This is a genomic window from Streptomyces sp. NPDC006510 (assembly GCF_040611955.1).
GTDB lineage: Bacteria > Actinomycetota > Actinomycetes > Streptomycetales > Streptomycetaceae > Streptomyces.
This window is the reverse complement of the sequence record NZ_JBEXPH010000013.1, coordinates 1-56,856: the sequence shown is the minus strand read 5'-3', so window position 1 is coordinate 56,856 and position 56,856 is coordinate 1. Positions and strand designations below refer to the sequence as shown.

Annotated in this window: 52 protein-coding genes (1 of these 52 only partly in view); 30 read left to right on the top strand and 22 right to left on the bottom strand. The window is 70.7% G+C overall.

Going from position 1 to position 56,856, the window contains the following annotated elements; all coding sequences use genetic code 11:
* Positions 1-782: the 5' portion of a helix-turn-helix transcriptional regulator gene (locus ABZY11_RS06895; RefSeq protein WP_356478102.1), read on the bottom strand. It extends 70 nt beyond the left edge of the window; the window shows 782 of its 852 coding nt (coding positions 1-782); it begins with the start codon at positions 780-782; its stop codon lies off the left edge, out of view.
* Between the two features lie 117 nt (positions 783-899).
* Here ABZY11_RS06895 and ABZY11_RS06890 point away from each other — a divergent pair, with 117 nt between their 5' ends.
* Both ABZY11_RS06890 and ABZY11_RS06885 read left to right on the top strand, forming a co-directional pair.
* The gene (locus tag ABZY11_RS06890; RefSeq protein ID WP_356478101.1) at positions 900-1,121 is read left to right on the top strand and encodes a hypothetical protein; all 222 of its coding nucleotides are present in this window, start codon (positions 900-902) and stop codon (positions 1,119-1,121) included.
* A gap of 87 nt (positions 1,122-1,208) precedes the next feature.
* Entirely contained in the window at positions 1,209-1,559 is a 351-nt protein-coding gene (locus tag ABZY11_RS06885; protein ID WP_356478100.1) for an ATP-binding protein, read from the top strand.
* A 6-nt stretch (positions 1,560-1,565) separates the two neighbouring features.
* Here ABZY11_RS06885 and ABZY11_RS06880 read toward each other — a convergent pair whose 3' ends face one another.
* The 3 genes from ABZY11_RS06880 to ABZY11_RS06870 form a co-directional block, all read right to left on the bottom strand.
* The gene (locus ABZY11_RS06880; RefSeq protein WP_356478099.1) at positions 1,566-2,477 is read right to left on the bottom strand and encodes an RNA polymerase sigma-70 factor; all 912 of its coding nucleotides are present in this window, start codon (positions 2,475-2,477) and stop codon (positions 1,566-1,568) included.
* 48 nt (positions 2,478-2,525) lie between these two features.
* Positions 2,526-3,683 (bottom strand): FAD-dependent oxidoreductase, encoded by a 1,158-nt coding sequence (locus tag ABZY11_RS06875; protein WP_356478098.1) that lies wholly within the window; start codon positions 3,681-3,683, stop codon positions 2,526-2,528.
* A 191-nt stretch (positions 3,684-3,874) separates the two neighbouring features.
* Positions 3,875-7,165, bottom strand: coding sequence for a S41 family peptidase (locus ABZY11_RS06870; protein ID WP_356478097.1), 3,291 nt, complete (start codon positions 7,163-7,165; stop codon positions 3,875-3,877).
* A gap of 210 nt (positions 7,166-7,375) precedes the next feature.
* Here ABZY11_RS06870 and ABZY11_RS06865 point away from each other — a divergent pair, with 210 nt between their 5' ends.
* Together ABZY11_RS06865 and ABZY11_RS06860 are read left to right on the top strand one after the other, a co-directional pair.
* Positions 7,376-7,948: a TetR/AcrR family transcriptional regulator gene (locus ABZY11_RS06865; RefSeq protein ID WP_356478096.1), complete on the top strand. Its 573-nt coding sequence runs from the start codon at positions 7,376-7,378 to the stop codon at positions 7,946-7,948.
* A 178-nt stretch (positions 7,949-8,126) separates the two neighbouring features.
* Positions 8,127-10,358, top strand: a complete 2,232-nt coding sequence (locus ABZY11_RS06860; protein WP_356478095.1) for an MMPL family transporter — start codon at positions 8,127-8,129, stop codon at positions 10,356-10,358.
* A 175-nt stretch (positions 10,359-10,533) separates the two neighbouring features.
* Here ABZY11_RS06860 and ABZY11_RS06855 read toward each other — a convergent pair whose 3' ends face one another.
* Entirely contained in the window at positions 10,534-10,890 is a 357-nt protein-coding gene (locus ABZY11_RS06855; RefSeq protein WP_356478094.1) for an SsgA family sporulation/cell division regulator, read from the bottom strand.
* A 216-nt stretch (positions 10,891-11,106) separates the two neighbouring features.
* Between ABZY11_RS06855 and ABZY11_RS06850 the strand changes: the two genes are divergently transcribed.
* From ABZY11_RS06850 to ABZY11_RS06830, 5 genes are all read left to right on the top strand, one after another.
* Positions 11,107-12,165, top strand: a complete 1,059-nt coding sequence (locus tag ABZY11_RS06850; RefSeq protein ID WP_356478093.1) for an energy-coupling factor ABC transporter permease — start codon at positions 11,107-11,109, stop codon at positions 12,163-12,165.
* 1 nt (position 12,166) lies between these two features.
* On the top strand, positions 12,167-13,006 hold the full coding sequence (gene cbiQ / locus ABZY11_RS06845) for a cobalt ECF transporter T component CbiQ (RefSeq protein WP_356478092.1): 840 nt from the start codon (positions 12,167-12,169) through the stop codon (positions 13,004-13,006).
* On the top strand, positions 13,003-13,788 hold the full coding sequence (locus ABZY11_RS06840) for an ABC transporter ATP-binding protein (protein WP_356478091.1): 786 nt from the start codon (positions 13,003-13,005) through the stop codon (positions 13,786-13,788). Before cbiQ ends, ABZY11_RS06840 begins: the two co-directional genes overlap by 4 nt.
* Before the next feature lie 110 nt (positions 13,789-13,898).
* On the top strand, positions 13,899-15,104 hold the full coding sequence (locus ABZY11_RS06835) for a serine hydrolase domain-containing protein (protein ID WP_356478090.1): 1,206 nt from the start codon (positions 13,899-13,901) through the stop codon (positions 15,102-15,104).
* Positions 15,101-15,901: an SDR family NAD(P)-dependent oxidoreductase gene (locus ABZY11_RS06830; protein ID WP_356478089.1), complete on the top strand. Its 801-nt coding sequence runs from the start codon at positions 15,101-15,103 to the stop codon at positions 15,899-15,901. The genes ABZY11_RS06835 and ABZY11_RS06830 overlap by 4 nt, the downstream gene beginning before the upstream one ends.
* Before the next feature lie 33 nt (positions 15,902-15,934).
* Here the strand turns inward: ABZY11_RS06830 and ABZY11_RS06825 are convergent, their stop codons facing one another.
* The 5 genes from ABZY11_RS06825 to ABZY11_RS06805 all read right to left on the bottom strand — a co-directional run bounded on the left by ABZY11_RS06825 (position 15,935) and on the right by ABZY11_RS06805 (position 18,804).
* Positions 15,935-16,786 (bottom strand): DMT family transporter, encoded by an 852-nt coding sequence (locus tag ABZY11_RS06825; RefSeq protein ID WP_356478088.1) that lies wholly within the window; start codon positions 16,784-16,786, stop codon positions 15,935-15,937.
* Positions 16,783-17,283, bottom strand: coding sequence for a YbaK/EbsC family protein (locus ABZY11_RS06820; protein ID WP_356478087.1), 501 nt, complete (start codon positions 17,281-17,283; stop codon positions 16,783-16,785). The genes ABZY11_RS06825 and ABZY11_RS06820 overlap by 4 nt, the downstream gene beginning before the upstream one ends.
* A gap of 53 nt (positions 17,284-17,336) precedes the next feature.
* A complete protein-coding gene (locus tag ABZY11_RS06815) occupies positions 17,337-17,552 on the bottom strand; it encodes a DUF397 domain-containing protein (RefSeq protein WP_356478086.1) in 216 nt (71 codons plus the stop codon).
* A gap of 206 nt (positions 17,553-17,758) precedes the next feature.
* Complete coding sequence (locus tag ABZY11_RS06810) at positions 17,759-17,968, bottom strand: DUF397 domain-containing protein (RefSeq protein ID WP_356478085.1); 210 nt, start codon at positions 17,966-17,968, stop codon at positions 17,759-17,761.
* A complete protein-coding gene (locus ABZY11_RS06805; protein ID WP_356478084.1) occupies positions 17,965-18,804 on the bottom strand; it encodes a helix-turn-helix transcriptional regulator in 840 nt (279 codons plus the stop codon). The genes ABZY11_RS06810 and ABZY11_RS06805 overlap by 4 nt, the downstream gene beginning before the upstream one ends.
* 93 nt (positions 18,805-18,897) lie before the next feature.
* Here ABZY11_RS06805 and ABZY11_RS06800 point away from each other — a divergent pair, with 93 nt between their 5' ends.
* The 3 genes from ABZY11_RS06800 to ABZY11_RS06790 all read left to right on the top strand — a co-directional run bounded on the left by ABZY11_RS06800 (position 18,898) and on the right by ABZY11_RS06790 (position 20,653).
* Positions 18,898-19,158 carry a hypothetical protein gene (locus ABZY11_RS06800; protein ID WP_356478083.1) on the top strand — a complete coding sequence of 87 codons (261 nt, stop codon included), beginning with the start codon at positions 18,898-18,900 and terminating at the stop codon, positions 19,156-19,158.
* Complete coding sequence (locus ABZY11_RS06795) at positions 19,155-19,583, top strand: hypothetical protein (RefSeq protein ID WP_356478082.1); 429 nt, start codon at positions 19,155-19,157, stop codon at positions 19,581-19,583. Before ABZY11_RS06800 ends, ABZY11_RS06795 begins: the two co-directional genes overlap by 4 nt.
* 185 nt (positions 19,584-19,768) lie before the next feature.
* On the top strand, positions 19,769-20,653 hold the full coding sequence (locus tag ABZY11_RS06790; RefSeq protein ID WP_356478081.1) for a hypothetical protein: 885 nt from the start codon (positions 19,769-19,771) through the stop codon (positions 20,651-20,653).
* A gap of 112 nt (positions 20,654-20,765) precedes the next feature.
* Here the strand turns inward: ABZY11_RS06790 and ABZY11_RS06785 are convergent, their stop codons facing one another.
* The 7 genes from ABZY11_RS06785 to ABZY11_RS06755 all read right to left on the bottom strand — a co-directional run bounded on the left by ABZY11_RS06785 (position 20,766) and on the right by ABZY11_RS06755 (position 27,657).
* On the bottom strand, positions 20,766-21,287 hold the full coding sequence (locus ABZY11_RS06785; RefSeq protein WP_356478080.1) for an SMI1/KNR4 family protein: 522 nt from the start codon (positions 21,285-21,287) through the stop codon (positions 20,766-20,768).
* A 331-nt stretch (positions 21,288-21,618) separates the two neighbouring features.
* Complete coding sequence (locus ABZY11_RS06780) at positions 21,619-23,256, bottom strand: penicillin-binding transpeptidase domain-containing protein (protein WP_356478079.1); 1,638 nt, start codon at positions 23,254-23,256, stop codon at positions 21,619-21,621.
* A gap of 196 nt (positions 23,257-23,452) precedes the next feature.
* The gene (locus ABZY11_RS06775) at positions 23,453-23,605 is read right to left on the bottom strand and encodes a hypothetical protein (protein ID WP_356478078.1); all 153 of its coding nucleotides are present in this window, start codon (positions 23,603-23,605) and stop codon (positions 23,453-23,455) included.
* Positions 23,602-24,867 carry a site-specific integrase gene (locus tag ABZY11_RS06770; RefSeq protein WP_356478077.1) on the bottom strand — a complete coding sequence of 422 codons (1,266 nt, stop codon included), beginning with the start codon at positions 24,865-24,867 and terminating at the stop codon, positions 23,602-23,604. Before ABZY11_RS06770 ends, ABZY11_RS06775 begins: the two co-directional genes overlap by 4 nt.
* A gap of 636 nt (positions 24,868-25,503) precedes the next feature.
* Positions 25,504-25,737 carry a helix-turn-helix domain-containing protein gene (locus tag ABZY11_RS06765; protein ID WP_356478076.1) on the bottom strand — a complete coding sequence of 78 codons (234 nt, stop codon included), beginning with the start codon at positions 25,735-25,737 and terminating at the stop codon, positions 25,504-25,506.
* 286 nt (positions 25,738-26,023) lie between these two features.
* Positions 26,024-26,863: a hypothetical protein gene (locus ABZY11_RS06760; protein ID WP_356478075.1), complete on the bottom strand. Its 840-nt coding sequence runs from the start codon at positions 26,861-26,863 to the stop codon at positions 26,024-26,026.
* Positions 26,860-27,657 carry a hypothetical protein gene (locus ABZY11_RS06755; RefSeq protein ID WP_356478074.1) on the bottom strand — a complete coding sequence of 266 codons (798 nt, stop codon included), beginning with the start codon at positions 27,655-27,657 and terminating at the stop codon, positions 26,860-26,862. The genes ABZY11_RS06760 and ABZY11_RS06755 overlap by 4 nt, the downstream gene beginning before the upstream one ends.
* A 207-nt stretch (positions 27,658-27,864) precedes the next feature.
* On the opposite strand from ABZY11_RS06755, the gene ABZY11_RS06750 reads away from it, so the two are divergent.
* Positions 27,865-28,713, top strand: a complete 849-nt coding sequence (locus ABZY11_RS06750) for a GntR family transcriptional regulator (RefSeq protein ID WP_356478073.1) — start codon at positions 27,865-27,867, stop codon at positions 28,711-28,713.
* Positions 28,710-29,396, top strand: a complete 687-nt coding sequence (locus ABZY11_RS06745) for an HAD family hydrolase (RefSeq protein ID WP_356478072.1) — start codon at positions 28,710-28,712, stop codon at positions 29,394-29,396. Before ABZY11_RS06750 ends, ABZY11_RS06745 begins: the two co-directional genes overlap by 4 nt.
* A 1,731-nt stretch (positions 29,397-31,127) precedes the next feature.
* Here the strand turns inward: ABZY11_RS06745 and ABZY11_RS06740 are convergent.
* On the bottom strand, positions 31,128-32,894 hold the full coding sequence (locus ABZY11_RS06740) for a phospholipid carrier-dependent glycosyltransferase (RefSeq protein ID WP_356478071.1): 1,767 nt from the start codon (positions 32,892-32,894) through the stop codon (positions 31,128-31,130).
* 53 nt (positions 32,895-32,947) lie between these two features.
* Here ABZY11_RS06740 and rsmI point away from each other — a divergent pair, with 53 nt between their 5' ends.
* The 7 genes from rsmI (at position 32,948) to ABZY11_RS06705 (ending at position 40,813) form a co-directional block, all read left to right on the top strand.
* Entirely contained in the window at positions 32,948-33,844 is an 897-nt protein-coding gene (gene rsmI, locus ABZY11_RS06735; RefSeq protein ID WP_356478070.1) for a 16S rRNA (cytidine(1402)-2'-O)-methyltransferase, read from the top strand.
* A gap of 171 nt (positions 33,845-34,015) precedes the next feature.
* A complete protein-coding gene (locus ABZY11_RS06730) occupies positions 34,016-34,393 on the top strand; it encodes a hypothetical protein (RefSeq protein ID WP_356478069.1) in 378 nt (125 codons plus the stop codon).
* 57 nt (positions 34,394-34,450) lie between these two features.
* Positions 34,451-35,347, top strand: coding sequence for a TatD family hydrolase (locus ABZY11_RS06725; RefSeq protein ID WP_356478068.1), 897 nt, complete (start codon positions 34,451-34,453; stop codon positions 35,345-35,347).
* Between the two features lie 62 nt (positions 35,348-35,409).
* Positions 35,410-36,285 (top strand): 16S rRNA (adenine(1518)-N(6)/adenine(1519)-N(6))-dimethyltransferase RsmA, encoded by an 876-nt coding sequence (rsmA, locus tag ABZY11_RS06720; RefSeq protein WP_356478067.1) that lies wholly within the window; start codon positions 35,410-35,412, stop codon positions 36,283-36,285.
* On the top strand, positions 36,282-37,175 hold the full coding sequence (locus tag ABZY11_RS06715; protein ID WP_356478066.1) for a 4-(cytidine 5'-diphospho)-2-C-methyl-D-erythritol kinase: 894 nt from the start codon (positions 36,282-36,284) through the stop codon (positions 37,173-37,175). Before rsmA ends, ABZY11_RS06715 begins: the two co-directional genes overlap by 4 nt.
* Positions 37,176-37,252: 77 nt before the next feature.
* Positions 37,253-39,070 (top strand): ABC-F family ATP-binding cassette domain-containing protein, encoded by a 1,818-nt coding sequence (locus ABZY11_RS06710; RefSeq protein ID WP_356478065.1) that lies wholly within the window; start codon positions 37,253-37,255, stop codon positions 39,068-39,070.
* Positions 39,071-39,178: 108 nt separating this feature from the next.
* Positions 39,179-40,813, top strand: a complete 1,635-nt coding sequence (locus tag ABZY11_RS06705) for a PQQ-binding-like beta-propeller repeat protein (RefSeq protein ID WP_356478064.1) — start codon at positions 39,179-39,181, stop codon at positions 40,811-40,813.
* A 92-nt stretch (positions 40,814-40,905) separates the two neighbouring features.
* On the opposite strand, the gene ABZY11_RS06700 is transcribed toward ABZY11_RS06705, so the two are convergent.
* Positions 40,906-41,034 carry a hypothetical protein gene (locus ABZY11_RS06700; RefSeq protein ID WP_356478063.1) on the bottom strand — a complete coding sequence of 43 codons (129 nt, stop codon included), beginning with the start codon at positions 41,032-41,034 and terminating at the stop codon, positions 40,906-40,908.
* Positions 41,035-41,251: 217 nt separating this feature from the next.
* On the opposite strand from ABZY11_RS06700, the gene ABZY11_RS06695 reads away from it, so the two are divergent.
* The 7 genes from ABZY11_RS06695 to ABZY11_RS06665 all read left to right on the top strand — a co-directional run bounded on the left by ABZY11_RS06695 (position 41,252) and on the right by ABZY11_RS06665 (position 50,500).
* A complete protein-coding gene (locus tag ABZY11_RS06695; RefSeq protein WP_356478062.1) occupies positions 41,252-43,078 on the top strand; it encodes a PQQ-binding-like beta-propeller repeat protein in 1,827 nt (608 codons plus the stop codon).
* Between the two features lie 133 nt (positions 43,079-43,211).
* Positions 43,212-45,116, top strand: a complete 1,905-nt coding sequence (locus ABZY11_RS06690) for a PQQ-binding-like beta-propeller repeat protein (protein ID WP_356478061.1) — start codon at positions 43,212-43,214, stop codon at positions 45,114-45,116.
* Positions 45,117-45,386: 270 nt separating this feature from the next.
* The gene (locus tag ABZY11_RS06685; RefSeq protein ID WP_356478060.1) at positions 45,387-46,079 is read left to right on the top strand and encodes a LuxR C-terminal-related transcriptional regulator; all 693 of its coding nucleotides are present in this window, start codon (positions 45,387-45,389) and stop codon (positions 46,077-46,079) included.
* Positions 46,080-46,210: 131 nt separating this feature from the next.
* Complete coding sequence (gene galT, locus ABZY11_RS06680) at positions 46,211-47,254, top strand: galactose-1-phosphate uridylyltransferase (RefSeq protein ID WP_356478059.1); 1,044 nt, start codon at positions 46,211-46,213, stop codon at positions 47,252-47,254.
* Positions 47,251-48,231 (top strand): UDP-glucose 4-epimerase GalE, encoded by a 981-nt coding sequence (gene galE / locus ABZY11_RS06675; RefSeq protein ID WP_356478058.1) that lies wholly within the window; start codon positions 47,251-47,253, stop codon positions 48,229-48,231. The genes galT and galE overlap by 4 nt, the downstream gene beginning before the upstream one ends.
* Positions 48,228-49,394: a galactokinase gene (gene galK, locus ABZY11_RS06670; RefSeq protein WP_356478057.1), complete on the top strand. Its 1,167-nt coding sequence runs from the start codon at positions 48,228-48,230 to the stop codon at positions 49,392-49,394. Before galE ends, galK begins: the two co-directional genes overlap by 4 nt.
* A gap of 293 nt (positions 49,395-49,687) precedes the next feature.
* Positions 49,688-50,500 carry a response regulator transcription factor gene (locus tag ABZY11_RS06665; protein WP_356478056.1) on the top strand — a complete coding sequence of 271 codons (813 nt, stop codon included), beginning with the start codon at positions 49,688-49,690 and terminating at the stop codon, positions 50,498-50,500.
* Here ABZY11_RS06665 and ABZY11_RS06660 read toward each other — a convergent pair.
* A complete protein-coding gene (locus ABZY11_RS06660; RefSeq protein WP_356478055.1) occupies positions 50,459-50,956 on the bottom strand; it encodes a MarR family transcriptional regulator in 498 nt (165 codons plus the stop codon). The two genes, ABZY11_RS06665 and ABZY11_RS06660, sit on opposite strands and share 42 nt — an antisense overlap.
* Before the next feature lie 88 nt (positions 50,957-51,044).
* Between ABZY11_RS06660 and ABZY11_RS06655 the strand changes: the two genes are divergently transcribed.
* Complete coding sequence (locus tag ABZY11_RS06655; protein ID WP_356478054.1) at positions 51,045-51,839, top strand: trans-aconitate 2-methyltransferase; 795 nt, start codon at positions 51,045-51,047, stop codon at positions 51,837-51,839.
* 208 nt (positions 51,840-52,047) lie between these two features.
* On the opposite strand, the gene ABZY11_RS06650 is transcribed toward ABZY11_RS06655, so the two are convergent.
* A complete protein-coding gene (locus tag ABZY11_RS06650) occupies positions 52,048-52,737 on the bottom strand; it encodes a TetR/AcrR family transcriptional regulator (RefSeq protein WP_356478053.1) in 690 nt (229 codons plus the stop codon).
* Complete coding sequence (locus tag ABZY11_RS06645; protein WP_356478052.1) at positions 52,734-53,735, bottom strand: fatty acid desaturase; 1,002 nt, start codon at positions 53,733-53,735, stop codon at positions 52,734-52,736. The genes ABZY11_RS06650 and ABZY11_RS06645 overlap by 4 nt, the downstream gene beginning before the upstream one ends.
* A gap of 323 nt (positions 53,736-54,058) precedes the next feature.
* Here ABZY11_RS06645 and ppc point away from each other — a divergent pair, with 323 nt between their 5' ends.
* Complete coding sequence (gene ppc / locus ABZY11_RS06640; protein WP_356478051.1) at positions 54,059-56,788, top strand: phosphoenolpyruvate carboxylase; 2,730 nt, start codon at positions 54,059-54,061, stop codon at positions 56,786-56,788.
* Positions 56,789-56,856: the final 68 nt, after the last annotated feature.

The window sequence follows — 56,856 nt, the reverse complement described above, 5'->3', positions numbered from 1 at the left end:
GGCAAGGCGGCGGCCCTCAGCCGATCGTATGCCTTGCGGTAGCGCACCACGATGGACGGATCGTCGATGGTTTGGCCGTGGTAGGGACCCTCGGTGTAGAGCAGGGGCGGTTCGTTGTCGAAATCCATGAGGAAGAGGGGCAGTTCCGAGAGGGCGCGGGTCGGGCCGTTCCACGGAAGGATCTGTGCAACGACACGGTTCCGGCGGATCAGGGCGGCGATGTGGTCCAGCTGCTCGGCCATCTCCACAGGCGGGATGATGGAGCGGTGCACCAGGGACTCGTGCAGGATCACCCAGTACTCGGGTTTTTTGGGGTCATCGAAGAGACGGGCCCGATTCAGCCGGGCGACGATCTTGGCTTCGACTTCTTCTGGCGTGTCCGTGGAGTGCGCGGAGCGGATGACGGCACCGGCATACGACCTGGTCTGGAGCAGGCCAGGGATTAGCGTGCCGGACCACTCGCTGATGGTCCGCGCTCGCATCTCTGCTTCCGCAACCGCAGCGAAATACGAAGAGTGAGCCCCCTGCTTGGCCTTCCGTGCGTCCTCGCACCGCCGTTGGAAGAACCCGTCCGTCTTCAGCACCCGGTCCACATGCTGTGCCAGATCCACCGGCATCCGGCGGTGGCCGTGCTCGATCTCGCTCAGGTACGTGATGCCGTAGAAGCTGCCGTCCACCAGCTTCTCCAGGGTCAGGCCCGCCTCCTCCCGCTTGAAGCGGAGTTCCTTGCCGTAGAACTGCGGGACGCCCGCCGAGCCGTCGATCTCCTTGCGTGTGGCCACCGTTGACCGCCTTTCGCGCTGTGCGTTGTGGAGCGGGAAGTCCTTTCACGGTAGAGGCCGATGCGGCAGCGTGTGAGGCGTTCGTCACAGTCAGCAACGAAAGGTGGACTTCCCCCCATGGACGACACGTACGGCCTCACCGCCCACGACATCGGCCCGGACATCGACGCGCTCCGTGCCGCACTCGCCGTGCACGGCATCGCCCTGCCGTCGCTCGGGGTCGATCCGCTGACCCTCGCCGCGAGGACGACGCGGCCGCCGCTGGTGGCGCTCGGAAACTGCGATGTGGCGACCGCGCGCCGGATGGCCGAGGTGCTGCGTTCGGCGGCCGGTGGATGACTCCGCTGCCGTTCACGGTGGATCTGCTCGCCGTGCCGAAGGCCGTACCGGAGCTGCGGCACACCCTTGCGGGAGCGGTGCGGGGGTGTGGATTCGCCTGATCTGCTGCTCTGTGTCAGCGAGTTGCTGACCAATGTGATCGTGCACCTCGGGGAGGGGACGCCGGTGACGCTCCGGGTCAGCGGTACGTGCACCGGTCGGGTCAGGGTCGAACTGAGTGATCCCGAGCCGTGCGCCTGGCCGACGCCGCGCACCGCCGGTCCCGGCGACGAGTCGGGGCGGGGACTGTCGCTCGTGGACGCGTTGGCGCTGCGGTGGGGCGTCGAGCAGGGGCCGTACGGGAAGACGGTCTGGTGCGAGCTGCGGGCGCCCGCCAGGCGGGGGCAGGAGGCGGCGGTCCGCCCCTCGGGCCCGTGGGGGCGAGGGGCGGACAGGTGAAGGAGGTCAGTGCAGGGTGAGCGGGGTCTCGGACTCGACGCGGGTCAGTTTCTCCGGGTTGCGTACGTAGTAGAGGCCGGTGATGAGGGTGTCCTCGATCCGGAACGCCACGACGCCGTCGATCTCGTCGTCCAGGCGCAGTACGAATGCCAGGTTGCCGTTGACCGGGGTGGGGCTGATGGTGATCGTGGCGGTGGTCCTGCCGGAGTTGCCGATGAGGAAGCGGGCCACCTTGTCGGCGCTGATGATCGGCCGTCGGGCGGCCTGCTTGATGCCGCCGCCGTCGCTGAGGAGGACGACGTCGGGGGCGAGCACGTCGAGGAGGCCCTGGAGGTCCCCGGTCTCCAGAGCGCGCCGGAACGAATCCATGGCCGCCCGGGAGGCGCTCGCCGAGACCGCCGCACGGGGACGGCGGGCATCGACGTGCCGGCGGGCGCGGTGGGCGATCTGACGGACGGCGGCGGCGCTCTTGTCGACGGCGGCGGCGATCTCGTCGTAGTCGACGTCGAAGACCTCGCGCAGCACGAAGACTGCGCGCTCCGTCGGTGACAGGGTTTCCAGGACGAGCATCAGGGCCATCGACACGCTCTCGGCGAGTTCGACGTCCTCGGCCACGTCCGGCGCGGTGAGCACCGGTTCGGGAAGCCAGGGGCCGACGTACGCCTCCTTGCGGCGCGACAGCGTGCGCAGCCGGTTGAGCGCCTGGCGGGTGGTGATCCGGACCAGGTAGGCGCGCGGGTCACGGACCTGTTCCGGATCGACCTCGACCCACCGCAGCCAGGTCTCCTGGAGGACGTCCTCCGCGTCGGCCGCCGATCCGAGCATCTCGTAGGCGACGGTGAAGAGGAGGTTGCGGTGGGCGACGAAAGCCTCGGTCGCCGGGTCGGTGATGGCGCGCTCGTCGGGGTCGTCGTTCACGTCTGGCCTTTCTGCAACTCTCGGCTCTCGGTTGTCGGGTCCTGGCCCTCAGGCCGTCCGCCCGGCGGCGGTCGGTGCCTCGTCGCGTGCGGGGCGCGGACCGTTCCTGCGTGCCTCGTTCGCCAACTGCTTGACGGTGGTCCTGCAAACGAACTCCTTGAGCTTCCCACCGGGGCTGCCGGTCAGAAGCAGAGGGATCGCACGGTCGTCCATGGAGGCGAACTGGAAGATCCCGGCGCGGCGGCCCAGGCTGAGGCACTGGCCGGCGAACCGCACCTTGAGGGGTGCGGGTCGCTCGCCCGCGATCCGGCTGAGCACCGTGCGGGCGGCGCGCGAGCCCAGTTGGCCCGCGGCCTGGCAGCTCATCCGGAACGGCACGTCCACCGGTGCCGCCGCGTCCCCGGCCGCGGTGATCCGCGCGTCGTCCACGCTCGTCAGCGTCCCGTCCGTGAGCAGGCGGCCCACGGCGTCGGTGCTCAGCCCGCTGCGGGCGGCCAGGTCCGGTACGCCGAATCCGGCGGCCCAGACGGTGACCCGGCTGGGGAGTTCGCGGCCGTCGTCGAGCCGTACGGCATCGCGGGTCACGGCCGCCACCCTCGCGCCGGGGCCCTCGACCACGGTCACGCCGAGTCCGGCGAGGGTCCGGGCGACCGAGCGGCGGCCCCGGGGGTGCAGATACGGGCCGAGTTCCTGGCCGCAGACCAGGGTCACGGCGCGGCCGTCCTCCGCCAGTTCGGCGGCGGTCTCGATGCCGGTCGGGCCGGAGCCGACCACGGTCACCGGGGCCGTCGCGGGTGCGGCGGCGAGGACCGGCCGCAGTCGCCGCGCCTCCTCCAGGGTGGCGATCGGGTGGGCGAACTCCGCCGCGCCGGGCACGTCCGGTTCGGCACTGCCGCTGCCCACCGCGTAGATCAGGTAGTCGTAGCCGACCGTGTCGCCGCTCGTCAGTTCCAGGTGGCGCCCGGCCGCGTCGATCGTCGCGACGCTGTCGACCACCAGCCGGATGTTCCCGGCCAGGACCTCCCCGTAGTCGACGACCGCGTCATGGTTGCCGCCGACCAGCTGGTGCAGGCGGATGCGCTCGACGAAGTCGGGGCGCGGGTTGATCAGCGTCACGGCCACGCCTTCGTCGTGTGCCAGCCGGTTGGCCGCGGTGACGCCCGCGTAACCCCCGCCGATGACGACCACGTCGGTGTTCCTGTCCATGATCTCTCTCCGTCCGTTGCCCGGTTTCGGCATCAAGACACCGGACGGCGGACGGCTGTGACACGGCGTGAGGCAGATCACTCGCGAGGGCACGGGGGCGTCGGCCGGCTGATCCGTCGCAGCGCAGATTGCGCGTTCCCGCTGAAGGCCGGGGGAACGTTCAACTGCGCACCGCCCGTGCCCACCCCGTACTACCGCGGCGGCAACGGCGGCCGCCGCCGGTCCGGGACGTCGTCGTACGTCGGTGGGGTCGACGCGGGATGGGCGGCCAGCAGGTCCAGGGCCACCCGTACCGCGTCGTCGAGCACCGCGTACCGGCCCTCCGCCCAGTCGAGGGGGGTGCGCAGCGCCTCCAGGTCCGGTTCGACACCGTGGTTCTCGATCGACCAGCCGTAGGTGTCGAACCAGGCCGCGTTCATCGGCACCGTGATCACCGTGCCGTCGCCCAGCCGGGTCCGGCCGGTCATGCCGACCACGCCGCCCCAGGTCCGCTGGCCCACCACCGGGCCGAGCTTCAGCAGGCGGAACGCGGCGGTGATCATGTCGCCGTCGGAGGACGTCGCCTCGTCGGCCAGGGCGACCACCGGGCCCCGGGGCGCGTTGGAGGCGTAACTGACCGGCTGGGCGTTGCGGGTCAGGTCCCAGCCGAGGATCGTGCGGGTCAGCTTCTCGACCACCAGCTCGCTGATGTGGCCGCCCGCGTTGCCGCGTACGTCGACGATCAGGGCCGGGCGGGACACCTCCATGCGCAGGTCCCGGTTGAACTGGGCCCAGCCCGATCCGCCCATGTCGGGGATGTGCAGATAGCCGCACTTGCCGCCGCTCAACTCCCGCACCACTTCACGGCGTTTGGCCACCCAGTCCTGGTAGCGCAGCGGGCGTTCGTCGACCAGCGGGACGATCGCGACCCGGCGGGCGCGGCCATCCCCCTCGGCCGGGCGGAAGGTGAGTTCGACCGTGGTGCCGCCCGCCGCCGTGAGGAGCGGGTACGGGCCGGCGACCGGATCGACCGGGCGGCCGTCGACATGGGTGAGGACCGCGCCCTCCCGGATGCCCGTACCGGCGAGCGGGGAACGGGCCTTGGAGTCGGAGGAGTCGCCCGGCAGGATGCGCCGGATCATCCAGTCGCCGTCCCGGCACACCAGGTTCGCGCCGAGCAGGCCGATCGCCCGCTGGTAGTGCGGCGGGCCCTCGTTGCGGCGGGCCGGGGTCACATACGCGTGCGAGGTGCCGAGTTCGCCCAGGACCTCGCGCATCAGGTCGGCGAACTCGTCGGGGGAGGCCACCCGTTCGACCAGCGGGCGGTACTGGTCGAGCACGCCCGTCCAGTCGATGCCGGACATGTCCGGGTCCCAGAAGTAGGAGCGGATGATGCGGCCGCCCTCCTCGTACGCCTGCCGCCACTCCGCCGCCGGGTCGACCTCGTGCAGGATGCGGCGCAGGTCGAGGTAGACGGTCGTGTCGCTGTCGCCCGCCTCGGTGGCGGGTACGGCGCGCAGCTCGCCCTCGTCCATGACGACCAGCCGTGTCGCGTCGCCGCTGACCGCGAACCAGTCGAGATGGCCGACCAGTTCGGTCTTCCTGGCCTTGGTGATGTTGAAGTGTTCGAGGGTGGGGCGGCCCGACATGTCCGCCGGGTTGGCGAAGGTCTCGCCGAGCGCGCCGGAGATCGGCCAGCGCAACCAGACCAGCCCGCCGCCGCTCACCGGGTGCAGGGCCGAGTACTTCGACGCGGAGACCGGGAAGGGCGTCACCCGGTTCTCCAGGCCCTCGAACTCGACCGTGACCGTCGACGGCCCCTCGCCCGTACCGACGTCGGGGATGTCGTCGGCCGGGTCGAGACCGCCCGCCGCCGGGCGCCCCTCCGGGGAGAGGGCGAACGGGGAGGGCGTGGCGGACGAGAGCGGCACCAGGTACGGGCGGCAGCCCAGCGGGAAGGAGAGGTCGCCGGTGTGGACGTCGTACACCGGGTCGAATCCGCGCCAGGAGAGAAAGGCGAGATAGCGTCCGTCGCCCGTGAAGACGGGGTTCTCGTCCTCGAAGCGGCCGTTGGTGACATCGACGATCACGGGCGCGCCGGTGCCCAGGATGCGGGCCAGCTTGATCTGCCGCAGCGAGCGGCCGATCCCGGGGTGCGACCAGGTCAGCCAGGCGCCGTCCGGCGAGAACGCCATGTCGCGGACCGGGCCGTTGATGGAGCGGATCAGCTCGGTGGGTTCGCCGGTGGACGTCTCCTCGTCCGTCTCCAGGAGCAGCAGCCGCCCGTCGTTCGTCGCGATCGCCAGCCGCTCGCCGTCCGGGTCGGCGACCAGCTCGTGCACCCGGCCGATCTGCCCGGAGGCCAGCCGGCGCGGCCCGCGGTCGCCGCTGGCGCGCGGGAGGTACGCGATCTCGATCGCGTCCTCGCCGTCGGCGTCCGTGACGTAGGCGACCTGGCCGCCGCTGCCGAGCATCTCGGGCAGCCGGACCCGGACGCCCGGGGTGTCGGCGATGGTCCGGGCGGGGCCGTCGCGGTGGGTGAGCCAGTACAGGCTGCCTCGTACGGTGACCGCGCTGGCCCGGCCCGTCTCGTCCACGGACAGCGAGTCGACGTTGCTGGCGGCCGGGACCTGGTGGATACGCCGTCCGGTGCGCGGCCCGCCGAGCCGGACCGCCAGCTTCCGGGGCACCGCGTCCGGCGACGCCAGGTCGTCCACCAGCCACAGATCGCCCGCGCACTGGTAGACGACCCGGTGCCCGTCGCTGGAGGCGTGCCGGGCGTAGAAGGCGTCGTGGTCCGTGTGGCGGCGCAGATCGCCGCCGTCGGGCCGGCAGGAGTAGAGGTTGCCGACGCCCTCGTGGTCGGAGAGGAACGCGATCCGGCCGGCGACGAACATCGGGGAGGCGAGATGGCCGCCGATGTCCGGCAGCAGCCGCTTGCCGTGCAGCCAGAGCCGGCCGGTCGCGCCGCCCCGGTACCGCTTCCAGGCGGCCGGTTCGTGCGGCGGGGTGCCGGTGAGCAACAGGGTGCGCCGCTCGCCGTCGATGTCGGCGACCGCGATGTCGGAGACCGGGCCCCAGGGCAGCTTGCCGCCGGGGCTGCCGTCGGTGGGGACGCTGTAGGCCCAGGAGACGTGCGAGAAGGGCTGGTTGTGCGAGGACACCGCGAGGATGTGGGCGGATTCCTCCGGGTCGGGGGTCCAGCCGCAGACCCGGGTGTCCGTCGAGCCCCAGTAGGTGAGCCGGCGGGCCGGCCCGCCGTCGACCGGCGCGAGATGGACCTCGGGATCGAGGGTGCGCCAGGTCGTGTACGCGATCCGGCTGCCGTCGGGGGAGAAGCGCGGGTGGCTGACCCGGGTCCGGTCGATGGTCAGCCGCCAGGCGCGGCCGGGCCGCTCCCCCTCGGGCGCGAGGGGGGCGACCCACAGGTCGTCCTCGGCCGCGAAGCAGAGCAGGTCGTCGTGGAGGTGCGGGAAACGGAGATACGCGACGTCGTCACTCACCCTCCAATGCTTTCCGCGCGGGAGGGCCCCGGCAACTCGTGGTGCGGGACCGGTTGTGGTGCGGAACACAAGCGAAACGATTTCGTTTCGCTGGGCGGGCGGGGTAACGTCTATGTGTACGAAACAGTTTCGTTCGATTGACTGGTGTACGAGCAATTGACCGGCGTACGAGAGACTGACGCCACGAACACCCGAACAGGAGGTCGACACATGGCACGCACCCGGCTCACGCCCGAGCGCGAGAGCGAGCTGTACGCCGCCGTGCTCGACCTGCTCCGCGAAGTCGGTTACGACGCCCTGACCATGGACGCCGTCGCCGCCCGTACCCGTTCCAGCAAGGCCACCCTCTACCGCCAGTGGGGGAGCAAGCCCGAGCTGGTCGTCACGGCCCTGCGGCACAACAAGCCGGTGTCTCTCGCGGAGATCGACACCGGATCGCTGCGAGGCGACTTCCACGCGGCACTGAGCCGCAGCGACGACTGCCAGATGGAGAAGAACTCCGCGCTGATGCGGGGTCTGACCCATGCCGTCCACGACAATCCCGATCTGCTCCAGGCCCTGCGCGAGCTGCTGATCGAGCCGGAGATGACCGGCCTCAACACGCTGCTGCGCCGAGCCGTGGACCGGGGTGAACTGCGTCCGGACAACCCGGCGCTGAAATACGTATCGCACATGCTGATCGGTGCCTTCACCGCTCGGCAGCTGGTCGAGGACCGTGCCGTCGACCAGGCGTTCATCACCGATTACGTCGACTCCGTGATTCTCCCCGCTCTCGGAGTCTGACCCCCGGAACCCTGGGATCCGGCCCCCGGACCCCTCGGCTTCCGACCCCGGACCGCTTCGCGCGGTCGGTCCCCGCTGCACGGCCCCCTCCCCAAGCCCCACCTGACACGCCGCTCTCGTCGTCGGGCTGGTTCCTCACGCCCTTTTCCACTCACGACCTGACCGGGAGTACCACTCCGTGGCCACATTCCTCTACAAGCTCGGACGGCTCGCCTTCCGGCGCCGCCGCTATGTCGCCCTGATCTGGGTGGCACTGCTGGCGCTCGCCGGATTCGGCGCGGCCTCCGCGTCCACCGCCACCTCCAGCTCCTTCTCGATTCCGGGCACGGAGGCACAGCGGGCCTTCGACCTGCTGGAACAGCGCTTCCCCGGGGGCAGTGCCGACGGCGCGACCGCCCGGGTCGTCTTCAAGGCCCCCGACAACGAGAAGATGGCCGACCCGGCGAACAAGGCCGAGGTGAACAAGGTCGTCGGCGAGCTGAAGTCGGGCTCGGACCAGATCGCCTCGGTCACCGACCCGTACACCGCGGGCGCCGTCAGCAAGGACGGCTCCACGGCGTACGTCTCGGTCTCCTACAAGGTCAACTCGATGGAGCTGACCGACGAGACCCGGGACGCCCTGGAGGACGCGGGCCACGCGGCGCAGAAGAGCGGGATGACCGTGGAGATCGGCGGTGACGCGCTCATGGTGATCCCGGAGACCGGGGTCACCGAGATCATCGGTGTCGCCGTCGCCGCGGTGGTGCTGGTCATCACCTTCGGCTCGCTGATCGCCGCCGGGCTCCCTCTGCTCACCGCCCTGATCGGCGTCGGCATCGGCGTCTCGACGATCACCGCGCTGGCGAACGTGCTGGACCTGGGCTCCACCACCTCCACCCTCGCGATGATGATCGGCCTCGCGGTCGGCATCGACTACGCGCTGTTCATCGTCTCCCGCTACCGCGCCGAGCTGGCCGAGGGCCGGGAACACGAGGAAGCGGCCGGACGGGCCGTCGGCACCGCCGGTTCCGCGGTCGTCTTCGCCGGTCTCACCGTCGTCATCGCGCTGGTCGGCCTCGCCGTCGTGAACATCCCGATGCTGTCGAAGATGGGCTTCGCCGCGGCCGGCACGGTCGCGATCGCCGTCCTCATCGCGCTCACCCTGGTCCCGGCGCTGCTGGGCTTCGCCGGGAAGCGGGTCATGGGACGCAAGGCGCGCAAGGCCGCCGAGGCGCCGGGCGGGGCCGAGGACAAGCCGAACATGGGCACCCGCTGGGCGCGGTTCGTGCTGCGCAAGCCGGTGTGGGTGCTGCTGGTCGGCGTCATCGGCCTCGGCACGATCGCCGTACCGGCCGCGTCCCTGGAGATGGGCCTGCCCGACGAGGGCTCCCAGCCCACCGGCACCACCCAGCGGCGCGCCTACGACCTGCTCTCCGACGGCTTCGGCCCCGGCTTCAACGGGCCGCTGATGGTCGTCGTCGACACCGCGGACAGCTCCGACGGCAAGACCGCCGCCAAGCGGGTCACCGACGAGATCTCCGGCATCAAGGGCGTCGTCGCCGTCACCCCGGCCCAGTTCAACAAGGCCGGTGACACCGCGATGATCACCGTCGTCCCGAAGGACCGGCCGAGCTCCGTCGAGACGGAGAACGTGGTCCACTCGATCCGTGACGCGGGCAAGGACATCAAGTCCGACACCGGCGCCGAGGTCCTGGTCACCGGCTCCACCGCGATGAACATCGACTTCTCGCAGAAGATGAACGACGCGCTGCTGCCGTATCTGGCGCTCGTGGTCGGACTCGCCTTCCTGCTGCTGATGGTGGTCTTCCGGTCGGTGCTGGTGCCGCTCAAGGCGGCCCTGGGCTTCCTGCTCTCGGTCGTCGCGGCCCTGGGCGCGGTCGTCGCGGTCTTCCAGTGGGGCTGGCTCGGCTCGCTCTTCGGGGTGGAGCAGACCGGTCCGATCATGTCGATGATGCCGATCTTCATGGTGGGTGTGGTCTTCGGTCTCGCGATGGACTACGAGGTCTTCCTCGTGACCCGGATGCGCGAGGCGTACGTCCACGGCGAGACGCCCGGCCAGGCGATCGTCACCGGCTTCCGGCACGGCGCCCGGGTGGTCACGGCCGCGGCCGTGATCATGATGGCGGTCTTCGCCGGCTTCATCGGGTCCAGCGAGCAGATGGTCAAGATGATCGGCTTCTCGCTCGCCATCGCCGTCTTCTTCGACGCGTTCGTGGTCCGGATGGCGATCGTGCCCGCGGTCCTCGCCCTGCTCGGCCGCCGCGCCTGGTCGCTGCCGCGCTGGCTGGACCGGATCCTGCCGAACGTGGACGTGGAGGGCGAGGGGCTGCGCGAGCAGCTCGACGAGACGCCGGCGGCCGGCACCGGACGCGGTGACGCCGGGGACGAGCGCGAGCTGACCCGGGTCTGAGCCGTACGGCCCGAGCCGCAATCAGCCTCCGGGTCCGCGTCTGAGCGGAGCGCGGCCCCGGAAGCGCCGGTTACCTGTGGGGACGGGGGACCGGGGCAGTCACAGAAGCCCCCGTGCGAGCGGCACGGGGGTTTCTGTCATGCGGATGCGTCCTGCGGGCGCGTCCTGCGACGGCTCACGCGGGCACGTCGTGCGTGGGTCTGCCGTTCTCGGTGTGCGTACGGTGCAGAAAGCGGATCAGTGGCGCGCTGTCGAACTGCACCACCTCCACGCCTTCCTTCGAGTGCACCTCCACGACCAGCTGCGTCCGTCCGCAGGGCCATACGCGGACGCCGCCGCGCTCGATGGGGGAACGCAGTCCGCCCTCAAGCAGATCGCGGGCGAACGCCCAGTCGTCGCCGCCGGGGAAAGCGACATGGACGGTGCGCGGGTCCTTGTCGGCGTCGTACAGCAGGTCGACCGGGACCGCCGGGAGGTCGGGGGTGTCGTTGACGAGCCAGGCGTCTGCCTGTTCATGGATCACGGGGGGCATGGAACGACTCCTCCTGTGCGTGCTGCTTAACATCCAATGTCCCATATATCCCCGCAACGGGAGCGGGGAGCGGGGCAGCAGGGGAGCGGGGAAGCGGGGGACGGGCAGCTGTGACGCATGCGCTCTTGCGAAGGGTTTGCAACAAGGACCTATCATTGAGCGGTTCACGACACTGTCCGCAGCAACGCAGGATCGCAGGAAGCGGAGTCCCCTCCCATGCATGTACCCGACGGATTCATCAACGCGCCCGTCTCCGCTGCCGCCGGAGTCGTCGCCGCGGGTGCGGTCGCCGTCAGCCTGCGGGGCGCCCGCCGTGAGTTGGACGAGCGCACCGCTCCGCTCGCCGGTCTCGTCGCCGCGTTCATCTTCGCCGTGCAGATGCTGAACTTCCCGGTGGCGGCGGGCACCAGCGGACATCTGCTGGGCGGGGCGCTCGCCGCGATCCTGGTCGGGCCGTACACCGGCGTGCTCTGCGTCACCGTCGTCCTGCTGATGCAGGGCATCCTCTTCGCCGACGGCGGCCTCACCGCGCTCGGCGTGAACGTGCTCGTCATGGGCATCACGACCACGGTCGTCGCGTACGCCCTCTTCCGCGGACTGCTCGGCGTGCTGCCGCGCACCCGCCGCTCCGTGACCGCCGCGTCCTTCGTCGCCGCCCTGGTCTCCGTACCGGCCGCGGCCGGTGCCTTCACGCTGATCTACTGGATCGGCGGCACCACCGACATCCCGATCGGCAAGGTCCTCACCGCGATGGTCGGGGTCCACGTCCTGATCGGTATCGGCGAGGCCGTGATCACCGCGCTGACCGTCGGAGCCGTCATCGCGGTACGCCCCGACCTGGTGCACGGCGCCCGCGGGCTCACCTCCTCGCTCAAGCTCCGGGTCGACGGCGAACTCGTCGACGCCCCAGCCCGGCAGCCCGTCGCCCCGGTCGCCGCCCGCTCCCACCGGGGGGTCTGGGCCACCGGCCTGGTCACCGCCCTCGTCCTGGCGGGCTTCGTCTCGTACTACGCCTCCGCCGACCCGGACGGCCTGGAGAAGGTCGCCGCCGACCAGGGCATCGACAAGAAGACCGAGGAGCACGCCGCCAAGGACTCCCCGCTCGCCGACTACGGCGTCAAGGACGTGTCCGACGCCCGGATCTCCGGCGGCCTCGCCGGAGTGATCGGGGTCGGTGCCACGATCGCGGTCGGCAGCGGAGTCTTCTACGTGGTCCGCCGCCGCCGCACGCCGGACGCCCCCACGGACACCACGCGCGACAAGGAAAGTGTCTGACGTGGCCGCCGGTACTCCGTGGAAACCCACCACGCGCAGCAACCACCCACGCCCCCGGCCCGGGCCGGCCCCGTACCCGGGTGCCGCCGGGCACGCGCACAAGCTCTACCGGCACGGTCACTCGCCCGTCCACGACCTGCCGCCGCACTGCAAGATCGCCGCCGCCTTCTGCTTCGTCGTGGTCGTCGTCTCGACGCCGCGCGAGTCGGTGTGGGCGTTCGGGCTGTACGCGGTGCTGCTCGGCGCGGTCAGCGCGCTGGCCCGCATCCCGGTGGGCTTCCTGCTCAAGCGGCTGCTCATCGAGGTGCCGTTCGTCGCGTTCGCGCTGCTCATGCCGTTCGTGGTGCCCGGCGAGCAGACCCACGTCCTCGGCCTCTCGGTCAGCGTCCCCGGCCTCTGGGGCGCCTGGAACGTCCTCGCCAAGGGCACCCTCGGCGTCGCCGCGTCCGTGCTCCTCGCCTCCACCACCGAACTGCGCTCGCTGCTGCTCGGCCTCCAGCGGCTCAAGCTGCCGCCACTGCTCGTCCAGATCGCCTCCTTCATGATCCGGTACGGCGACGTGATCACCGGCGAGATGCGCCGGATGTCGATCGCCCGCCGCTCCCGGGGCTTCGAGGCGCGCGGGGTACGGCAGTGGGGTGTCCTGGCCAAAACGGCGGGCGCGCTCTTCATCAGGTCGTACGAGCGCGGCGAACGCGTCCACCTCGCCATGGTCAGCCGTGGCTACGCCGGTTCCATGCCGGTCATCGACGAGGTGACCGCCTCCCGGACCCAGTGGGCGCACGCCGCCGTACTCCCCGTGCTCGCCCTCGCCGTCTGTCTGCTGGGATGGACCCTATGAGTCAGCCCACCGCCGCCGCCCCGTCCCCGCCCCCGTCCCTGGAGGTCAGCGGCCTCGCGTACGCCTACCCCGACGGCCACCAGGCGCTCTTCGGGGTGGACCTCACGGTCGCCCGGGGCGAACGGGTCGCCCTGCTCGGCCCCAACGGCGCCGGCAAGACCACCCTCGTACTCCACCTCAACGGCATCCTCGACGCCGGTGCGGGCACCGTCCGGGTCGCCGGTCTCCCCGTCGAGAAGCGCAACCTCGCCGAGATCCGCCGCCGCGTCGGCATCGTCTTCCAGGACCCCGACGACCAGCTCTTCATGCCCACCGTCCGCGAGGACGTCGCCTTCGGCCCCGCCGCCTCCGGGCTGCGCGGCGCCGAGCTGGAGGAACGCGTCACCGAGGCCCTGAAGCAGGTCGGCATGGAGGAGTACGCGAACCGGCCGCCGCATCACCTCTCCTTCGGCCAGCGCCGCCGCGTCGCCGTCGCCACCGTCCTCGCCATGCGGCCGGAGATCCTCGTCCTGGACGAGCCGTCCTCCAACCTGGACCCGGCCTCGCGGCGCGAACTCGCCGACATCCTGCGGTCCCTGGACGTCACCGTGCTCATGGTCACGCACGACCTGCCGTACGCCCTGGAGCTCTGCCCGCGCGCGGTGATCCTCAGCGAGGGCGTCATCGCCGCCGACGACCGCACCCAGGACCTGCTCTGCGACGAGAAGCTGATGCGCGCCCACCGCCTGGAGCTGCCCTTCGGCTTCGACCCGCGCTCCGTGACGCTGAACGCCGCTCCGTGACACCGGACGTTCCGGGACACCGGACGTTCCGTGACGCCGGACGTTCCGGGACTGTGAACATGAGGTGACCCGCCACACCTCCGACCTGCGACGGGATGCACCATGGGGGGATGAGCGGGAGCGCAGGAGCAGGCGTAGACGTACGAGGCACGGTGGCGGCCGGATTCGAGCCGGTCCGGGATGCCTTCATCCGTAACTTCGAGCAGCGCGGCGAACGCGGTGCGGCCGTCGCGGTCTACCGGAACGGGCAGAAGGTCGTCGACCTCTGGGCCGGTACGAGAGACGTCGACGGCGCCGAACCATGGGCCGTCGACACCGTGCAGATCGTCCGCTCGGCGGGCAAGGGCATCGCCGCCGCCGTACCGCTGCTGCTGCACCAGCGCGGCCAGCTCGACCTCGACGCCCCGGTCGGCACGTACTGGCCGGAGTTCAAGGCGGCCGGCAAGGAACGCGTCCTCGTCCGCCACCTCCTCGCCCACCGGGCCGGTATCCCCGCGCTCGACTGCCCGCTGACCCCTTCCGAAGCGGCCGACGGGATCTCCGGACCGCAGGCCGTCGCCGCCCAGCGCCCCCAGTGGGAACCCGGCACCGACCACGGCTACCACGCCCAGACCTACAGCTGGCTCATCGGCGAACTGGTGCGCCGGGTCACCGGCCGCACCGTCGGCCGCTGGATCGCCGAGGAGATCGCCCGCCCGCTCGGCCTGGACTTCTGGTTCGGCCTCCCGGCGGACGAGGCGCACCGGGTGGGCCGGATCGGCCCCGTAGAACCGTCCCCCGTCGCGGGCAACGGCAACGGCAACGGCAACGGCGGCGTCCTGCGGCTGCGGCCCAAGCGGTCCGTCGCCGAGGCGTACCGCGACCCGCAGTCCCTCACCCGCCGCTCCTTCGGCGCCATCGACCCGCTCCCCGACGAGAACGACCCCGGCTACCGGGCGGCCGAACTCCCCGCCTCCAACGGCATCGCCACCGCCCGCGCGCTGGCCCGCTGCTACGCCGCGATGATCGGCCCGGTCGACGGCCACCGCCTGTTCGCCCCGGCCACCCTCACCCTCGCCCGCACCGAGGAGTCGGCGGGCCCGGACCGGGTCCTGGTCGTCAACACCCGCTTCGGACTCGGCTACATGCTGCACGGCCCGGCGGCCCCGCTGCTCGCCCCCGGCTCGTTCGGCCACCCCGGTCGGGGCGGCTCGCTCGGCTTCGCCGACCCCGAATCCGGCATCGCGCTGGGCTATGTGACGAACGGCCTGCAGAAGGGAGTCACCGCCGACCCCCGTGCCCAGGCCCTGGTCAGGGCAGTACGGTCGGCGCTATGACTCCTCCTCACTCTGCTGGTTCACGGTTCGACGGATACGGCGTGCTCATCACCGGAGCGGGCCGGGGCATCGGCGCGGCCACGGCCCGCCGGCTGGCCTCGGAGGGCGCGCGCGTCCTGGTCACCGACTTGGATGGCGACCGCGCGGAGCGCACCGCCGCCGCGATACGCGAGACGGGCGGCACCGCCGAGGCGCTGCCCTGCGACGTGGCCGACCGGGCGGCCGTCGAGGCGGCGGTGGCCCACGCCGTCGCCGCCTTCGGCTCCCTCGACGTGCTGGTGAACAACGCGTACGCCTGCGCCGCCGACGCCCCGCTCTTCGAGGACGAGCCCGACGAGGCCTGGCAGCGCGACCTGGACATCACCCTCACCGGCCCCTACCGCTGCGCCCGCGCCGCCCTCCCGCACCTGGTGGCCTCCGGCCGGGGCGCGATCGTCAACATCGGCTCGGTCAACGGCGAGCAGGACTTCGGCAACCACGGCTACAGCGCCGCCAAGGCGGGCCTGGCCAGCCTCACCCGCACCCTCGCCGGCCACGCGGGACCGCGTGGCGTACGCGTCAACCTGGTCGCCCCCGGCACGATCCGCACCGACGCCTGGGCGGGCCGCGACGCTGAACTGTCCCGGGTGAGCGGCCTCTACCCCCTCGGCCGGGTCGGCGAGCCGGAGGACATCGCGTCCGCCGTGGCCTTCCTCGCCTCGCGCGACGCGTCCTGGATCACGGGGACGACGCTGCGCGTGGACGGCGGCCTGACGGCGGTCAACTACGGCTTCCGGCAGGCGGTTTCGGGCGACTGACCCGGCCCTGCACTCGGGCCGACCCGTACCCCCTCAACTCGTGTGCAGCATCAGCCCGATGCCGACCACCATCAGCCCCGCCGCCGCGATGCGCGGCGCACCGAACCGTTCCTTGAAGAACAGTGTTCCTATGGCCGCCCCGACGATGATCGACGACTCCCGCAGGGCCGCGATCGGGGCCAGGGCGGCCCGTGTCTGGGCCCACAGCACGAGGCCGTACGCCGTCACCGACAGGGCCGCGCCCAGCAGCCCGCGCGCGGCGAACGGCCTTAGCTGGTCCGCGAGTTCGCCCCGGCGCCGGTACAGCGCGTAGGCCGGGATGGCCAGCCCCTCCAGGATCATCAGCCAGGCGACGTAACCGAGCGGGGTGCCGGAGGCGCGCACCCCGACGCCGTCCACCGTGGTGTACCCGGCGATGGCCAGACCGGTCGCGAGGGCGGCCAGCAGCGCCGGCCAGTCAGGGCGCCTCCCGGAGCCCCGGATGCCCCAGAGCGCGAGCCCGACGAGCCCCGCCGAGGCCACCGCGACCCCGGCGGTGGCCCAGCCGTCGGGGCGTTCACCGACGAAAACGGCGGCGAGGACCGTCACCACCAGCGGCGCCGTACCCCGGGCGATCGGATACATCTGCCCGAAGTCGCCCAGGGTGAACGAGCGCATCAGCAGCATCATGTACGCCACGTGCAGCCCGGCCGAGACCAGCAGATACGGCCAGGCCCCGGCGGCCGGGAACGGCACGAAGCAGGCGCCGACCGCGCCGATCAGCACCCCGCCCCCGGAGATCAGGGTGAAGGAGAGGAGCTGGTCCTTGATCGCATGAGCGATCGCGTTCCAACTGGCGTGCGTGACCGCCGCGATCAGGACCGCGAAAGCGACCAGCGGCGTCACTCCGACTGCTCGCGCACGTCCACCAGGGTTCCGCCGGCGTGCCCGATCAGCGACTTGGGGTCGAGCGGGAAGACCGTGTGCGGGGTGCCCGCCGCCGCCCATACCACGTCGTGGTCCAGCAGCCCCCGGTCGGCCAGCACCCGGGTCTTCGTACGGTGCCCGAAGGGCGGTACGCCCCCGATCGCGTACCCGGTCGTCTCCCGGACCAGATCGGCTCCGGCCCGCTTGACCTTCCCGGCCCCCAGTTCCGCGCGTACCCGCTCCACATCGACGCGCGAGGAGCCGTCCATCAGGACCAGCACCGGGACGCCGTCGGCCTCGAAGATCAGGGACTTGGTGATCTCGCTGAGCTCACAGCCGATCGCGGCAGCGGCCTCGGCGGCGGTACGGGTGGCCTCGGGGAACCGGCGGATCTCGACATCGAGCCCCAGCTCCCGCAGGGCCTCGGCGAATCGGGGGTGGGCTTCGGCGGCGGTGGTGGCGTCAGAAGTGCTCATGTCCGCACGTTAGCGAACGTGGTCCGGGAGACGCGACGTGGTTCGGCGGGTGGTCAGGCGGTGCCGAGCGCGCCGTCCTTGACGCCCGCCACGAACGCGGCGAACGCACCGGCGGGGAGGTCCAGAACCGGACCGCTCGGGTTCTTCGAGTCACGGACGGGGACGGTGCCGCGCGTGGCGGCGAGGTCGGCGGCGACCTCGATGCAGTTGCCGCCGTTGTTGCTGTACGAGGACTTGAACCAGCGAGGGGATTCGGTCGTTGTCGTCACGGGTGCCCTTTCGTGCCTCGATGATCACGGTCACGGAGTACGCCTGGGGCGGCGCTTCGGCCTGTAGTTGATGGTAGGCCGCCAGCAGGGGGAGCGGGGAGTACGGATGTGGCCCCGCATTGCGAACCTCCCGCGTCCGGACAGCGCGAAGCCCCACCGTGCTCGGCACGATGGGGCTTCGTTGAACCGGTGTGCGGCGCGGGCCGTCAGGCGGTGCCGAACTCTCCGCCCTTGACGCCCGCCACGAACGCGGCGAACGCACCGGCGGGGAAGTCCAGAACCGGACCGGCCGGGTTCTTCGAGTCACGGACGGGGACGGTGCCGCGCGCAGCGGCGAGGTTGGCGGCGATCTCGACGCAGTCACCGCCGTTGGAGCTGTACGAGGACTTGAACCAACGGGGGGATTCGGTCGTCACGGAGTGCCCTTTCGTACCTCATTGATCATGGCCACGGAGTACGCCTGAGACAGCGATTCGGCCTGTAGCTGATGGTAGCCCGTGAGCAGGGGCAGGACGGCGGTGCTCTCCCGGTCGACGTGCCCCTGAGCGTGGGACTCCGCGTACGCGACCATGGATCGGTCCGGCAGGGTGAGGAGGTTGACCGGAAGGTTGAACGGTCGACGCTCGCCTATGTCAAAGGGCGCCACCTGGAGCATGCTATTTGGCAACTCGGCGAATTCGACTAGCTGTTGCAGCTGGGCGTCCATCACTTCGCTGCCGCCGATAGGGCGGCGGACACAGCTTTCGTCCATCACCACGAGCATCATGGGCGGACGGTCGCGCATCAGCGCCGCTTGCCGTTCCGCCAGGAACGCGACACGCTCGGCCGCTTGCTCAGCCGTGATGGTGCCGCGCCGCACGTCGCCGTTTGCCAGGGCCTGCGCATACTCCGGGGTCTGCAACAGTCCGGGAATGATCCCGATCTGGAACAGCCGGATCTCTACTGCGCGGCCCTCGTAGCCCACGTACTCCGGGAAGCCTTCCAACAGGTTGCCGTGTTTGATCTCCCGCCATTCGCGCTCGAACGAATCGGCGGTTCCACCCGTACCTAATGCCCCATCAGTCTTGCGCGCAAAGGGCAGGGTTGGCGGTTTGCGGCCAGTTTCAATCGCCGAAATGTGCCTGCCCGAGCAGCCGACCAGCGCGGCGAGATGGTCCTGGGTCCACCCGCGCGTCTCGCGTAATCTGCGCAGACGTGCGCCGAAGGCTGCTTGCGGGCTTGCTTCGGGATTCAACTCTTTGCGGTTTACCAATGTGCCCTCCGCCTAAGCCACGTTGAAGACACCTCGACTCTAGGCCACGCTGAGTCGCCCTGGTAGTGGAACCGCTACGGAGAGGAGTGGCCCGTGTCTGTGGAGAACGGCCCCTCGAACGGACAGGAATCCCCCCAAGTCCCGGCCCCCGGCACGCTCGTGGTGGACGCCGGTCATGGTGGCCGCGTGGGCGAGTTCCGCGGCCTCGCCGGCCCGAACTGGTCCCTGCGGCCGGTCGGCGGCGGCACCGAGTGGGAAGCCGAGCCCGAATGGGTCCGCGCGCTGACCCCCGCCGAGCGGTTGAGCACCGAGAACGCGTTACGGAACCTCAGAAGCAGTCGGGGTGGACTGTGAGCCGGAACTACCCTGCACCGCAAGGGCAGTTCATCGCCGAGGCGTACGCGGGTGACGACCGGACGACCGTCTATCTCGGCCGAATCCTCGTCGCGACTCCCCGCCTCGCGCTCCGGTGGCTCCGGGGGCAGGCCGACCGGCTGGCGAGCGGCCTGGACCCGGACCCGGACGCCCCCTGGGTTCCCCGGGCGGTGTTACGGACGGTGCCCCCGTGCGTGGCCGACGCGCCGACCGAGTTACGGGCATGGGCCGGCGACGACGAGCGCCAGGACGACGCGCTGCAACGGCTCGCCACCGGGGCCGAGTTCGAGTTCATCGCAAGGGATGAGGTGTGCTGGTACGGGCTGACCGCCCGCCCCCTGCTCATACCGGAGTTCACCCTCAAGAGGGACATCCCCACGGCGGGCGCGCTGATCCACGCGTGAGTGGGGCGAGCCGATCCGGAGCGGTCGCAGACCTCCCGTAGCCCCGCCCAGAGCTCCCGTCATCGGAGGGAACTCCCCGAGCACCGGACCACTCACGACCGGCGGCTCATCCGATGGCGGGCCGCGCGGCTCCGCGTGACGACACGGGGCGGAGCCGAGCACACCACGACCGAGGAAGAACGACCGTGCTGCAATGCACCGGCTGTACCGACGTCCCCGAGTTGGACGCACTCGTTGCCCTCACCACCATGCCGGGGGGACCGGACAACCCGCCGGACGTGCTGGCCCTGGACGACTTCGCCCTGTGCGAACTCGGCGAGCACGACGACCGGACCGAGCACGCCGCGCAACTCTGGAAAGCACAACTGCCGACCGCGCCGGACCTGTGGCTGTTCTGGACCGGCATCGGCACGCATCGCGCGTACCGCCTGGCCGAGCTGCCCCACTGCCCCGTCGTCGTCCGCAGGCTGCCGGTGGGCCATGTGCGGGGCTGCACGCTGTTCGTCCAGCACCCTGCCGCGCACTCGTGGGACGTGACGGACCCGCTCGACGACCTGCTGACCGAGCGTGCGCGGGAAGAAGTGCGACGCCTGTGGGGGGACGAGGACGACCGGGCCGACGCGGGCCAGGGCGCTTCTTTCGGATCAGGATCGGTCGGTCCGTCGGGGCATGCCCGGCGGGCTGCATCCGGGTGCTCTCGACGGAGAGTGACTGATCGCTACGGCGGATCGGGGGAGACGTACGATTCCGCTGTGGATACCTCACGAGACGAGCTGTGCTGTGGGCTCTGTGGGCAGCCTTCGAGCGCCCAGCACGCCCAGCACGCACAGCACGGCGAGGGATCGGTGGCCGGCGCGGCCAAGCGTGTGGAGTATGTGGTCGTCGAGCTGCGTGGAGCCCTGGCCCACTATCGGGCCGCCGATGACCTTTCTCGGGCAGGCAAGACCGTTGCCGCCGGGCTGGCCGAGAATCTGGGGATAGACCCGGCGGATCTGCCCGGCTGTCGCTACACCTGCTTGGAGACACCGGTGGAATACGGCGTCATCCGGAGCGGCTTCGAGCTGGCCTGACACGCAACGGCACCGGGCCATTGCCGGAGGCGGGCCGGCTGGACGGCCCGGGGCGACACCAAAGCGGTCCTGGCCGACGAGGCCTGCTCATCGCGCGCGATTCGCCGGAGATTCACGGCAGGAATTCGTAGAACGGGCCGTCAGGCGCGAAGTTGCGAGAACACAACGTCACGTCCCTCCCCTTGAGATAGGCCAGCAACCAGTCGCTGAACGTCATCTCGTAGAGAGTCCAGGACGGGCTGTCGAACTCCTGAACCACGACGCGCCAGGGCGACGAGGGCTCGTCAGGAACGCGAAGGAAAATGGCTTCCCCCGTTGTGGCCGTTGCCACCGGCATCAGCTCACCGGGGTTCGCCCCTGCCGGACTCGGCAGGAACTCGACCATGTCCTCCTCGCGCCAGAGTTCGAGATCCCCGCTGATGAGCTCTCCCAGACCGTGCAGAAGATGACCGGCGGGATGCGTCAGATACAGCTGATTGTTGACCTGTATCGAACCGTAGGCGTCCACGATCTCGCGGAAGTCCGCAGGGAACTCGATACCGATTTCCCGCTCCAGTTCGATCCACGGAGCCGGGTCCGACCAGTTGAAACGGGGTTCGCCCAACAGGGCTGTGATCTCCGGAAGTTTTGCCACCACTGAACTCCTTCTCGCACGTCGGGCCGCTGCCGCCCTGGAGTCGACCGCAGGACAGGAGAGAGTCTCCTCGACCCCTCAGGTCCGTACACGGCCACCCCCCACTCGCCGTACCGCTCGTGCCTGCGGTGCGCTCTCGCCACGGCGTCGGTGTCGGTGGCGTCAGGTAGCTTCCCGGGCGTGAGCATGTGGATCTACTTTCAGGCGCTCGAACCCTCAGAGCTCGCCGGGGACGTGGCCGGCTTCGAGGCCCTGTTCGATCTCGTTCTGACCCGCCCGGGATTCCTCAGCCACGGAGCTCGAACCAGTGCCGGGGCTCGGGCCGCACGTCTCACGACCCGGCGCGCAGTACCGCCGCCACCACCGGGCCCGCCGCGTCGCCGCCGTGGCCGCCGGACTGGACCACCGCGGCGGCGGCCAGGTCGTTGCTGAAGCCGGTGAACCAGCTGTTGGACGTGGCCTGACCGTCCACCTCCGCCGAGCCCGTCTTGGCGCCCTTGTCGCCGCCGACGGAGGCCATCGCGTCCTTTCCGGTGCCCCAACTCGCGGTCTGGCGCATCATGTTGGTGAGCTGCTGGGAGACGTACGTGGGCAGCGAACGGGAGGCGGTGGCGATCGGGCGGCCGTCCAGTTCCCGGTCCACGAGGACCGGCTGACGGAAGGTGCCGTTCTTCGCGGTGGCGGTGATGGACGCCATGTTGAGGGCGTTCATCTGGACCGTGCCCTGCCCGATGTACTGCGCGGCCGCCTCGCCCTGGGTCTCCTCGGGCACGCTGCCGTCGAAGGAGACGACACCGGTCTGCCAGTCCAGGCCGATCCCGAAGACGTCGCGGGCCTCCTTGGCGAGCGCCGCGTCGTCCTTCGTGTCGTCGATCAGCTTGATGAAGGCGGTGTTGCAGGACCGGGCGAAGCTGGTCGTCAGCGTGCCGTCGGGAATGGAGAAGTCGTCCAGGTTCTTGAAGGTGCGGCCGTAGTACGTCGCGGTCGGCGGGCACTCGATCTTCTGGCCGGCCGAGGCGAGGCCCTTCTCGATCAGCATCGCCGACGTCACGATCTTCATCGTCGAACCGGGTGCCTGCTTGCCCTGCATCGCCGCGTTGAAGCCGGTGGCCGGGTTGTTGGCGACCGCGCGGATCGCGCCCGTGGACGACTGGACCGCGACCACCGAGGCCTGGCTGAACTTCTTGACGGCCACCTCGGCCGCCGCCTGGGCGTTGGCGTCCAGGGTGGTCCGCAGCTCGCCCGGCCTGCCCTTGGTGAGGGTCAGCAGGGTCTTGTCGGGGGTGCCCGCGTCCTCGTTCTCGATCCGGGTCTCGATGCCCGCGGTGCCGCCGGCCTTCTCGCCGTACTTCTCGCGCAGTGCGTCCAGGATCGAGCCCAGGGAGGGGTACTTCTCCTTGGTGAGCGCCTTGCCGTTGTGGTCGATGGCCTCGATCGAAGGGGTCGCCGCCTCGCCCGTCCTGATCGACGCGCCGTCCGTGAGATCCGGGTGGACCACAGTGGGGGACCAGTCCACCAGCGGCCTGCCGGTGGTCAGGCCGCGCACCACGGTCAGTTCTGAGGAGTACGACCAGGGCTTGGACTTCCCCTCGAAGGAGACGGTCGCCTTCACCGTGTACGGCACCTTCGTGCCGACCGCCGGTCCCGGGGTGATCACCGCCTCGGTGACATGGGCGCTCTCGCGGTAACCGGTGAGGACCGGTCCGGCCTCGGCCGCGTTGTTGGTGAGCTGGGACGCGGCGTCCGCGTCTCCGCTCGCCCAGGCCTTGAGGAACTTCTTCGACGCGTCGTCGATCTCCGCCCCGGTGACCGGGCCCGTCTTCACTTCGGCGGACGTGGACCTGCTGTCCGTACCGTCACCGCCTCCGCCGGTCAGCTCGTCCAGGATGTTGTACGCCCCGTACCCCACCCCGCCGACCACGACGGCGAACACTCCGCCGACTATCGCGACCTTCGCCCCACTGCGCATTCCTGCAGTCCCCCTCCCCAGGAGCCCCTTGAACGCGTTCAAGGGGATGCTGCTGGGCACCCTACGGGACAGTACTGACGGCCGGGGCGGTTGTTATCGGAACGCGATATGTGTGCCCAGGTCCCAATGTTGTTGGTGTTTTCAGGGGGTTGTGCCCGGCGTGATCCGAACGAGAGGCCCTGGATGACGAGAGGTCCTAGATCCAGGTGTCCAGCCACATCCGGTTGCGCCACGACCCGTCGGGGATGGGTGTGCCCGTGTAGATCGGCCAGAAGTAGATGGAGTTCCGCGCCGCGTACCCGACATGCCCGTTGACCAGCCAAAACAGATGCGTGACGTGGGCCGTCATTCTCCGTGGGCCGTCTGTGGGCCGTGATCTTCGTTTCGGCGCCCCGCGTAGAGGCCGTCGACCGCCTTGCGGGTGCGCAGTTCGCTGCTCGGCATCAGGTGCGTGTACGTGCGCAGGGTGAAGCCCGCATCGGCATGTCCCAGGTACCGGCTCAACGCCTTGATGTTCTCCCCGGCGTCCAGCAGCACCGAGGCGTAGAAGTGCCTCAGCGCGTGCATGCCGTGCTCCCGGGCCGACGCGTACCGCTCACCCTCCTCCGGCTCCGGGATGAGCCCAGCGGCAGCCAGGGCAGGCTTCCACATGAAGTCGTTGAAGTAGCTCACCCGGACGTGGAGACCGGCCGCGCCGCTGAAGTACAGCCGCTTGGTGCGAGGCTCGCCGTCGACGGTGCGCCACGGCAGAGTGACCGTGATGGGCGGGAAGACCTCAGCGTGGGCCTTGAGCGCGTCCGCGACGGCCATGGGCAGGGGAACTTGTCGCGTCTTGCCTCCCTTGGGCGGAGCGAACACGTACCGCCCGCGGAGCCGCTTGAGCTGATGGCTCACGGTCAGCCATCCACCCGCGAAGTCCACTTCGTCCTCGGAGACTCCGAAAACCTCCCCCTGCCGAAGCCCGCACCCGCCGGCCAAGTCGATTGCCGCACGGAAGCGGGGCACGAGAGCGCGCTGAACGGCGAACACCTGGGCGGCGGTCCACGGTTTCACCGCCCCGTCGCCGGGCTTGGGCATCTGAACCGAGCGAGCCTTGAACGGGTTCCGTGCCAGGAGCTCGTCATCGACGGCCGCGTTGAAGACGGCGGACACCGTGGCGGCCACCACCCTGCGGTGCGCCTCGTTCGGCATGGCCTTCTTCAACTCGCCCAGCCAGGTTCGGATGTGCTCGGGCTTGAAGGAGCCGAGCGGCCGGTTGCCGATGCCCGGGTAGGCGTGCAGCCTCAGCCGCCGCTCGGCCCCCTCACCGCTGTTCTCCTCTCCCGCGTGGGAGGCCACCCAGCGCTCGGCGTACTGCTGAAAGGTGGTCCGGCCAGCCTTCGGGTCGACGTACTGCCCGCTGTCCATGTCGGTCTCGGTCTTGCTGAGCCACTTCTCGGCGAGGCGCTTCTGCCCGTCGCGGAAGCTCTTGGACTTCTCGGTGCCGTCGGGGCCGATGTAGCGGGCGCGGTAGCGGAGCCCGGTGCCGTAACGGTCGGTCTTGACTCGGCTCTCTTTGCCGTTGGCGTCGGTCTCGGTCTTGTACCAGCGGTCTTGGATGTGGCCAGCCATGTGGGCTGTGTCCTCTCGGTTGGTGGTGCCTGCTCTTGTCAGGGAGGGAGGCAAGGGGGTGCCGTGGAAGTGGCTGTGGAGGGGGTTTCGGGGTGCTTGAGGGAGGTGCCTCCCTGCCTCCCTGGATGGGTGGTTGTGCTGGTCATCACCGGGGAGGCGGGGCAGGGAGGCAGCCAGGGAGTTCTCCCTGCCTCCCTCGTCCGGCGGGGTCGCCTCCCTGGCCTGCTGCCGCGTTCTTCACGGTCTGGCGGGGAGGTGGGGCAGGGGGTGCGTCGGGTGGCTTTCTGCCGGGACTCCGGGGGCTTTTGGTGGTGCCTCCCCGCCTCCCCGAAGCGCTGTTTGTGCTGGTCGGTGCGGGGGAGGCAGCACGGGGAGGCAGTTGGGGAGTTCTCCCCGCCTCCCCGCACGGCGGGGGTGTCCCTCCCCGTACGTCCGGCCCCACTGGACGGGGCTGACGCAGAGGCGCGGCACCCCCTTTACCGGCCTTACCTTGCAGGTCAGAGGCCCTTACCTGCCCCTCTACCGGGGTAAAGGGCCCCCTCTACCGACGGGCGCCGGGCAGGGCCGCCGACGGCGGCCGGTTCGGGCGGCCGGTCGGGACCGGGGTAGAAGGGGAGGGCTTTACCCCGGGGTGGGTCAGGCCGCGTCGTGGGCGGTCTGCTGGTCGATCCAGGCGCGGACGGCGGCGGGGTCGTAGCGGACGTGTCGGCCGACACGGAAGCCGGGCGGACCGGTGCGGCGCTTGCGCCAGTGGTAGACGGTCTCGATCGGTACGGCGAGCATCGCGGCGATGTCTTCGGGGGTGAGGTAGCGGTCGGGGAGTCCGGCGCGGAGGATCGATCGGGGGTCGGTCGTCTTGGGCGGGGTCATGCCGCTGGTCCTTCCGTCGCGTGTGGCTGGGTTCGGGTCGGCTGATCGAGGGCGGGTGTGGGGTGACCGTGCGGGTGCCCAAGCGGGAACGGTGTACGTGCAGGTCACCCCTCAACTGTTCAGACGATCGGGTGGCCGATCGGGTGGCCGGGTGGCGGGTGTGGGCGAGTCGGGCCAGCGGTCACCAGTCGATCGGGGGAGACGGGGCCGAAGTCGGCCGACTGTCCACCCGACTTCCACCCGACCAGACCAGTCGACTCCCGCACGTGTCGGGGCCGGGGTGCGGTTACCACTGCGCTCGCAGCGGGCGTGTCCATGTGCCGTTGGGTCCGGGCGGCGGGGTCGCTCCCAGGACGTGGCCGCCGCCGTCGAGCCGGACCAGGAGCGGGGAGGGCTGGCGGGTGTCGGCGCGCATCAGGTCGAAGCAGAACCGGCGGCGCCCTCGGTCCGGCAGGGCCTGTCGGCAGAGCCAGTCACGGCCGGGCGTGACGGCCGTGACCCTCTCGTGTACGGCGTCACGGGTGCCGGGGCTGACCTGCGTGACTTCCCGCGTCACGGGGGCGGTGAACTCGTCCGTGAGGGCCCGGCCGAGCCGTACGAGGGTTTCGAGGGGGACTTGGGCGGCGCCCTGGCGGATCGAGCGGGAGACCAGCAGCGGCGCCCGCGTGGTGAGCGCGTCGGCCTGGTGCCGGTGCGCCGGGGACAGGTACAGGGCCACGGCCGCCTCCCCTGCCGTCAGCGACCGGGAGCGGGCCCCGGCGTACCAGAACGACAGGGCCAGCCGGTAGGCGAACTGGCGGCAGTAGGCGACCTCTTCAAACTCGTCCGCAGGCAGGCCCTCGAAGGTCTCACGGATCTCCGCGATTCCGTCCGGGCCGAGTTCGGCGACGGCGGAGCGCAGGGCCGCGTACAGGGTGTCGGTGGTCGGGACCGGCACGGCGAGTTCGTCGGCCGCGGTCTCGAAGAGCGCGGCGGCCACGTCGTTCACGTCCAGCTCCACCCCGGCCACGGGGACGGTGGGGAGGTCCTGCCCGTCCCGGCGCCGGTCCCGCTCGGTGAGGCGGACGACCGGCGCCGGGGCGGGGGCCACCCGCGCGTACAGCGCGTTGAGGGCGGCAGTGCTCACGCGGCGGCCTCCATCTGGGCGCGGCGGCTGCGGGGCAGGAAGGCGCGGTGGAAGGCGATCAGGTGCGGGTCCTCCGGCGGGACGGCCCCGACCGCGTAGCCGCCCTCGTCGAAGACGGCCAGCAGCGGGCGGGGTGCGGCCCACTGGCGGCTGACCGCGAGGTCGCGGCAGAAGCGGCGGCGCCGCGCGTCCGGCATGAGCGCCCGGTAGGGCTCGCTCAGCTCCGCGAACGGCACGCGGCGCTCGGGGTGGTCGAACTCCCGCTCCACCTCGTCCCCGTACAGGGCCAGCGTCCGGGCCCCGAGCCGGGAGACCCCCTCACTCAGGTGCCCGTCGACCTCAGACAGCCGGTCCAGGGCCGACCGGTCGCGGCTGACCTCGATGTCCGAGGCGTACAGCGCCAAGGTCAGCTCACCGGCCGAGAGCTGCTCGCAGAGCGCGTGGCGGTACCAGTGTTCGACGCACAGCCGGTAGGCGCAGCCGTAGGCCCGCATGGCGGTTCGGTCGTCCAGCGGCAGGGCTTCCAGCTCCCGCCGGGCGTCGTCCAGTCCGGCCAGCCCGTGGGCGTCCAGGGCCCGCGCCAGGATGTCCAGCAGTTCGACGTCGGTGAAGTGCCCCGGGAGTTCCGGCAGTTCAGCGAACTGGACGTACAGGCCAGCCGCCACCTGCTCACGGGTCAGCTCAACCGACCCGACCGGCACACGGGGGAAGACCTCACCCGCACGCCGCCGCTCAACCAGCAGCGCCTCTGTCGCGACCTGCTCGATACGTCGTTCGGTAACGGTTCCAGGCATGATGGGTACACCCCTTCGTGGGTCTGGGGAGCGGTCGGCTGCTTGGCGGTAGGAGGCCGCTCCCCGGCGGAGCCCTGGTCTTGACCAGGGCTTTTTCTGTCGGCACGTTCATAGCGGCTCGACACGACCAACATAGGCAGCATGGCTAGTCATGTCAATCGTGTCGGCATGGGTGGCTAACATGACCGACTGGGCTAGCATGGCTGTATGAGCTTTCCTCTGGACCCAGATGACCCTCGCCCGCCGTACATGCAGATCACGAACGCGCTGCGGGCAGCGATCCTCACCAAGAAACTGCAGCCTGGGGAGCGGCTGCCCTCTCAGAGCGAACTGACGAAGCGGTACGACGTTTCCCGTGCGACTGTGCAGCGGGCACTGCGAGACCTCCAGGACGAAGGCCTGCTGGTCGCTCGGCAGGGCAGCGGTGTGTTCGTGCGTAGCCGCACCGAGCGGCCGGTAGGGGTGCGTACGCACATCGAGCGGGCATTTGAGCAGCCGCGCGTGACAATCGACTTCGCAGGATTCTCTGGGGAGACGCTCTACGCGGCCCTGCAAGAACCTGTCGACAAGATCCGCGACGGTCGCCTCACGCCGGAGAGCATCGTCGTGCGCCTCTTGGTGCCGAACATGGCCGACTCTCAGGCGGTGCCCGTTCTGGCCGACGGTCGCGTCCATGACCCGCGGGTGACCGAGCGCGCACGGGACATCATGGTCTCCCACTCTCGCGGCATAAAGCGCTTGGTGGAGGAGCTCCAGACGCTGGGGCTCGTCAAAGAGGCCCGCGTGGAGATCCGTACTCACGGCATCACGCCGTCGTTCAAGCTGTACGTCCTCAATGGGGCCGAAGTGTTCTTCGGCTTCTACCCGCTCGGCTCCAACACCGTGGCTGTCCAAGGCGAAGCGGTCGACATCGTGGACGTCTTCGGGCTGGACGCCACGCTCTTCCCGTTTGCCACCACCGACGAGCAAGGGGCCCCCGGGGGGCTCTTCGTGGAACAGGCCCGGAAGTGGTACGACAGCGTATGGGTCATGCTGGGCGAGGAATTTACGCCATGAGCATGTCGGCGCTGCGCGGGGAGCTGTCAGGCGTCCAGCACGTACTGCTCGACTTCGACGGCCCTGTATGCCACGTGTTCGCTGCTCTCCCCGCGCCGCTCGTTGCTCGGGAGTTGAACAAGCTCTATCAAGAGCGCACAGGAGCGGCGTTCCCGTGGCATGTCTCCAGTCATGGTGACCCCTTGGAGGTGGTGCAGGCCGCCGGCCAGAACGATGACCCGCATCTACGGATGCTTGTCGACGCGCTGACCGCAGCCGAAGTACGGGCGGTCGAAACCGCAGAGCTGACGCCTGGGGCTCTTCAGGCGATCGCAGCATGCCAGAGGTCTGGCAGAACGGTCAGCATCGTCAGCAACAACGGCGAAGAGGCGGTACGGCGTTTCCTTCAACGCCACGGCGTGGCTGACCTTGTGGCGCCCATCATCGGGCGTTCCTCAGACGTTGCGCTGATGAAGCCAGACCCCTTCCCTGTGAGGCAAGCTCTCCAACAGCTCGGGGCCCGCCCGGAAGAGGCGGTACTGGTTGGCGACTCGCCCTCTGACGTTCAAGCTGCGATAGGGGCCGGGGTGCGGCCCGTGGGCTACGCCAACAAGGACGGCAAGCGCGCCCGACTGGCCAATGCGGGGGCTACGGCAGTGATCAGCAGTATGGGTGACCTGGCCGAAGCCCTAACCGACGGCTAGCAGGTACAACCAGCGTTGCCCTGAGGCGTGGCTCATCACGGCTCAGGGCAACGCTGTTTCATGAACGCCGGACAGAGCCAGCCAGACAGTGTGGGCTGTCTAGTTTTCTGGACAGCCGGGCCCCCTTCGGGTCGGGTGCGGGTCAGAGAGGAAGAGCTGAAAGGACCGCCCGCCGGGCGGACGACTTTGGCGCACCAGGCCCGGCCTCGCTCCCGCCGCAGGGCGGCCTCGGACGGTGCCCTCGGCAGGAGGCTCTTCAACGGGGGCTCTGCGGTACAAGTTCGCCCTACATTTCAGAGCATCGCGACTCAAGCGTCTCAGTGCAGGTCAGAGGGGGTGCCGTGTGACTCACATTGCGACTCACTGCCTTGGCGGTCGCCTGCCGGCAGAAGAGACCACCCGCCCCCGGCGACGTGGTCTCTTCTCGCCGGACCGCGCAGCAGAGGCCAGCATTTCAGGAGCGGGGGCGGCGCCTCTCCTGAAATGCAAGGCGCCGGTCGGCTCGACGTTGCCCTGAGTCGCGACTCATCGTGCACACGTCCACGGCGAGCGGTCTTTGAGTCGCTTGAGTCGCGATGCGAGTCGCTCTGAGTTGCGATACCGACCCTCCGTGCACCTCCTCTGACCTGCGCTGAGACGCGCTGAGTCGCTTGAGTCGCGATATTTCGAAAACTTCCCTCACTACTCCAGAACTCTGGGTGGGGGAGGGCGAGCGCCAACAGCGCTTAGCCGCCCGCGAGGGTGCGACGATCCGATCGGGGGCACCCGCCAGGCAGGCCCTGATGCCTTGCTAGGTCTAGCAGGGGCGTCTGCTAGGTCTAGCAGGGCCGCTAGCACTCCGCAGGCGGCCTGAGCTGTGTTCTAGCGTCTAGCAGGCCCCCGGGGAACACCCCGCCCGAGCGCAGCCCCGGGGACCGCCGCGCGCCCTCCTGGCCTGCTAGGCGAAGAGACCACCACTGCCGTCTCCCCGGGAGGCTCGTCCGCCAGCACAACGCGGCATGCGGCCCACTCAGTGGCGCATCTGTCCTAGGTGCGGATTTCTGCGTCATTGCGTCATCTGCGTCATGCGGGCTTCTGAGCTGCGGTTTTGCGTGACGCAGTGGTTTGGGGGTGCGTCATCGGTGCGTCATGGGCTGCGTCGTCGGGTGACGCAGATGACGCAGGATGACGCAGAGACCTTCGTCTGCGTCATGCCCGTAGTCGCAGGTCAGGGGCCGTTTCTCGGCCTGCATGACGCAGATGACGCAGCGTCTTCCCTCTTAGGACAAAAGAGGGGGTGTCTGTTGTAGTGCGAGGCGCCGCGCGTGCTCGCGAACAGACAAGAGGAGCACCCCGGGCCGGTGCTCCTCTTGCTTTGACGCTGGCACTGCCGCAGCCGCTCCGGCGGGAGTTCCCCGTTGAAGAGCCTCCTGCCGAGGGCACCATCCGAGGCCGCCCTGCGGCGGGGGCGAGGCCGGGCCTGGTGCGCTGGAGTCGTCCGCCCGGCGGGCGGTCCTTTCAGCTCTTCCTCTCTGACCCGCACCCGCCCCGGCAGCGGCGGCACCGGGCCGCGAACCGTCGATCGCACGGCGGGGCGTCAGAAGGGACGGGCCGGGGTGCCAGGCCCGTTCCCGGGGCCGACCGCCGGGCCGTCTGTGGGCCGTCCGAGGGTGGCCAATGGGCACCGATGATGGCCAACAACCACCAAGAGGCCGCAGTCGACGACTGCGGCCTCTTGGTGCGTTTTCCCAGCTAGATCCAGGTGTCCAGCCACATCCGGTTGCGCCACGACCCGTCGGGGATGGGTGTGCCCGTGTAGATCGGCCAGAAGTAGATGAAGTTCCAGATGATCAGCAGGACCAGGACGCCCGCCGCGACAGCGCCCAGGGTCCGCCGGCGCTCGCCCGAGGGATCGCCGGACATCAGGCCGAGTTCCCGTTTGGTCCCGGTCCCGGCCGCCGGGCCCAGCATCGCGCCGATCATCATCGTCACCGCCAGACACAGGAACGGCACGAACACCACGGCGTAGAAGAGGAAGATCGTCCGCTCCTGGTAGAAGAACCAGGGCAGCCAGCCCGCCGCCACACCGCAGGCGATCGCGCCCGCCCGCCAGTCGCGCCGGAAGAACCACCGCCACAGCACGTACACCAGGGCGAAGCACGCCGCCCACCACAGCAGCGGCGTCCCGATGGCCAGCACCTCGCGCGCGCACTTGCCGGTCCCCGACCCCGCGCAGCCCGGCTGCTCCTCCCAGAAGTACGAGACGGGCCGGCCGAGCACGATCCAGCTCCAGGGATTGGACTGGTAGGTGTGGCCGGACGTCAGGTTCACATGGAACTCGTAGACCTGGTACTCGTAGTGCCACAGGCTGCGCAGCCAGTCCGGCAGCCAGGTCCAGTTGCCGCCCCGGCCGTCGGTCTCCGCCCAGTTCCGGTAGTAGCCCTTGCCGGTGACGATCCAGCCGGTCCACGAGACGAGATACGTGAGGATCGCGACCGGGACCGTCGAGACGAACGCCGGCACCAGATCCCGCTTCAGCACCGCCGTGTACGTATGGACCGCACCCGCGGTCCGGCGCGCGCCCACATCCCACAGCACCGTCATCAGGCCGAAGCCGACCATGATGTACAGGCCGTTCCACTTGGTGGCGAAGGCCAGCCCCAGCATCAGGCCCGCGGTGATCCGCCAGGGCCGCCAGCCGAGCCGCAGGTTCTCCGCGACCTCCGCATCGGGGCGCAGCACCCCCTCCTCGTCGACCGGCAGCGCCGCGGCGAGTCTGCGCCGTGCCCAGTCGCGGTCGATCAGCAGCGCGCCGAACGCCGCCAGCACGAAGAACATCAGCACCAGGTCGAGCAGCGCGGTGCGGCTCATCACGAAATGCAGACCGTCGACGGCGAGCAGGGTGCCCGCCAGGCAGCCCAGGAACGTCGAGCGGAACAGCCGCCGGCCGATCCGGCACAGCATCAGCACCGACAGCGTGCCGAGCACCGCCACCATGAACCGCCAGCCGAACGGCGTGAACCCGAAGAAGTGCTCACCGAGCCCGATGATCCACTTGCCGACCGGCGGGTGCACCACATATCCCGGGTCCACCGGGATGTGCACCTTCGACGGGTCCTCAAGGATCAGCTTGTCGATGTCCTTGGGCCAGTCCCCCTCGTAACCCTGGTTGATCAGGGCCCAGGAGTCCTTGGCGTAGTACGTCTCGTCGAATATCAGCGCGTGCGGGCTTCCCAGATTCCAGAACCGCAGCACCCCGGCGACCAGCGCCACCAGCAGCGGACCGCCCCACGCCGACCACCGCACCAGCCGTCCGGCCAGTGGCGGGGAGATCCCGAGCACCGCCCACAACTGGGCGCCGGGCCGGGTGTACGGCGGGACAAGCCGCTCACGCAGCCCGATCCCGGGCCGGGGCGAATGGCCGAAGCGGCGCAGCCGCTGCTGCCAGGAGGCCGGTTCTTCGCCGTGCGGTTCCCCGGCGTCTTGGCCCTGTCGGGCTTCGGGCGCAGTACTCGTCACCGCGCCATCGTAGGGAACGCATCTGTGCGAGCGCTGTCGCCCGTGCTGGGAGGATGGCTCTTGTGACTGGAACGACTGGAACGCTGGTACTCGCAGGAACCCCCATCGGCGATGTGGCGGACGCCCCGCCGCGCCTCGCCGCCGAACTGGAGACGGCCGACGTGGTCGCCGCCGAGGACACCCGGCGGCTGCGCCGCCTCACCCAGGCGCTCGGCATCCACACCACGGGGCGGGTCGTCTCCTACTTCGAGGGCAACGAGTCGGCCCGTACGCCCGAGCTCGTCGAGGCACTGACCGGCGGTGCCCGCGTGCTGCTGGTCACGGACGCCGGGATGCCGTCCGTCTCCGACCCCGGCTACCGGCTCGTGGCCGCCGCCGTGGAGAAGGACATCAAGGTCACCGCGGTCCCCGGCCCGTCCGCCGTGCTCACCGCGCTCGCCCTGTCGGCGCTGCCCGTCGACCGCTTCTGCTTCGAGGGCTTCCTGCCGCGCAAGGCGGGCGAACGGCTCGGCCGGCTCCGAGAGGTCGCCGACGAGCGCCGCACCATGGTCTTCTTCGAGGCCCCGCACCGGCTCGACGACACCCTCGCCGCGATGGCCGAGGTCTTCGGCGCCGACCGCAGGGCCGCCGTGTGCCGGGAGCTGACCAAGACGTACGAGGAAGTGAAGCGCGGCCCGCTGGGAGAGCTGGCGGTCTGGGCGGCCGAAGGGGTACGCGGCGAGATCACCGTCGTCGTCGAGGGCGCGGCCGAGTCCGGGCCCGAGGAACTGGACGCCGAGGAGCTGGTACGCAGGGTGCGGGTGCGCGAGGAGGCGGGGGAGCGGCGCAAGGAGGCGATCGCCGCCGTCGCCGCCGCCGCGGGGCTGCCCAAGCGCGAAGTGTTCGACGCGGTCGTCGCGGCAAAGAACGCGGCGCGAACCGGTCCTGCGGAGGGCAAAGGACTGTCGTGAAAAGCAAAGCCCGAGCCGCACACCGGGCCTTTCTGCCACGAGAAGGCCAAAAGCGCTCCAACAGTCGGCAGGGCCCGATGCGCTCCTGCCGGTAAAGGCGTCCACTGAATCAGGGACACATTCTCCGGAGCGCCTGTCCGGAGTGCCTGTCCGGCGGACAAAGGAGCGGGCATGAGCGAGATCGCAGCAACCACCGCGCACGAGGCATACGCCTTCGCCTGCATGAGGTGTGGGCACGGCTGGGAACAGGCCTACGAGATAGAGCACCACGTCGACGGTTCCAACAACGCTTTCGTCATCTACAAGGCGGACGGGGAACGAGTTCCCTCGCCCCTTTCCCGGCCCCATTGCGCGAACTGCGGCGGACACGTGGTCCGGATCATGCGGGCCGGCCGGGTCTCGACCGTCCAGCAGCTGCTCCACAACCCCGCGCCCCCGCGGCCGGCCACCGGGGAGAACGGCGCCCGGGACGGCGAGGCGGTGGCCGCCGCACCCGCGGGGCGCCACTGGCACCTGTCCGACCTGCTGCACCCCTTCCACCGGAGGTAGGCCCGCCGGCCCCACCGCGGGCGGGGCGCACCGGCGCGTCCTCGTACGATCGTCGTCATGAGCCGTACCGAAGCCCCGCCGCTGCCCGAACCCCTCCGGGTGCCGGTCGCCGATTCGCACACCCACCTGGACATGCAGGACGCGACCGTCGAGGAGAGCCTGGCCAGGGCCGCGGCGGTCAATGTGACCACCGTGATCCAGGTGGGATGCGACGTGGCCGGTTCGCGCCGGGCCGCCGAGATCGCCGCCGCGCACACCGATGTGCACGCGGCGGTCGCCCTGCACCCCAACGAGGCACCCCGCATCGTGCACGGCGACCGAGGGGGCACCTCCCAGCCCTCAAGGCCTGGGGGAGGCTGGTCCCGCCAGGGGGCGCGGGCCGGTGGCGGGCAGGCGGCGCTGCACGAGGCACTCGCGGAGATCGACGCGCTGGCCGCACTCGACCATGTGCGGGGCGTCGGGGAGACCGGGCTGGACTGCTTCCGTACGGGGCCCGAGGGCATGGCCGCCCAGGAGGAGTCCTTCCGGGCCCACATCGAGATCGCCAAACGGCACGGCAAGGCGCTGGTCATCCACGACCGCGAGGCGCACGCGGACGTGCTGCGCATCCTCGCCGACGCGGGCGCCCCCGAGCGGACCGTGTTCCACTGCTACTCCGGTGACGCCGACATGGCCCGGATCTGCGCGGACGCCGGGTACTTCATGTCCTTCGCGGGCAATGTCACCTTCAAGAACGCCCAGCCGCTGCGGGACGCCCTGGCCGTCGCCCCGACGGAACTGGTCCTGGTCGAGACGGACGCGCCGTTCCTGACGCCCGCGCCGTACCGTGGCCGGCCCAACGCGCCGTATCTCATCCCGGTCACCCTGCGTGCGATGGCCGAGGTGAGGGGGACCGACGAGGACACCCTGGCGGCGGCGATCGCGGACAACACGGCACGGGCCTTCGACTACTGAGCGGCGGGGCGGCGGGCTGCCCGGCGGCGGGTGCGAACCGCGGGGCGCCTTACGCTTTACAGGTGAGCACCACTGAGCCCGATGCCCTCCTGGGCCCCGCAGACATCCGCGAGCTGGCCGCCGAGCTGGGCGTACGCCCGACCAAGCAGCGCGGCCAGAACTTCGTCATCGACGCCAATACGGTCCGCCGGATCGTGCGGACGGCGGAAGTCCGCCCGGACGACGTCGTCGTCGAAGTCGGTCCGGGGCTCGGCTCGTTGACCCTGGCGCTGCTGGAGGCGGCGGACCGGGTCGTCGCCGTCGAGATCGACGACGTGCTGGCGGGCGCGCTGCCGGCCACCGTCGCCGCCCGGATGCCGGGGCGCGCCGACCGGTTCGCCCTGGTGCACTCCGACGCGATGCTGGTCCGGGAGCTGCCCGGCCCGGCGCCCACCGCGCTGGTCGCGAACCTTCCGTACAACGTCGCCGTGCCGGTCCTGCTGACCATGCTGGAGCGCTTCCCGTCCATCGAGCGCACCCTCGTCATGGTCCAGGCCGAGGTCGCCGACCGGCTGGCCGCGCGGCCGGGCAACAAGGTCTACGGCGTGCCGTCGGTGAAGGCCAACTGGTACGCGGACGTCAAGCGGGCCGGTTCCATCGGCCGCAACGTCTTCTGGCCCGCCCCGAACGTCGACTCCGGTCTGGTGTCCCTGGTCCGGCGCACCGAGCCGATCGCGACGGACGCGAGCAGGGAAGAGGTCTTCGCGGTCGTCGACGCGGCCTTCGCCCAGCGCCGCAAGACGCTGCGGGCGGCCCTGGCCGGCTGGGCGGGCTCCGCGCCCGCCGCCGAGGCGGCCCTGGTCGCGGCCGGGATCTCGCCGCAGGCCCGCGGCGAGGCACTGACGGTCGAGGAGTTCGCCGCCATCGCCGAGAACAAGCCCTCCGGGAGTGGCGAGTGAGCATCACCGTCCGCGTACCCGCCAAGGTCAACGTCCAGCTCGCGGTCGGCGCCCCGCGTCCCGACGGCTTCCACGACCTGGCCAATGTCTTCCTCGCCGTCGGCCTGTACGACGAGGTCACCGTCACCCCCGCCGACGGGCTGCGCATCACCTGCTCCGGCCCGGACGCCGCCCAGGTCCCGCTGGACGCGACGAACCTCGCCGCCCGCGCCGCGATCGCGCTGGCCGAGCGGCACGGCATCGCACCCGATGTGCACATCCACATCGCCAAGGACATCCCCGTCGCGGGCGGCATGGCGGGCGGCAGCGCCGACGGCGCTGCCGCGCTGCTGGCCTGCGACGCCCTCTGGTCCACCGGCGCCGCGCGGGACGAGCTCCTCGCCATCTGCGCGGAGCTGGGCAGCGACGTCCCGTTCAGCCTGGTCGGCGGAGCCGCCCTCGGTACCGGACGCGGTGAGCGGCTGACCCCCGTCGACGTCGGCGGCACCTTCCACTGGGTCTTCGCGGTCGCCGACGGCGGGCTTTCCACCCCGGCCGTCTACGGCGAGTTCGACCGGCTGACGGCGGGCGCCGACGTCCCCGTACCGGAGGCCTCCCCGGCGCTCCTCGACGCCCTGCGCACCGGCGACCCCACCGCGCTCGCGAAGGCGCTCGCCAACGACCTCCAGCCCGCCGCGCTCTCCCTGCGCCCCTCGCTCGCCGACACCCTCGCCGCGGGCACCGCGGCCGGTGCCCTGGCCGCCTTGGTCTCGGGCTCCGGGCCGACCACCGCGTTCCTGGTGGCGGACGAGGAGTCGGCACGGAAGGTGGCCGAGGCGCTGCTCACCTCGGGCACGTGCAGGAACGCGCGGACCGCGGTGTCCCCGGCGCCGGGGGCCACGGTCGTCTGACGGCGCCCGCCGCCACCGACCCCGCCCCGGGCCCCGTACCCTGGAAAGCCGATAGATCCCCCCTAAACAGGAGTGAAATGGCCGTCAATCTGGTCAATGTCGAGCAGGTCAGCAAGGTGTACGGCACCCGTGCCCTGCTCGACGGCGTGTCCCTCGGGGTGTCCGAGGGGGACCGGATCGGTGTCGTGGGCCGCAACGGCGACGGCAAGACGACCCTCATCCGGATGCTCGCCAGGCTGGAGGAGGCGGACAGCGGACGCGTCACCCACAGCGGCGGACTCAGGCTCGGCGTCCTCACCCAGCACGACTCGCTCGACCCGCAGGCGACCATCCGCCACGAGGTGATCGGCGACCTCGCCGACCACGAGTGGGCGGGCAGCGCCAAGATCCGCGACGTGCTCACCGGGCTCTTCGGCGGACTCGCCCTGCCGGGCTTCGAGCACGGCCTGGACACCGTCATCGCCCCGCTCTCCGGCGGTGAGCGGCGCCGGATCGCGCTGGCCAAGCTGCTCATCGCCGAGCAGGACCTCATCGTCCTCGACGAGCCGACCAACCACCTCGACGTCGAGGGCATCTCCTGGCTGGCCGGCCATCTGCGGGCCCGCCGCTCCGCGCTCGTCTGCGTCACCCACGACCGCTGGTTCCTCGACCAGGTCTGCACCCGCATGTGGGACGTCCAGCGCGGCACGGTCCACGAGTACGAGGGCGGCTACAGCGACTACGTCTTCGCACGGGCCGAGCGGGAGCGGATCGCCGCGACCGAGGAGTCCAAGCGGCAGAACCTGATGCGCAAGGAGCTGGCCTGGCTGCGCCGCGGTGCCCCGGCCCGCACCTCCAAGCCGCGCTACCGCATCGAGGCGGCCAACGAACTGATCGCCGACGTGCCGCCGCCGCGCGACACCAGCGAGCTGATGAAGTTCGCCAACGCCCGGCTCGGCAAGACCGTCTTCGACCTGGAGGACGTGACCGTCCAGGCCGGCCCCAAGACGCTGCTCACCCACCTCACCTGGCAGCTCGGCCCCGGCGACCGGATCGGCCTGGTCGGGGTCAACGGCGCGGGCAAGACCTCGCTGCTGCGGGCGCTCGCCGAGGCGGCCCGCACCCAGGGCGACACACAGCCCGCCGCCGGGAAGGTCGTCGTCGGCAAGACCGTCAAGCTGGCCTACCTCTCCCAGGAGGTCCACGAGCTCAACCCGAACCTGCGGGTCCTGGAGGCCGTTCAGCAGGTACGGGACCGGGTCGACCTCGGCAAGGGCCGCGAGATGACCGCGGGCCAGCTCTGCGAGCAGTTCGGCTTCTCGAAGGAGAAGCAGTGGACCCCGGTCGGCGACCTCTCGGGCGGTGAGCGGCGCCGGCTCCAGATCCTGCGCCTGCTGATGGACGAGCCGAACGTCCTCTTCCTCGACGAGCCCACCAACGACCTCGACATCGAGACCCTGACCCAGCTGGAGGACCTCCTCGACGGCTGGCCCGGATCGATGATCGTGATCTCCCACGACCGGTTCTTCATCGAGCGGACCACGGACCGGGTGATGGCGCTGCTCGGCGACCGCACACTGCGGATGCTGCCGCGAGGGATCGACGAGTACCTGGAGCGCAGGCAGCGGATGGAGGAGACGGCCACGCCCTCCGCCGCGCCCGCCCCGGCCAAGGAGACGGCCGCACCGGCCGCGACGGTCTCCCCGCAGGCCGCCCGCGCGGCGAAGAAGGAGCTCCAGAAGGTCGAGCGGCAGCTCGACAAGATCTCGACCCGTGAGACCACGCTGCACGCGCGGATCGCCGAGCACGCCACGGACTTCGAGAAGGTCGCCGAGCTCGACGCGGAGCTGCGTGAACTGGTCGCCGAACGCGACGAGTTGGAGATGCGCTGGCTGGAACTGGCCGAGGACGCCTGATCGCTGCGGTGCGTCGGGTGTGACAGCTGGGGCTTCTGGGACGGGTGGTAGAAAGAAACCTTGCCCGGCGCAGAAGCCGGACCCGTCTGCACGAAGGGGGACGTGCTGATGACCCAGCCGCCCGGCCAGCAACCGCCGCAGGGAGGTTTCGGGGCTCCGTACGAACCGCAACCCGGCGTGTACGGGCAGCCCTCGCAGTCGTACGGTCAGCAGGCGCCGGGGGGTTACGGCGGGCCCGGTTACGGCTATCCGCAGCCACAGCCGCAGCCTCCCGGCGGGCCCGGTCGTGGCGGGCGCTTCAGGGGGAAGCCCGCGGTCGTGGTCGCCGCCGTGCTCGCCGTCTGCCTGATCGTGGGTGGCGGCGTCTGGTTCGCCACGAGCGGGGGCGACGGAGACGGCGAGAAGAAACCCGTCGCCCAGAACAGTGACGACGTCGTGCAGCCGAGCCCCTCGCCCTCCGTCGATGAGGGCAAGGGGAAGGCGGTCGCGGACCCCGAAACCGCCGAGAAGCTCAACGCCGGGCGCAAGTCCGGCGAGGCGAAGGTCCTGTGGATTCAGAAGAACGGGGTCGACCTGCCCCGCAACGGCGCCGACGCATACGGTCCGTGGATCGTCGGCGACATCGTGGTCAAGGCCATGTACCGGACGGTGTCCGGCTATTCCGTCATGGACGGGACGCAGAAGTGGAGCCTGCGTCTGCCGTCCGACGTCTGCGCCGCCCCTACGCAGCCGACCGCCGACGGCCAGATCGTGATCGGGATCGAGGGCGGCGCCGCGAGCGACGAGTTCTGCAACACCCTCCAGATGATCGACCTCGCCACAGGGAAGGCGGGCTGGAGCAAGTCGTACGAGCGGCCCGGTGCCTGGGACGGGCTCTCCGACGTGGCGATGGCGATCAACGGAGACGTTCTGACCGTGGGGCGGACCAGTCGGACGGACGCCTTCCGAGTCCGTGACGGCAAGGCGCTGTGGGGCAAACTGCCGGGCAACTGCCAGCCGTTCGGCTTCGCGAGCGGACCCGTCCCGATCGCCGCCGCCAGCTGCCAGACCGAGGCCGACGACCACGCCGAGCAGCTGGTGCAGCGGATCGACCCGGCCACCGGCAAGGTCCGGTGGACGTACAAGGTCAAGAAGGGCTGGAAGGTCGACCAGTTCTACTCGGTCAGCCCACCGGTCGTCTCCCTGAGGAAGGGGGAGAAGAACTGGGCCATCGCGGTGCTCAACTCCGATGGCACGTACCGGTCCCAGCTGGCCGGTGGCACCGACGACTACGAAACGCGGTGCGGCGGCGACCTGCTCACCCGGGGCAAGAACGTCGACAACTGCCTGGGGGTCGCGGCCGACGCGGACACCTTCTACATGGCGACGAAGCCCGAGTACGTCGGCTCCGACATGACCAACGCGGTCGTTGCCTTCGATCTGGACACCGGCAAGTCCAAGTGGAAGGTTGCGGCACCCGCCGGGCAGACCCTGATGCCGATGCGGGTGGAGGGCGGCAAGGTGCTGATCCATATGGGCGCGACCAAGGGCAAGGGGGGCGGCATCATGTCGCTCGCGCCGACGGGCGGCACGCTGCGGCCGGTCCTGCGGCATCCGGCGTCGGCGGCCGAGGTGGAGCGTGGCTTCTCCACTCCCCGGGTCGCCTATGTGAACGGGCGCTCCCTGCTCATGCACGCCTTCGTCAGCGGAGTCACCGACGAGGAAGAGATGGCGATGAGGACGATGATCTCTTTCGGTGGCTGACCGACTGGTCGACTGGACGCCCGGTGTCCGCGGTGAGCGGCACCCGGCCGCGGCGGCAGCGGCCGAACGCGATCTCTTCGACCCCGGGTCGCCTACGCGAACGGGCGTTCCCTCCTTGTGAGTACGAGCATCAGCGGCGTCGAGGACGGGGACGAGAAGCGGGCGAAGTCGACGGCGGCCTTCGGCAGCTGACGGACGATGAGGCGTAACGGAGGCATCACGGGCCGGTTCTCCCTTGGGAACAGGGGGTGGACCGACCCGATGCCCGGGGTGTCGCGGGTGGTACAAAGAAGCCCCGCTCGACTGACGTAACGCCGCGGGATCCATGCCTGATTCGCTCCTTTCCGGGGAGTTCGGGGGGTTTCGGCCCCATGGTGCTCCACGGAATCGCGGGGGAGAACGGAGCGGGCACCGGACCGCACGAAGGGGGACGTGCTGATGACCCAGCCGCCCAGCCAGCAACCGCCGCAGGGAGGCTTCGGCGCGCCGCAGGAGCCGCCGCCGGGTATTCCTCAGCCGCCCCAGGGCCCGCCGCAGACCCCGCCCGCCCAGCCGGGCTACGGCTACCCGCAGGCCCCCGGCCAGCCGCCGGGTCAGGCCCCCGGCTACGGCTACCCGCAGCAGCCGGGCCAGCAGCCGGGCCAGCAGCCCGGCCCGTATGCCCAGCAGCCGGGCCCCTACGGCCAGCAGCCGGGTCCGTACGGCCAGCAGCCCGGTCCCTACGGCCAGCAGCCGGGTCCGTACGGCCAGCAGCCCGGTCCCGGCTACCCGCAGCAGCAGTACCCCGGCGCACCGGCCCCCGGCGGTCCGGGCGGTGGCGGCTCCTCCAAGCGCAAGCCCGCGATCATCATCGGTGCCGCGGCCGCCGCGCTCCTGGTGATCGGCGGTGGCATCTTCGTCGCCACGAGCGGGGGCGACGACGACAAGAAGCCGATCGCGAAGGAGAGCGGGGACGCCGAGCCGAGCGCCTCGCCCTCCGTCAACGAGGGCAACGGCAACGGCGACGGTGAGGGCCGCGGCGCCGACGACGACCTCAACGCCGGGCGCAAGGCCGGCGAGGCGAAGGTCCTCTGGCTCCAGAAGAACGACATCGACCTGCCGCGCAACGGCTCCGATGTGTACGGCCCCTGGGTGGTCGGCGACACGATCGTCAAGGGCATGTACCGCTCGATCTCCGGCTACTCGGTGGCCGACGGCAAGCAGAAGTGGACCCTCAAGCTGCCCGCCGACCTGTGCGCGGCGCCCGCGCAGACCGCGACCGACGGCAAGATCGTCATCGGGGTCAAGAACGGCACCACCGACAAGGCGGACTGCGCGGATCTCCAGATGATCGACCTCAACACCGGCAAGGCCGGCTGGAAGAAGTCGATCAAGAAGAACGGCACCTGGGACTTTCTGTCGGACATCTCGCTGGCCGTCAGCGGCGACACCGTGACGGTCGGGCGCACCGGAAACTCCAACGCCTACCGGGTCAGCGACGGCAAGGAACTGTTCGGCAAGCCGTCGGGCAACTGCCAGCCGTTCGCCTTCGCCGGCGGGGCCAAGCTGATCGCCGCCTCCAACTGCCGCACCGGCGACGTCGACAACCCGCAGCACCAGATCCAGGAGCTCGACCCGGTCACGGGCAAGCCCAGGTGGACGTACCAGCCCAAGCGCGGCTGGGAGATCGACCGGGTCTACTCGGTGAGCCCGCTGGTGGTCTCCCTGAAGAAGGACAAGGAGTGGAGCATCCTCGCGCTGAAGGAGAACGGCTCCCTCCGTTCCGGCATCACCAGCGACAAGGGTGACAAGTTCGCACCGGACTGCGGCAGCGCCTTCGCCATCTTCGGCAAGTCCCTCGACGGCTGCACCGGAGTCGCCGCCGACGCCAACACCTTCTACATGGCGACCGCGCCGGACTCCAGCGGCACCGCCCGTACGAACAAGGTCGTGGCGTTCAACCTGAACACCGGCAAGACCAAGTGGAAGGCCGCCGCTCCGGCCGACCGCACGGTGAAGCCGCTGCGCATGGAGGGCGGCAACGTGCTGCTCTACGTGGAGTCCGGATACGAACAGGGCGGCGGCATCGCCACCCTCGCACCGACCGGCGGCACCCCGAGGATGCTGCTGAAGCACCCCGCGTCGACGGCCGAGATCGAGAACGACTTCTACAACTCGAAGATCGTCTACGCGGGCGGCCGCTCCTTCATCGCGAGTGGCCGGGTCAGCGCCAGGAACGACAAGGAAGAGCTGGAGACGAAGACCATGATGGCCTTCGGCAACTGACGGCTCGCGAAGCCTTTCGACGGCAGCACCCGGCCGTCGGAGCCCCACGGCTCATGACCGGCGGCGGCCGGAGCACGACCGACCGCCGCCGGCCCCGTCCCACCGACTCCCTTTCCCCAGAGGTACGTACGCCATGACGCAGCCCCCCCAGCCGCCCAACGATCCGCCCCAGGGCGGATTCGGCGCCCCGCAGGACCCCCCGCCGGGTGGATTCGGCGCCCCGACCCCGCCGCCCGCGGACGCGTTCGGCAAGCAGCCGGCCACCCCGCCCGCAGGTGGGTTCGGCGCCCCGACCCCGCCGCCCGCGGACGCCGCGCCGACCGTCGGCGCCCCGCAGCAGCCGGGCCCCGGTTACGGCTATCCGCAGGGCCAGCCCCCGCAGCCGGGCTACGGCTACCCGCAGGGCCAGCCCCCGCAGCCCGGTTACGGCTACCCGCAGGCGCCCGTGCCCGGACAGCCGCAGCAGGGTTACGGATTCCCGCAGGGCATGCCGCCGGGCCAGCCGCCGCAGCAGGGGTACGGCTACCAGACCACGCCGATGCAGCAGCCGCAGATGCCGCAGCAGAACGGGAACGGCGGCAAGAAGTTCTCCACCCAGATGCAGATCATCGTCGCCGCCTCGGTCGCCGTGGTGCTGATCGTCGCCGGTGGCATCTGGTACTCCTCCAGCGGCGGTGACGACGACAAGAAGGACGAGGCGTCCCGGTCCAGCGGCTCCACCGAGGGCAAGGACGGCGAGAACACAGGCGCCGCCGCCGACGGTGCGGGCAAGGAGAAGGCGCCTTCGGACCCCAAGTCCAAGGTCGCCTTCCAGCTGCCGCTGCCGAAGGTCACCGACGTCACCAAGGTCGACGGCTCCTGGCTGACCGACAAGGCGTACGTGAAGACCGGCCTGAACGAGATCGTCGCGTACGACCCGGCCAAGGGCACCAAGCTGTGGTCCATCCCGCTGGCGGGCCAGGTCTGTGCCGCCTCCCGGCACATGTCCAAGGACTACAAGACCGCGATCGCCTTCGAGCAGAGCAAGCCGACCAAGGCGACCAAGTACCCGCCGTGCAACCAGGTCGGCGCGATCGACCTGAACACCGGCAAGCTGATGTGGAGCAAGTCGGTCAACGCCGCCACCAGCGGTGACGCACCGGTCAGGTTCGACGAGGTCACGCTCAGCGGCACCACGGTCGCCGCGGGCGGAACCGAGGGCGGCGCCGCCTTCGACCTGAACACCGGCGCCGAGCGCTGGAAGCCCAAGGCCAGTACCGACGGCTGCTACGACAAGGGATACGGCGGCGGCGAAGCACTCGCGGTGGTCCGCAAGTGCGGTACGTACGACGACCCGCAGCTCGTCATCCAGGCGCTGAACCCCACCACCGGGGCCCCGATCTCCTCGTACAAGATGCCGCCCGGCGTCGATTACGCGAGCATCGTCTCCACCAAGCCGCTGGTCGTCGCGGCCGACGTCGGCGACACCGCCGGTGACGGCAGTGGCATCTCGGACTTCTTCTCGATCGACGCCTCCACCGGCAAGCTGCTCACCAGGATCGCGGCGGACGGCGAGAAGTACGCCGCGCGCTGCGCCTCCACCGAGGTCGAGAGCTGCAGCCAGCTGGCCGTCGGCAACAACCGCATCTACGTGCCGACCGAGGACCACGAGGGCACCGGCGAGTACGGCGACACCAACGAGATCGTCTCCTTCGACCTCACCACCGGCAAGCCGACCAGCGACCGGGCCGACGCGGGCGACCGCTACACGATGTTCCCGATCCGCATGGACGGCGGCAACATCATCGCCTACCGGGTCCCCCCGTACGACAAGGGCGGCCAGGTCGTCTCCATCGACGGCGCCACGTTCAAGCAGACGGTGCTGATGGAGAACCCGAGCGACGAGTCCATCCGTGACGCGGAGACCAGCTTCACGCCGGACTACTCCGAGTTCCGCTACAGCGACGGGCACCTGTACCTGTCCAGCACGATGGTCAGCAAGCCGCACGGCTCGCTGGACGAGAGCCGCCGACTGGTGGTCAGCTTCAGCAGGCAGTAACAGCAGGCGGTATGCGCGCGGGGGTGGTGTCCGTCCGTCGGACACCACCCCCGCGCACGTTCGGGTCAGCTGATCCGTAATGGTCGCCGGGCAGATCACAACGGCGACCAGTCGGACATGGCACACCATCAACCGGTCCCGAACGCACGCCGATTCGGTGTTCTGGAGCCTTTTGGCCGGTAAGACGCCCGTGGCGTCGAACAAGCGTGTAGCTTGCCGGGTCAGGAAGGCCGGGGGGCCCGGTGTGCCGGTGCTACGGGGGTGTGCTCGATGGGCGTGCGGCTCATGGTGGTCGATGATCACAGACTGCTCGCCGAGGCACTGGCCTCTGCGCTGAAACTGCGGGGCCACCGCGTCCTCGCGGCAGCCGCACCGACCTCGGGGGCGGCGGAGCTGGTGGTCAGCAGGGCCCCGGAGGTCTGTCTGTTCGGCACCGCGGCACCCGCCGAACCCGGCGCCTTCGACCCGATCGTACGGATCCGGCGCGAGCGCCCGCAGGTGGCCGTCGTGGTGCTCGGACCGGTGCCCAGCCCGCGCGGGATCGCGGCGGCCTTCGCGGCGGGGGCCGCGGGATACGTCCGCCACGACGAGCGCATGGAGGGCGTCGAACGGGCGATGGTCAAGGCACGCGCCGGAGAGGCGGCGGTGGCGCCGCAACTCCTTCAGGGTGCCTTCGCCGAACTGCTCAATCCCGCCGCGGCGCCCGACGACGAGGGGCAGCGGCTGCTTCAGCTGCTCACCCCGCGCGAGGTCGAGGTCCTGGTGCGGGTCGCCGAGGGCGAGGACACCCGGCTGATCGCGGCCGGGATGCGGATCGCGCCGAGCACCGCGCGCACGCATGTGCAGCGGGTACTGATGAAGCTGGGCGTCGGCTCCCGGCTGGAGGCCGCGGCACTCGCGGCCCGCACGGGGCTGCTGGACCGCGCGGCACCGGCCGGGCGGCCGGGACAGCCGCACCACTGAGCCGCGCCACCACCACCCCTCCACACACACCCGGACACCGAGCCCTGAGGCATGCCGCCCGGCGTGGACGACTCATTGACGCGTTTGTTGAGTTGTGGTTCATTGTGTTCGGTTATGTTTGGAGGAACCTGGTGAAGAAGACGGTTACGACGCTCGCCGACGGCCGGGAGCTGCTCTACTACGACCGCCGTGACGACGTCGTGCGCGATGCCGTCGACCGACGCCCGCTCGACGCCGTCTCGACCTCGTCCGAGATCCGGCGCGACCCGTTCCTCGGCGACAGCGTCGCCATCGCCTCGCACCGCCAGGGCCGGATCTACCACCCGCCGGCCGACGAGTGCCCGCTCTGCCCCTCGCGGGACGGCCGGCGGAGCGAGATCCCCGAGGCCGACTACGACGTCGCCGTCTTCGAGAACCGCTTCCCCTCGCTCGCCGGTGACTCCGGCCGCTGCGAGGTCGTCTGCTTCACCTCCGACCACGACGCGTCGTTCGCCGACCTCACCGAGGACCAGGCCGCCCTGGTCCTGGAGGCATGGACCGACCGCACTGCCGAACTCGCCGAACTTCCGCAGGTCAAGCAGGTGTTCTGCTTCGAGAACCGGGGCGCCGAGATCGGCGTCACGCTCGGCCACCCGCACGGGCAGATCTACGCGTACCCCTTCGTCACCCCGCGCACCGAGCTGATGCTCCGCTCGATGGCGGCCCACCGCGCGAAGACCGGCGGCAACCTCTTCGACGACGTGGTGGCCCGCGAGGAGGCGGACGGCTCCCGGATCGTCATCGACGCCGAGCACTGGGTCGCCTTCGTGCCCTACGCCGCGCACTGGCCGTACGAAGTCCACCTGCATCCTCGCCGCCGTGTCCCCGATCTGAGGGAACTCGACGAGGCCGCGCGTACGGAGTTTCCACAGGTTTATCTGGAACTCTTGAGGCGATTCGACCGGATCTTCGGCCCCGGCGAGCCGCCGACCCCGTACATCTCGGCCTGGCACCAGGCCCCGTTCGGTGTCCCCGGACGGGAGGACTTCGGGCTCCATCTGGAGCTTTTCACCATCCGACGTACCTCCGGCAAGCTGAAGTTCCTCGCGGGTTCCGAATCCGGCATGAACGTGTTCATCAACGATGTGCCGCCGGAGGCCGCGGCCCAGCGACTGCGAGAGGTAGCGAGCGAGTGAGCAAGCCCCAGAAGAAGTACCTGGTCACGGGTGGCGCGGGATATGTCGGCAGTGTGGTCGCCCAGCACCTGCTGGAGGCCGGGCACGCGGTCACCGTTCTCGACGACCTCTCGACCGGGTTCCGGGAGGGCGTCCCGGCCGGGGCCGAGTTCATCGAGGGCCGTATCCAGGACGCGGCGAAGTGGCTGGACGCCTCCTACGACGGGGTGCTGCACTTCGCCGCGTACTCCCAGGTCGGCGAGTCCGTCACGGACCCGGAGAAGTACTGGGTGAACAACGTCGGCGGGTCCGTCGCGCTGCTCGCCGCGATGCGTGACGCCGGCGTGCGCACCCTGGTCTTCTCCTCCACCGCCGCCACCTACGGCGAACCGGCAACCACCCCCATCACCGAGTCCGACGCGACCGCCCCCACCAACCCCTACGGCGCCACCAAGCTCGCCGTCGACCACATGATCAGCGGCGAGGCGGCCGCGCACGGCCTGGCCGCGGTCTCGCTGCGCTACTTCAACGTGGCCGGGGCGTACGGCAGTTGCGGGGAGCGGCACAGCCCCGAATCGCACCTCATCCCGCTGGTCCTCCAGGTCGCCCTCGGCCGGCGCGAGTCGATCTCCGTGTACGGGGACGACTACCCGACCCCCGACGGCACCTGCGTCCGCGACTACATCCATGTCGCCGACCTCGCCGAGGCCCATCTGCTGGCCCTGGACGCGGCCACCGCGGGCGAGCACCTGATCTGCAACCTCGGCAACGGCAACGGCTTCTCGGTGCGCGAGGTCATCGAGACCGTCCGCGAGGTCACCGGCCACCCCGTCCCGGAGACCGCGGCCCCCCGCCGCGCCGGTGACCCCGCCGTGCTGGTCGCCTCCGCCGCCACCGCCAGGGAGCGGCTCGGCTGGTCGCCGTCCCGCGCCGACCTGACCGGAATCGTCACCGACGCCTGGACGTTCGCCCGCCGAGAGGAGCCCACCGCCCCATGACCGAGAACAGTGAGCTGACCGCCTCCTTCACCGAGCTCTACGGGCGCGCGCCGGAAGGGATCTGGGCGGCCCCGGGCCGGGTCAATCTGATCGGCGAGTACACCGACTTCAACGACGGCTTCGTGATGCCGCTCGCGCTGCCGCACACCGCGCGCGCGGCCGTCGCCCGCCGCACCGACGGCGAACTGCGGCTCCACTCGACCGACGTGCCCGGCGGCGTCGTCCGGCTCCGGGTCGACGAACTGGCCCCGCACCAGGGGCACGGCTGGGCGGCGTACCCGGCCGGAGTCGTCTGGGCGCTGCGCGAGGCCGGCCATCCGGTCACCGGGGCGGACATCCAGCTGACCTCCACGGTCCCCACCGGTGCGGGCCTGTCCTCCTCCGCCGCGCTGGAGGTCGTCACCGCGCTCTCCCTGAACGACCTCTTCGAACTCCAGCTCTCCGCGCCTGAGTTGGCGGTGCTCGGCCAGCGTGCCGAGAACGCCTTCGTGGGCGTGCCGTGCGGGGTCATGGACCAGATGGCCTCCGCCTGCTGCACCGAGGGCCACGCCCTGCACCTGGACACCCGCGACCTCACCCAGCGCCAGGTCCCCTTCGACCTGGCCGCGAGCGGACTGCGGCTGCTCGTGGTCGACACCCAGGTCAAGCACGCGCTCGGCGACGGTGAGTACGCCGAGCGGCGGGCCGGCTGCGAGGCGGGCGCGGCGGCGCTCGGCGTACGGACGCTGCGCGAGGTGCCGTACGACGGCCTCGGCGCGGCCCTGGACACCCTGGCGGCGGCCGGGGTCGACGAGTCCGTGGTGCGCTACGTACGCCATGTGGTCAGCGACAACCAGCGGGTGGAGCAGGTCATCGCACTGCTCGACGCGGGCGACGTGCGGGCCGCGGGCCCGGTCCTCGACGCCGGGCACGCCTCGCTCCGCGACGATCTGCGGGTCTCCTGCCCGGAGCTGGACCTGGTGGTGTCGGCGGCCAACGAGGCCGGGGCGCTCGGTGCGCGGATGACCGGGGGCGGCTTCGGCGGCTCGGCGATCGTGCTGGTGGAGGAGGAGCAGGCGGACACGGTCACCAAGTCCGTGCTGGAGGCGTTCGCCTCGGCGGGCTTCGCGACGCCGCGGATCTTCCCGGCCGTGCCCTCGGCGGGCGCCCGCCGCCTCGTCTGATCCCTCCCGCCCCGGTACACCGCACGGGTCACACCCGAACATCCGGCCGACACCGGTCAGTTCTGCGAATCACCTTGCGCCGGGGCCCGCCGGCCGTACTCTGATGCACAGCACCGGTGGGGGCCGGTGCTGATTCAGGGGTACGAGACAGTCGGGTACGGCGCCCGGGGCGGGTTGCAGTCGGCACACGGCGGCGGCCGTGGGACTGCGGTCCAACTCCCCGATCCGGGGTGCCGTACCCGCGCTGGCCGGCCCCTTCGGCGGGCCGGGGGTGGCCCAGGAACAGACGCGGCATGGGGGTGCCTGTGGTTCGTATCCGGGTTCTCGTGGTGGACGACCACCGTATTTTCGCCGAATCGCTGGCAGCGGCGCTCGCGGCCGAGCCGGACGTCGACGTCGCGGCGGCGGGCAGCGGCCCCGCCGCGTTACGGTGCCTGGAGCGGGCCGCCGCCGAGGGCCGCGGCTACGACGTGATGCTGATCGATGCCGAACTGGGCATCCTGGGCACGGCGGGGGGCCGCCAAACGCCCGTCCCGGTCCCCGCCGACGGGGAGAACGCCCCGGTGGACGGCATCTCCCTGGTGGCCGGGGTCCGTTCGGACCGGCCGTCCGTGCGCACGGTGGTGCTCGCCGAGAAGGACGACCCGCACCGGGCCGCGCTGGCACTGCAGGCCGGGGCCTGCGGATGGGTCGCCAAGGACTGCTCGCTGCAACGGCTGCTCACGGTTGTCCGCGGGGTGCTGCGGGACGAGACCCATCTGCCCCCGGCACTGCTCACGGGCGTGCTGCGGGAGCTGACGGCGGCGCGCAAGCACCGCACCGAGAGCGAGCAACTGGTGGAGTCGCTGACCCCGCGCGAACGCGAGGTGCTGCGCTGCATGGTGGCGGGCCTGGGCCGCAAGGCGGTGGCCGAGCGGCTCTTCCTCTCCCCGCACACGGTCCGTACCCATATGCAGAACGTGCTGGGGAAACTGGGCGTGCACTCCACGCTGGCCGCGGTCGCACTGGCCCGGCGAGCGGGCATCGGCCCGGCCGGCCCGGCCCCGGCCCCGGCCGGACCGGCCCTAGCCGGGGATGTTGTCGAACGGGGCGGTCAACTGGCGTAGCAGTCCGGCCAGTTCGCCCCGCTGCTGGGTGGAGAGTTCGCTCAGGATGGCGCGCTCCTGGGCGAGCAGGCCGGCCAGTGACTGGTCGGCCTTGTCGCGGCCCTCGGCGGTGAGCCGGACGAGCACGCCGCGGCGGTCGCTGGGGTCGGGGAGGCGCTCGACGAGGTTCTTCTTGGTCAGCCGGTCGATGCGGTTGGTCATCGTGCCGGAGGTGACCAGGGTCTGGGTGAGGAGCTGGCCGGGGGAGAGCTGGTAAGGGGAACCCGCACGACGCAGGGACGTCAGTACGTCGAACTCCCAGGGCTCCAGATTGTGCTCGGAGAAGGCGATCCGGCGGGCCCGATCGAGATGGCGGGCCAGGCGGGAGACGCGGCTGAGCACCTCAAGTGGTTCCACGTCGAGGTCGGGGCGCTCGCGGCGCCATGCAGCGACCAGTCGGTCGACCTCGTCCTCCATGCGGATCATTGTAGTGGGTCTGTCGACATGAAGTCTCTTGAATTCAAGTGTCTTGACATCAAGATATGTCTGGCGTGATCCTGACCTCATGACCGCACCCACCTGGGACCCGCAGCAGTACCTGCGCCACGCCGACCACCGCACCCGCCCCTTCCTCGACCTCCTCGCCCGGATCGCCGACCTCCCCGCCGCCGCACCCCGGATCGCCGACCTCGGCTGCGGAGCGGGCAACGTCACCGTCCTGCTCGCCGACCGCTGGCCCGAGGCCCGGATCACCGGCTACGACAACTCCCCGCAGATGCTCGAACGGGCCCGCGCCCACGCCGGCCCCCACCTCGACTTCGCCGAGGCCGACGCGACGACCTGGACCCCCGCCGAGCGTCACGACCTGATCGTCTCCAACGCCCTGCTCCAATGGGTCCCCGACCACGCCGCCCGCTTCCCGGCCTGGCTGGACGCGATCACCCCCGGCGGCACGCTCGCCTTCCAGGTCCCCGGCAACTTCGACCAGCCCAGCCACGTCCTGATGCGGGAACTCGCCGACTCCCCGCGCTGGCGCGACCGCCTGGCCGACGAGCTCCGCCACGCCGACGCGGTGCTCACCCCCACCGCCTACCTCGACGCGCTGACCGCCCCCGGCATCACGGCGGACGTCTGGGAGACCACGTATCTGCACCTGCTGCACGGCCAGGACCCGGTACTCGACTGGGTCAAGGGCACCGGCCTGCGCCCCGTCCTGACCGCCCTCGCGGACGACCCCGAAGCCCGCGAGGCGTTCCTCACCGAGTACCGCGACCTGCTCCGCACCGCCTACCCCCAGGGCCCGCACGGCACCGTCTTCCCGTTCCGCCGCCTCTTCGCCGTGGCCCGCAAGGAGAGGTGACCCACTGCGCGGACGGACGGACGGACGGCCGGCCGACCGTCACGGCTCGTCCACCGTGTATCCGTCCTGGGGCGGCACCGGCCGGCGGGAGCTGTCGCGGTGAACGGCTCGGCGGTCGTGATTCCTCGCACCGACGGGACTCTTGGCCTGCGGGCCACGGTGGGGGCCGCCTCCCTGCCCCGTCATCACAATGAGTGATCGGACCGGTTCAGTTTTTACGGTGCCCTATCAGCCGGGGCTTCGCCTCCAGGTTCTCCAGGCCGTGCCAGGCCAGATTCACCAGGTGGGCGGCGACCTCCGACTTCTTCGGCTTGCGGGCGTTGACCCACCACTGGCCGGTCAGGGCGACCATGCCGACCAGCGCCTGCGCGTACAGCGGGGCCAGCTTCGGGTCGAAGCCGCGGGCCTTGAACTCCAGGCCCAGGATGTCCTCCACCTGGGTGGCGATATCGCTGATCAGGGAGGCGAAGGTGCCGGTCGACTGGGCCACGGGGGAGTCGCGGACCAGGATGCGGAAGCCGTCGGTGTACGTCTCGATGTAGTCGAGCAGGGCGAACGCGGCCTGTTCCAGGAGCTCGCGGGGGTGGCCCGCGGTCAGCGCGCTGGTGACCATGTCCAGGAGCTGGCGCATCTCGCGGTCGACCACGACGGCGTACAGGCCCTCCTTGCCGCCGAAGTGCTCGTACACGACCGGCTTGGAGACACCGGCACGGGAGGCGATCTCCTCGACCGAGGTGCCCTCGAAACCCTTGTCGGCGAAGAGGGTACGGCCGATGTCCAGCAACTGCTCGCGGCGCTCCTTGCCGGTCATCCTGACCCGGCGGGTGCGCCGGGCGGAGGAGGAAGGACGGTTTTTCTCGTTGTTGGTGCTGGAGTCGGTCGCCACATCGTCAATCATGCCGCGTCGGCGCGCTCGGGGTCGCGCCGGGCGTCGATCCGCCGGGAGTCGATCCGGGCGGAGTCCGGCCAGCGCACGTCGTGCGCCCAGCCCAGCTGCTCGAACCAGCGGATCAACCGGGCACTCGAATCGATCTGCCCCCTCATCACACCGTGCCGGGCACTCGTCGGATCGGCGTGGTGCAGGTTGTGCCAGGACTCGCCGCAGGACAGGACCGCGAGCCACCACACGTTCCCGGACCGGTCACGTGACTTGAAGGGCCGCTTGCCGACCGCGTGGCAGATCGAGTTGATCGACCAGGTGACGTGGTGCAGCAGGGCCACCCGGACCAGCGAGCCCCAGAAGAAGGCCGTCGCCGCACCCCACCACGACATCGTCACCAGACCGCCGACCAGCGGCGGGACCGCCATCGAAACGATCGTGAAGGTGACGAAGTGCCGGGAGACGCCGCGGATCGCCGGGTCCTTGATCAGGTCGGGGGCGTACTTCTGCTGCGGAGTCTGCTCCTCGTCGAACATCCAGCCGATGTGGGCCCACCACAGGCCCTTCATCAGGGCGGGCAGGCTCTCGCCGAATCGCCACGGCGAGTGCGGGTCGCCCTCCGCGTCGGAGAAGCGGTGATGCTTGCGGTGGTCGGCCACCCAGCGCACCAGCGGACCCTCCACGGCCAGCGAACCCGCGACGGCGAGGGCGATGCGGAGCGGACGCTTCGCCTTGAAGGAGCCATGCGTGAAATAGCGGTGGAAGCCGATCGTGATGCCGTGGCAGCCGATGAAGTACATCGTCACGAGCAGGCCCAGATCGAGCCAGCTCACACCGCGGCCCCAGGCCAGCGGCACCGCCGCGACCAGCGCCACGAACGGCACCACGATGAACAGCAGAAGCGCGATCTGCTCGACCGACCGCTTGTTGTCCCCGCCGAGCGTGGCGGAGGTGGCGACCTGACCCTCGGCCGCCGATGGCTGGGTGTCGTCGATCACGGCGGGGCTGGTGTTCATGGGGAGTCCCCTGGGGATGAGGAATACGACGGACAGCCCTGGCTACGCACCCGTAACCTACGGCGACGTAAGTATGGCAGCGTCAAGGCCCGCCGCACGAGAGCACGGCGGGCCGCCCACGAAGGGGAAACCCGATCGGGCCGAGAGCGGCGCCGACGGAGTGGACACCTATCCTGGTGGGGTCGGACAGCGCGGTCCGCACTCTGCTTTGCCGGGGTGGCGTCAGCACCGCTGCCTGTCGTGGCCCCGGAGTACCCCCGTGGCCGCTGCCTGCCGCGGCCCCGGAGACCCCCGTGCTCAACCACTGCAAGGAGCCGCACACTGTGAGCAGTGCCGACCAGACCCCTGCCGCCGGCGCCGAGCTGCGCGCCGACATCCGCCGCCTCGGTGACCTGCTGGGCGAGACCCTCGTACGCCAGGAGAACCAGGAGCTCCTCGACCTCGTCGAGCGCGTCCGCGCCCTGACCCGCACCGACGGCGAGGCCGCTGCCGCGCTCCTCGGCGACACGGACCTGGAGACCGCCGCACAGCTCGTGCGCGCCTTCTCCACCTACTTCCACCTCGCCAACGTCACCGAGCAGGTGCACCGCGCCCGCGAGATGCGCGACCGGCGGGCCGCCGAGGGCGGGCTCCTCGCCCGCACCGCCGACCGGCTCAAGGACGCCGACCCCGTCCACCTGCGCGAGACCGTCAAGAACCTCAACGTACGGCCCGTCTTCACCGCGCACCCGACCGAGGCCGCCCGGCGCTCCGTGCTGAACAAGCTCCGCCGCATCGCCGCGCTCCTGGAGACCCCCGTCGTCGAGGCCGACCGGCGCCGCCAGGACCTGCGGCTCGCCGAGAACATCGACCTCATCTGGCAGACCGACGAACTGCGCGTGGTCCGCCCCGAGCCGGCCGACGAGGCCCGCAACGCCATCTACTACCTCGACGAACTCCACGCCAACGCCGTCGGCGACGTACTGGAGGACCTGGCCGCCGAGCTCGAACGCGTCGGCGTCGAGCTGCCCGCGGGCACCCGTCCGCTCACCTTCGGCACCTGGATCGGCGGCGACCGCGACGGCAACCCCAACGTGACGCCCGCCGTCACCTGGGAAGTGCTGATCCTCCAGCACGAACACGGGATCACCGACGCCCTCGAACTCATCGACCACCTGCGCGGACTGCTCTCCAACTCCATCCGCTACACCGGTGCCACCGACGAGCTGCTGACCTCGCTCGAAGCCGACCTGGAACGCCTCCCCGAGATCAGCCCGCGCTACAAGCGGCTGAACGCCGAGGAGCCCTACCGCCTCAAGGCGACCTGCATCCGGCAGAAGCTCGTCAACACCCGCGAACGCCTCGCCTCCGGAACCCCGCACCGCCCCGGCTGCGACTACCTCGGCACCGCCGAGCTGATCGCCGACCTGGAGCTCATCCAGACCTCGCTGCGCGAGCACCGCGGCGGGCTCTTCGCCGACGGGCGGATGGACCGCACCATCCGTACGCTCTCCGCCTTCGGCCTCCAGCTCGCCACCATGGACGTCCGCGAACACGCCGACGCCCACCACCACGCCCTCGGCCAGCTCTTCGACCGGCTCGGCGAGGAGTCCTGGCGCTACGCCGACATGCCCCGCGACTACCGGCAGAAGCTCCTCGCCAAGGAACTCCGCTCCCGTCGCCCGCTCGCCCCGACCCCGGCCCCGCTCGACGCCGCCGGCGAGAAGACCCTCGGCGTCTTCCACACCGTCAAGGAAGCCTTCGAGCGCTTCGGCCCCGAAGTCATCGAGTCCTACATCATCTCGATGTGCCAGGGCGCCGACGACGTCTTCGCCGCCGCCGTACTGGCCCGTGAGGCCGGTCTGATCGACCTGCACGGCGGCTGGGCCAAGATCGGCATCGTGCCGCTCCTGGAGACCACCGACGAGCTGCGCGCCGCCGACGTCATCCTCGACGAGATGCTCGCCGACCCGTCGTACCGCCGGCTCGTCTCCCTGCGCGGCGACGTGCAGGAGGTCATGCTCGGGTACTCCGACTCCTCCAAGTTCGGCGGCATCACCACCTCGCAGTGGGAGATCCACCGCGCCCAGCGCCGCCTCCGCGACGTCGCGCACCGCTACGGCGTACGCCTCCGCCTCTTCCACGGCCGCGGCGGCACCGTCGGCCGCGGCGGCGGCCCCTCGCACGACGCGATCCTCGCCCAGCCCTGGGGCACCCTTGAGGGCGAGATCAAGGTGACCGAGCAGGGCGAGGTCATCTCCGACAAGTACCTCATCCCGGCGCTCGCCCGGGAGAACCTGGAACTGACCGTCGCGGCCACCCTCCAGGCCTCCGCCCTGCACACCGCGCCCCGCCAGTCCGACGAGGCCCTGGCCCGCTGGGACGCGGCGATGGACACCGTCTCCGACGCCGCGCACGACGCGTACCGCAAGCTGGTCGAGGACCCGGACCTGCCCGCGTACTTCTTCGCCTCCACCCCCGTCGACCAGCTCGCCGAACTGCACCTCGGCTCGCGGCCGTCACGGCGCCCGGACTCCGGCGCCGGACTCGACGGACTGCGGGCCATCCCGTGGGTCTTCGGCTGGACCCAGTCCCGCCAGATCGTCCCCGGCTGGTACGGCGTCGGCTCCGGACTCAAGGCACTGCGCGAGGCCGGTCTGGACACCGTCCTGGACGAAATGCACGAGCACTGGCACTTCTTCCGGAACTTCATCTCGAATGTGGAGATGACCCTCGCCAAGACAGACCTGCGGATCGCCCGCCACTACGTCGACACGCTCGTCCCCGACGAGCTGAAGCACGTCTTCGCCGACATCGAGGCCGAGCACGCACTCACCGTGCGGGAAGTCCTGAAGGTCACCGGCGGGACCGAACTGCTCGGCACCAGCCCGGTGCTCCAGCAGACGTTCGCCATCCGGGATGCCTACCTGGACCCGATCTCCTACCTCCAGGTCTCGCTGCTGGCCCGCCAGCGCGAAGCCGCGGCACGCGGCGAGGAAGCGGACCCGCTGCTCGCCAGGGCCCTGCTGCTCACCGTGAACGGTGTCGCCGCGGGTCTGCGCAACACCGGCTGACCTTCTCGCCCGCTGCATGACAGTGCCCCCACCGGACGCATCCGGTGGGGGCACTTCGCTGCGCGGTG

What these genes read in the sequence shown, in the direction of transcription:
- ABZY11_RS06890 (WP_356478101.1), top strand. Translation starts at nt 900, where the DNA reads ATGGACGACACGTACGGCCTCACCGCCCACGACATCGGCCCGGACATC.
- ABZY11_RS06875 (WP_356478098.1), bottom strand. Translation starts at nt 3,683, where the DNA reads ATGGACAGGAACACCGACGTGGTCGTCATCGGCGGGGGTTACGCGGGC.
- ABZY11_RS06865 (WP_356478096.1), top strand. Translation starts at nt 7,376, where the DNA reads ATGGCACGCACCCGGCTCACGCCCGAGCGCGAGAGCGAGCTGTACGCC.
- ABZY11_RS06855 (WP_356478094.1), bottom strand. Translation starts at nt 10,890, where the DNA reads ATGCCCCCCGTGATCCATGAACAGGCAGACGCCTGGCTCGTCAACGAC.
- ABZY11_RS06850 (WP_356478093.1), top strand. Translation starts at nt 11,107, where the DNA reads ATGCATGTACCCGACGGATTCATCAACGCGCCCGTCTCCGCTGCCGCC.
- ABZY11_RS06840 (WP_356478091.1), top strand. Translation starts at nt 13,003, where the DNA reads ATGAGTCAGCCCACCGCCGCCGCCCCGTCCCCGCCCCCGTCCCTGGAG.
- ABZY11_RS06835 (WP_356478090.1), top strand. Translation starts at nt 13,899, where the DNA reads ATGAGCGGGAGCGCAGGAGCAGGCGTAGACGTACGAGGCACGGTGGCG.
- ABZY11_RS06830 (WP_356478089.1), top strand. Translation starts at nt 15,101, where the DNA reads ATGACTCCTCCTCACTCTGCTGGTTCACGGTTCGACGGATACGGCGTG.
- ABZY11_RS06820 (WP_356478087.1), bottom strand. Translation starts at nt 17,283, where the DNA reads ATGAGCACTTCTGACGCCACCACCGCCGCCGAAGCCCACCCCCGATTC.
- ABZY11_RS06780 (WP_356478079.1), bottom strand. Translation starts at nt 23,256, where the DNA reads ATGCGCAGTGGGGCGAAGGTCGCGATAGTCGGCGGAGTGTTCGCCGTC.
- ABZY11_RS06775 (WP_356478078.1), bottom strand. Translation starts at nt 23,605, where the DNA reads ATGACGGCCCACGTCACGCATCTGTTTTGGCTGGTCAACGGGCATGTC.
- ABZY11_RS06770 (WP_356478077.1), bottom strand. Translation starts at nt 24,867, where the DNA reads ATGGCTGGCCACATCCAAGACCGCTGGTACAAGACCGAGACCGACGCC.
- ABZY11_RS06765 (WP_356478076.1), bottom strand. Translation starts at nt 25,737, where the DNA reads ATGACCCCGCCCAAGACGACCGACCCCCGATCGATCCTCCGCGCCGGA.
- ABZY11_RS06755 (WP_356478074.1), bottom strand. Translation starts at nt 27,657, where the DNA reads ATGCCTGGAACCGTTACCGAACGACGTATCGAGCAGGTCGCGACAGAG.
- ABZY11_RS06750 (WP_356478073.1), top strand. Translation starts at nt 27,865, where the DNA reads ATGAGCTTTCCTCTGGACCCAGATGACCCTCGCCCGCCGTACATGCAG.
- ABZY11_RS06745 (WP_356478072.1), top strand. Translation starts at nt 28,710, where the DNA reads ATGAGCATGTCGGCGCTGCGCGGGGAGCTGTCAGGCGTCCAGCACGTA.
- rsmI (WP_356478070.1), top strand. Translation starts at nt 32,948, where the DNA reads ATGGCTCTTGTGACTGGAACGACTGGAACGCTGGTACTCGCAGGAACC.
- ABZY11_RS06730 (WP_356478069.1), top strand. Translation starts at nt 34,016, where the DNA reads ATGAGCGAGATCGCAGCAACCACCGCGCACGAGGCATACGCCTTCGCC.
- ABZY11_RS06725 (WP_356478068.1), top strand. Translation starts at nt 34,451, where the DNA reads ATGAGCCGTACCGAAGCCCCGCCGCTGCCCGAACCCCTCCGGGTGCCG.
- ABZY11_RS06710 (WP_356478065.1), top strand. Translation starts at nt 37,253, where the DNA reads ATGGCCGTCAATCTGGTCAATGTCGAGCAGGTCAGCAAGGTGTACGGC.
- ABZY11_RS06705 (WP_356478064.1), top strand. Translation starts at nt 39,179, where the DNA reads ATGACCCAGCCGCCCGGCCAGCAACCGCCGCAGGGAGGTTTCGGGGCT.
- ABZY11_RS06695 (WP_356478062.1), top strand. Translation starts at nt 41,252, where the DNA reads ATGACCCAGCCGCCCAGCCAGCAACCGCCGCAGGGAGGCTTCGGCGCG.
- ABZY11_RS06690 (WP_356478061.1), top strand. Translation starts at nt 43,212, where the DNA reads ATGACGCAGCCCCCCCAGCCGCCCAACGATCCGCCCCAGGGCGGATTC.
- ABZY11_RS06685 (WP_356478060.1), top strand. Translation starts at nt 45,387, where the DNA reads ATGGGCGTGCGGCTCATGGTGGTCGATGATCACAGACTGCTCGCCGAG.
- galK (WP_356478057.1), top strand. Translation starts at nt 48,228, where the DNA reads ATGACCGAGAACAGTGAGCTGACCGCCTCCTTCACCGAGCTCTACGGG.
- ABZY11_RS06665 (WP_356478056.1), top strand. Translation starts at nt 49,688, where the DNA reads ATGGGGGTGCCTGTGGTTCGTATCCGGGTTCTCGTGGTGGACGACCAC.
- ABZY11_RS06660 (WP_356478055.1), bottom strand. Translation starts at nt 50,956, where the DNA reads ATGGAGGACGAGGTCGACCGACTGGTCGCTGCATGGCGCCGCGAGCGC.
- ABZY11_RS06655 (WP_356478054.1), top strand. Translation starts at nt 51,045, where the DNA reads ATGACCGCACCCACCTGGGACCCGCAGCAGTACCTGCGCCACGCCGAC.
- ABZY11_RS06650 (WP_356478053.1), bottom strand. Translation starts at nt 52,737, where the DNA reads ATGATTGACGATGTGGCGACCGACTCCAGCACCAACAACGAGAAAAAC.
- ABZY11_RS06645 (WP_356478052.1), bottom strand. Translation starts at nt 53,735, where the DNA reads ATGAACACCAGCCCCGCCGTGATCGACGACACCCAGCCATCGGCGGCC.